The organism is Micromonospora sp. DT41 (genome assembly GCF_049841715.1).
Taxonomy (GTDB): domain Bacteria; phylum Actinomycetota; class Actinomycetes; order Mycobacteriales; family Micromonosporaceae; genus Micromonospora; species Micromonospora profundi.
Genome location: NZ_JBNCKU010000007.1, coordinates 174,357 through 230,718 on the forward strand (window position 1 = coordinate 174,357; position 56,362 = coordinate 230,718).

A 56,362-nucleotide genomic window follows, 5' to 3' on the forward strand; every position below is an offset into this window, starting at 1 on the left:
GGGGCGCGTCCCCCCCTTGTTCCCCACCCCCCCCCCGGTGTGCGGGGGGGGCGGGCCGCCGCGCCCGCGCCCCTTCAGCGTCCGCGTCCCTTCCGCCTCGCCCCACCCGCCCCGGCGCGGCCCGATCCTGGTTGTAGTGGTCTCCTGGGCTCTCCAGGCCCATGTATCCAGGAACAAGCGCGATCTTGGCCCGCTCGACTGATGATCATGGTTGGTGGAAGGGTGTGAAGGGGTCGCCCAGATGCGGCGTGGCGAGTACGACGGGCGAGAGGCTGCCGAGCAGGCCGGTGCGGGAGCGCCGGGCCGCCTCCGGGTCCACCTCGTGGGCGTACGCCAGGTCGGGGTCGACCAGTTGCACGGCGTGCACCAGCAGGTCACCGGTGAACAGCATCCGCTCGTCGGCCGCCTCCAGCAGCACCGACTGGTGGCCGGGGGTGTGCCCGGGAGTTGGCAGCAGTCGTACCCCCGGGGTGAGGGTGGTCTCGCCGTCGACCACCCGGAGCTGGCCGGCGGCGCGCAAGGGCGCGACAAGGCTTGCCCGCAGCCCGGGGTTGATCATCTCCAGGGCGGCCAGCTCGGCCCGCTGCACGAGGTAGTTCGCATTGGGGAAGTACGGCCGCCCCGGCGTGCCGGTCACCGCCCAACCGACGTGGTCGGTGTGCAGGTGGGTAAGCACGACGGCCCGCACGTCGTCCGGGTCGATCCCGGCCGAGGCCAGCTCCGCCGGCAGCCGGCCCGGCACCGGCGCCCAGCTCGCGGCGGGGGAGTCCACCGGCCCGATACCGGCGTCGACAAGGGTTACCGGCCCGTCGCCGGCACGGAGGGCGAAGCTGCGGAACGGCAGCAACCACCGCCCGTCGACGGTGACACTTGTCGGGTCGCGCCGGTCGGCCTCCCGCCAGTGCGCCGCGGTGGCCGCCGGGAACGCCTTCGCGCGGGACTGGAAGAACGGCCCCTCCCCGTCGGTGAGTGGGGTGACCGTGATAGACCCGAGGGTGCGGCTCAGAGGCATCGGGTGATGGTGCCAGGGAAATCCTGTGCCGTGCAGCCCGGTATCCGCCGGCCGGTCGAGGCCGGGTGGGGGCTGCCGGCCCATTTGCAGTACGCTCGTACTGCTTGAGCACGTGTCCCCCGAGAGGAGCGCCGGCCGATGGCGAAGATCAAGGTAAACAACCCGGTCGTGGAGCTCGACGGCGACGAGATGACCCGGATTATCTGGAAGCAGATCCGGGAGCAGCTGATCCTGCCCTACCTCGACGTCGACCTGCACTACTACGACCTGTCGATCCAGCACCGCGACGAGACCGACGACCAGGTCACCGTTGACGCCGCCAACGCCATCAAGGAGCACGGCGTCGGCGTCAAGTGCGCGACCATCACCCCGGACGAGGCCCGGGTGGAGGAGTTCGGCCTGAAGAAGATGTGGCGGTCGCCCAACGGCACCATCCGCAACATCCTCGGCGGCGTCGTCTTCCGCGAGCCGATCATCATGTCCAACGTGCCGCGGCTGGTCCCCGGCTGGACCAAGCCGATCATCATCGGCCGGCACGCCCACGGTGACCAGTACAAGGCCACCGACTTCGTCGTCCCCGGCCCGGGCACGGTGACCATCACCTACACCCCGGCCGACGGCGGCGCCCCCATGGAGATGGAGGTCGCCAACTTCCCCGGCGGCGGCATCGCCATGGGCATGTACAACTACGACGAGTCGATCCGGGACTTCGCCCGCGCCTCGTTCCGGTACGGCCTGGACCGTAACTACCCGGTCTACCTGTCCACCAAGAACACCATCCTCAAGGCGTACGACGGCCGGTTCAAGGACATCTTCGCCGAGGTGTTCGAGAACGAGTTCAAGGCCGAGTTCGACGCCGCCGGCATCACCTACGAGCACCGGCTGATCGACGACATGGTCGCCGCCGCGCTCAAGTGGGAGGGCGGCTACGTCTGGGCCTGCAAGAACTACGACGGTGACGTGCAGTCCGACACCGTCGCGCAGGGCTTCGGCTCGCTGGGTCTGATGACCTCGGTCCTGCTCTCCCCGGACGGCCGTACCGTCGAGGCCGAGGCCGCGCACGGCACTGTCACCCGGCACTACCGGCAGTACCAGAAGGGCGAGAAGACCTCGACCAACCCGATCGCGTCGATCTACGCCTGGACCCGGGGCCTCGCCCACCGGGGCAAGCTGGACGGCACGCCGGCGGTGACCGAGTTCGCCAACACTCTGGAGCAGGTCATCGTCGACACCGTCGAAGGCGGCCAGATGACCAAGGACCTCGCGCTGCTCATCTCGCGCGACGCGCCGTGGCTGACCACCGACGAGTTCATGAACGCGCTCGACGAGAACCTGGCCCGCAAGATCGCTGGCTGATCCAGCAGTACCGACAGCGGAGCCCGCCGGCACCAGCCGGCGGGCTCCGGCTTGTCTGGCAGGTGACACGCCTCCGGCGTCACCGCCCCCGGCGCGCCTCGTTGACCAGGGTGGACGAGATGCCAGTCGCGTCCACGGAAGGTTGACCGCGGTCGACCCGCTGCGTGCGTGCCGATCAGGCAGCCTTCCCGGCTGTGGCGTGCACAGCCAGCCGTCCCTTCCCTGCGGGGGGCCCTGTCCCGGGCCCCCCGCGCCCTGTTTCTCAGGCGTTAGGCGTTAGGAAGGGACCCTTCCTATGCACGAGGCGTTAACAGGGGGCCCTTCCTTCAGGCGGCGCGGAGCAGGTCGGCGGCCCGCTCGGGGGCGATGTCGTTGATGAAGACGCCCATCCCCGACTCGGAACCGGCCAGGTACTTCAGCTTGTCGGCGGCCCGCCGGATGCTGAACAGCTGCAGGTGCAGGTGCCCCAGCTCGCGGTCGATCCGGACGGGCGCCTGGTGCCACGCGGCGATGTAGGGCATCGGCATGTCGAACAGCCCGTCGAAGCGGCGCAGCAGGTCCAGGTAAAGCGGGCCGAAGGCCTCCCGCTCGTCGTCGTCAAGCGCCGGGATGTCCGGCACCACCCGGCGCGGCGCGACGTGCACCTCGAACGGCCATCGGGCCGCCGCCGGCACGAACGCCGTCCAGTGGTCGTTCTCGACAACCACGCGGTCACCTGTGGCGCGCTCGGCGGCCAGCACGTCGGCGTACAGGTTGCCCCCGTTGGTCCGCTCGGCGTGCCGGCGAGCCGCGGCCAGCAGCGCCCGGGTGCGCGGCGTCACGAAGGGGTACGCGTAGATCTGCCCGTGCGGGTGGTGCAGTGTGACACCGATCTCGATGCCCCGGTTCTCGAAGCAGAACACCTGCTCCACGCCGGGCAACTCACCGAGCACCTCGGTGCGGTCGGCGAGCGCGTCCAGGACGGTGCGGACCCGGCGCGGGGGGAGGCTGGCGAAGGACGCGTTGTGATCCGACGTGAAGCAGACCACCTCGCACCTGCCCAACCCGGGCCGGACCGGCGTGAACGGGGTGATCTCGCCGGGCTCGTCGGCGACCCGGCCGCTCAGCGACGGGAACCGGTTCTCGAAGACCACCACGTCGTAGTCGGAGGCAGGGATCTCGGTCAGCCGGTCGCCCACCGACGGGTCCAGCGGGCACTCGTCGGCGGGCGGGAGGAAGGTGCGGGTCTGCCGGTGCACGGCGACTGCCACCCACTCGTCGGTAAGCGGGTCGTAGCGCAGCTGCGAGGCGGGCGGCGGTGGTGGCAGGTCCCGGCGGTCGGGCTGGTCGCGGACGGCGTCGTCGTTCTCGTCGAAATAGATCAGCTCCCGGCCGTCGGCCAGGTCGATCGCGGTGCGCTTCACTGCGCCGCCCCCTCACTCGTCGGCGTGCGCGTCGCGCGGCCCGCCCCCGTTGCCTTCACCATTACCAATTCGCCCACCTGTTCGCCGAGTGCCCGCCGTGCGGGCGGGGGCAACCGGTCGTCGCTCACCAGCACGTGCGCCGCTGCCAGTTCGACGATCGAGGAGATGCCCACGGTGCCCCACTTGGTGTGGTCGGCGAGCACCACGAGCCGGTCCGCCGCGGCCACCAGCGCCCTGTCGGTCTCCGCCTCCATGAGGTTCGGGGTGGTGAAGCCGGCCCGTTCGGTGATGCCGTGCACCCCGAGGAACAGCAGGTCCAGGTGCAGCGTCCGGATGGCGTCGACAGCGAGCGGCCCGACGAGGGCGTCCGAGGGCGTACGCACACCGCCGGTGAGCACCACCGTCTGATCGGATCGACCGGCGGCGTGCAGCACCTCGGCCACCGGCAGCGAATTGGTCACCACGGTCAGGCCGGGAACGTCCACCAGCCTGCGGGCCAGCTCGGCTGTCGTGGTGCCGGCGGACAGCGCGATCGCCGCACCCGGGCGGACCATCTTCGCCGCCCGGTCCGCGATCGCGGCCTTCTCCGCCAGTTGACGCACCGACTTGGCGCGGAAGCCCGGCTCGTCGGTCGAGCTGGGGCCGGTCGCGGTGGCGCCCCCGTGCACCTTTGCCAGTAGGCCGCGCTCGTCGAGCGCCTCCAGGTCACGCCGGATGGTCATGTCGGAGACGCCGAACTCGGTGGCCAGGTCACTCACCCGTACACCGCCGGCCGAGCGGACCCGCTCCAGGATGGCCGCCTGCCGCTGTTGAGCGAACATCTCGCGTTTCCTCCCCGGCGCCACGCACTCTCACGCGCTCGAACGTGTTCCAACAAAGACGAACACTAGCGCGTACGCCGAAGCGGTGGAAGGAAAGGGGGTGGCCGACGACTCAGGCGGACGGGATCTTGAGCTCCACCCAGCCGGTCTCGGTGAGGTGTTGCAGCACAGCCTCCACCGCGTCCGCCACGCTCAGGTCGGTGGTGTCGAGCACCAGATCGGCGTCGGTCGGCACCTCGTACGGGTCGTCGATGCCAGTCATCCCGGTGAGCAGGCCGGCCCGGGCGCGCGCGTACAGGCCCTTGCGGTCCCGCTGCTCACACACCTCCAGCGGCGTGGCGACGTGCACAAGCGTGAAGCCCGCCCCGGCGGCAAGCGCCATCTCCCGGGCGGTCGCCCGCGCAGCCGCGTACGGGGCGATCGGGCAGCAGATGCCCACCCCGCGGTGCCGGGCGATCTCGGCCGCCACCCAGCCGATCCGCCGTACGTTGAGATCCCGGTCGGCCTTGCTGAAGCCGAGCCCGGCGGACAGCTCCCGGCGCACCACGTCACCGTCGAGCAGTGTCACGGTGCGGTCGCCGCTCTCCCGCAGCGCGTCCGCCAGCCCTCGGGCGATAGTGGACTTGCCGGAGCCGGACAGCCCGGTCAGGAAGACCACAAGGCCCCGGTGCCGGCGCGGCGGCCGGGCACGGGCCAGCTCTTTCGCCACCGCCGGAGGGGTGTGCCACTCCGGCAGCGGGAAACCCCTGTCGAGCAGATCGTCGATCTCGCCCTGGGTCAGCGCCAGGCGGCGGTTACGCGGCGGGATGTCGTCCCGCCAGCGCCACTGCCCGTCCCGGTTGTCGTACGCCAACTCGCGGGGCACCAGCACCCGAAGCCCGGCGCCGGAGAGCATCTCCCCGGTGGAGAGCAGGTGGGTCACCCCGTACGCGGCGGAGACCCGGGCGCGCAGCAGGGCGTCGCTGATCTCCTCCCGCCGGTGCGACAGGGGCACCGCCACAAGGGTCGCCGGTGGCATCCGGTCCCGGGCGGCGAAGATCGTACGCACCAGCGCCTCCGGCGCGAGCCCACCGACACCGCCCTCACCGACCGGGATCATCACCAGCAGGTGCGCGGCCAGCGTACGTGCGGCGTGCGCGATCTGGGCCAGCTGCGGCCGGTGCAGTGGCCGATCGGCGATGACACCCAGCACCCGGCCCGGGGGCAGCAGCGCACGGACCTCCTCCGGGCTGCGGCGCAGCCGCTGGAACGGGCCGTGACCGCCGTCGCCGAGCCGTTGCACCTGACCGCCGACTCCGGCCACGCCCTCGCGGACCGACCACACGTCCACCACGTCCAGGGCGGCCGCCGGGGCGCCCTCGCCGTCGGTGAGCACAAGCGCCCGGCGGGCCGGGTCGCGCGGATCGAAGCTCTGCGCGAGCGCGCTCGGCACCTGGAGGGTCACCGGCACCTGCCACGGGGTGTCGTCGGCAAGGCGCCCACGACGGCTCACCGACACCAGGTCGGCGCGGGTCATGAAGCCGGTCAGGGGGGCGTACGCGCCGGTCAGCAGCAGCTCCAGATCCGCGAGCTCACCGGGACGCGGCGTGTACGCCGGCGCGTCCCGGAGCACCTCGTCGGGAAGCACCCAGCCGTTGCTCATCAACACCCCCACTCGGTGATCGGCACACAGTTTCGCAGCCCACCGCCGATCGGTCGAGGCCGCCACTCCACGACGCCGGGCGGGTCGGTCAGCGGCGGACCCTACGACCCACCGCAGACCGTAGCCGGTTCCAGACTTTCCGCTCGTCGCGGATGCGCGGACGGGCGCCGTCGGCACGACAGACGAAGATCAGCGGCAGCCGCGAGTCCTCCGTCCACCCGGCATTGGTGATCCGTGCCTTGATGAGCCAGCTGCCCCGGGTCCGGCCGCCGTTGAGGGACCGGAAGTCGATCGTGGTGGTGGCCCGGTGCACCAGGTGGATGGTCTCCCCGGCGGCCTGGTCACCGACCCGCTCGGTCTCGAAGGTCACCGGGAGGAAGATCTCGTCGCCGGTCTCCCGGCGGCGGGCGACCAGATCCAGCCGCGCCTTGCGGACCTGCTGGGTGGCGTCGAGGACCTCGGGGTCGATCTCGTCGACCGGGATCACCAGCACGTCCCGCTCGTCGTCGCTGCGGAAGCCGATCGGCTGGCCTCCGGAGCGCAGTTCGGCGGCGACGGTGACGGCGACGGCGTGCTCCTTGGGCCGGAGGTCGTCGATCCGGCTGTGCCCGGCGACGCCCGCCTCCCAGCGGGCCAGTCGGCGCAGGTCAGCGACCCGTCCCTGCCCGGCCAGGTAGGCCACGGCCCGTTGCAGGGGCGGCAGGCCGGCGGCCACACCGGGCGCGAACCGGTCCTGGATGATCTTCTGGACCTCCAGTGCGACCTGCTCCACCCAGTCCTCCGGGGCCTCCAACAGCCGCTTGCCACGTAGCCGGTTGGTCATCTCGTTGCGCAGCCACCGCCGGTGCAGCCGGTCACGCAGCGGACCCGGCTCGGTGTTGGCGTCCACGATGTCAAGCGCGTCCCGCACGCTCGCGAAGTAGCTCGACGGCTCCATCAGCGCCGCCGTGACGTTGCGGCTGTCGCCCCGCTGGGCGTGGTGGTAGCAGGTGTAGTCGGACAGCACGCAGGTGCGGCGCGACCTGAAGTAGGCCCGTACGACAAGCGAGTGGTCCTCGAGCCGCCGCTTGCCGCCCTCCGGGAACCGCAGCCCGTGCTCGAGCAGGAACGAACGACGGAACAGCTTGTGGCAGGTGAGGCTGTCGATGAGCGGGGCGTTGGACAGTGTGGCGTCGAAGCGGTTCTTGCGGAACAACTCCCGCGGCACACCACGTCCGTGCCCGGCCATCTTGCCGATCACCAGGTCCGCGTCGTACGTCTTCGCGCAGTCGTAGAGCCGCTCCAGCGCCTGGTCGGCGAACCAGTCGTCGTCGTCGGCGAAGAAGACGTACTCGCCGCGGGCGTGCTCGATGCCCACGTTGCGGGGACGCGACGGCCAACCCGAGTTCTCGATGTGCAGCACCCGGATGTGCTCGTGTGTGGCGGCCAGCCGATCCAACCGTTCGGCGGTGTCGTCGGTCGATCCGTCGTCGACGAAGACCGCCTCGAACTCGCCGGCGGGCAGCGACTGCCGCAGCAGCGACGACACCAGCTTCTCGATGTGCTGTCCGCTGTTGTAGGCAGGTACGACGACACTGACCTTGGGGGCGCCAGCCTCGACCATCACGATCCTCCCGCGTCGGCGGCCGAATGTCCGTCGGGACACCGTCCGGTGAACGGAATGTGAATCGTGCCATCCGGGATCGGCGATTTTCTCGGCGGGGTATCACGGCGTGCCCGGAGCGGCGCAAACGTCCCGTGTTCTCGCGACGGGACCTTAGGGGTCGGACTGTCGCGAGGATCAGGGGAGCACCGGGGGCGCGCCGGTGCCCCTCGGGGGCATCGACTCCATACGCTGACGTCGTGACACTGATCGCGACCCAGTCGCTCACCAAGACGTACGGAGGTCGGGTCACCGCACTCGCCGACCTCACCGTTGCCGTCGAGCCCGGGATCATCGGTCTGGTGGGCGCGAACGGCGCAGGCAAGTCCACCTTGATCAAGATCCTGCTCGGCCTGATCCCACCGACCAGCGGTCAGGTCTCGGTGCTCGGCATCGACCCGACAGCCGATCCGGCGGCGGTCCGTGCCCGCGTCGGTTACATGCCTGAGCACGACTGTCTCCCGCCGGACCTGTCCGCCGCCGAACTGGTGACGCACCTCGGCCGGATGAGTGGCCTACCCCGCACCACGGCCCGCGAACGCGCCTCCGAGGCGCTGCGCCACGTCGGGCTCTACGAGGAGCGCTACCGTCCGGTGGGCGGCTACTCCACAGGCATGAAGCAGCGGGTCAAGCTGGCCCAGGCGCTTGTGCACGACCCGGACCTGTTGCTGCTCGACGAGCCGACGAACGGGCTGGATCCCGCCGGCCGGGACGCCATGCTGGCGCTTGTGCACCGGATCGGCACCGAGTTCGGCATCTCCGTGCTGGTGTGCTCGCACCTGCTGGGCGAGGTCGAGCGGATCTGCGACACGCTTGTCGCCATCGACGGCGGCCGGCTGCTGCGGGCCGATCGCATCTCGGCGATGACCTCGGCCACCGACGTGCTCGCCGTCGAGGTCAGCGAGGGCACCGAGGAGTTGGCCGCCCGGCTGGCCGCACTCGACCTGCCGGTGGCGCGGGACGGGCGGCTGCTGCTCGTTCCGCTCGCCGACGACAGCACCTATGACCTGATCCTCGGTGCGGTCGCCGAGCTGGACCTGCCACTGCACCGACTGGACCAGCGCCGGCACCGGGTGGCCGAACTCTTCGCCACGAGGGAGCTCTCCCATGCCTGAGTCGTCCTCCGCCGCCGTGCGGTCCACGCCCACAGGTGTCATCCACGACATCGGCTACCAGCGCTACACGGGGCCCCGGCTGGGCCGTCGGCACGTCTTCGGCGCGCTCTACGTGCACGGCCTGCGCACCACGTTCGGCTTCGGACGCAGCGTCAAGGCCAAGATCTTCCCGTGGCTCGTGGTCGGGATCGTCACACTGGTCGCCGTGGCCCTCGCGGCGGTACGCAGCCAGATCGGCGAGCCGGTCGCCACGTACGCCCAGTTCGCCGACTCGATGAGCTGGCTTGTCATCTTCTTCGTGGCGGTGGCCGCGCCGGAGCTGGTCTCGCGGGACCTGCGCAGCGGGGTGCTGCCGCTGTACTTCTCCCGGCCGCTGCCGCGCAACGACTACGCGCTCGCCAAGCTGCTGGCACTCGTCACGGCGCTGTGGCTGCTGCTGGGCGGGCCGCAGCTGGTGATGTTCCTCGGTGCGGCGTTCACCACCAAGGACGGCATGAGCGGGGTCTGGAACGAACTGCTCGATTTGCTTCCCGGGCTGCTCTACGCCGGGCTGTGGGCGGTGGTCTTCGCCTCGATCGGGCTCCTTGTCGCATCGCTGACCGGCAAGCGCGCGTTCGCCGCCGGAGGCGTGGTGGCGGTCTTCCTGATGACCACACCGATCGTGGGCACGCTGAGCATCCTGCCGTCGACGACTGCAAACGAACTGGCCGGCCTGGCCTCGCCCTCCACCCTCGTGCAGGGCGTCGGCATCTGGTCGCTCGGCGACCTGCTTGTCGAGAACGGCCAGGGCGGCGCGATGATCGGCGACTTCGGTCCGGTCTACGCCCTGGCCGCGGTGCTGCTGGTCGCCGGTGCGACCGCCCTCCTGCTGGCCCGCTACCGGAAGGTCGCATCCTGATGAGCACGCTGAGCCTGACCGGGGTGTCCCGGTGGTACGGCAACGTGGTCGCCGTCAACGACATCAGCATGGATCTCGGGCCGGGCGTCACCGGTCTGCTCGGCCCGAACGGCGCCGGCAAGACCACGCTGCTGCACATGATGGCCGGTTTCCTCTCCCCGTCGCGCGGCACTGTGACCCTCGACGACCAGCCGACCTGGCGTAACCCCGACGTGTACCGCCGGCTGGGCCTGGTAAGCGAGCGGGAGGCGGTGCAGAGCTTCCTCAGCGCGTACGAGTTCGTGCTGGCGAGCGCGAAGCTGCACCGGCTGCCCGACCCTGCGGCGGCGGCCCGCCGGGCCATCGACCTCGTGGAGTTGGAGTCGGCGCAGGACCGGCGGATCGGCACGTACTCCAAGGGCATGCGGCAGCGGGCCCGGGTGGCCGCCGCCATGGTGCACGACCCGCAGGTGCTGCTGCTCGACGAGCCGTTCAACGGCATGGACCCGCGCCAGCGGCTGCACATGATGGAGTTGCTGCACAAGCTGGGCGATGCCGGGCGGACCATCCTGTTCAGCTCGCACATCCTGGAGGAGGTCGAGCAGATCGCCGGCACGGTGCAGGTGATGGTGGCCGGTCGGCTTGCCGCCTCCGGTGACTTCCGCACCATCCGCCGGCTGATGACCAACCGTCCGCACGTGTTCGCGGTTCGCTCCACCGACGACCGGGCGTTGGCAGTGGCGCTCATCGCCGAGGAGTCGGTGAACGGTGTCGAACTGGACCGCACCGGGCTGACGGTGCGGGCCGGCGACTACGGGGCCTTCACCCGGGCGCTGCCCCGGATCGCGCTGACCCGGGGCATTCGGGTGCGCCAACTGGTGCCGTCGGATGAATCCCTGGAAAGCGTCTTCTCCTACCTCGTGGAGGCCTGACCGGTGAGTGCGAGGAGTGAACGAGCGCAGCGAGTGAGCCCCGCAGTCACGAACGAAAGAAGCTGAGATGTCGACAATTACCTGGATCACCGCGCGCGGGCTGTTCGGCCGGCGTCGGTTCCTGCTGCTGCTCCCGCTGCCACTTGTGCTGCTCGGTCTGGCAGTGCTCTGCCGCTCGCTTGGCGTCGACCCGGGCCAGTGGGGTCCGCCGGTGCTTGTCGGCCTCGGTCTGGCGGTCGTGCTGCCGGTCGTCGCGCTGATCATCGGCACCGGCGTGCTGGGTGCCGAGATCGACGACGGCACAGTGGTGCACATCCTGACCAAGCCGCTGCCGCGCTGGCAGATCGTTCTGCCGAAGCTCGCGGTGTCCGCCGGGGTCACAGCGGCCACAGTCGCGGTGCCGCTGTACGTCGCGGGCGTGCTCGCCGATTCGGTACGCCTCGGCCTGGCGCTGGCGGCCGCGGCGGCGCTCGGCGCGCTCGCGTACTCGGCGTTCTTCCTCGCGCTCAGCCTGGTCACCCGGCGGCCGGTGCTGCTCGGCCTGGTCTACGTGCTGATCTGGGAGGGGCTGCTGGGCAACTTCGTCAGCGGCACGAAGGTGCTCTCGATCCAGCAGTACGTGATCGCCCTGGCCGACCGGCTCGCACCCACCGGGCTGCTGGAGACCAGCGTGTCGGTGCCTGTGGCATCGGTGATGACCGCGTTGGTGAGCGTCGGCTTCACAGTGCTGGCCATCGACCGTCTGCGGTCGTTCAGCGTGGCCGGCGAGACGAGCTGAGGTCAGTGCGAGGCGGTGCTCCGGCCAGCCACCCCACGGCGGTAGGGCTGGCCGGATGGACCGGCCGGGTCACGCCGGGCGAGGCTGGTGGGCGTGATCGTCGAAGCGGAGCGGACGTCGTTGACTGAGCCGTACTCCCGGAGCAGCCGGCCCTGGCTGACCAGCCTGGCAGCCGCCGGGCTGGCCTGCGCCATCGTCACCACGGCGGCCCAGGGCATCGGCAAATTTCACTGGTGGGCGGTGTTCATCCTGATCCCGGCCGCGTTGATGGCAGCCAGCGGTGGGCCGCTGCTGGCCCGGGGCGGTGGTCGGGCCTTCGGCGGTTACATGCTCGCCTGCGTCGGTGGCCTCGTCTTCGCGGTGGGCGCGCTGCTGATGTTCGGGGTGATGGGGCTGGGCTGGCCCCTGCTGGTGGTGCTGCCCTGCCTGGCGGTCGCCGGCACCTACGGGTGGCGGGCGGCCGACCCGCTGGCCCGTGGCCTGCACCGGGCGGTGGCCCTGCTCGCGCTCACCGCCGTGCTGCTCGGTGTGACTCTGCAACTGATCCGGGTGGACCTGATCCGGCTGGAGACCGGCTGGTGGGGGGCGTTCCTGATGCTGGCCGGGGCCATCGTGCTGGGCAACGCGGGGGAGTTGACCAGGCACCGGATGCCGTACCGCCTCCAGGCGATCACCCTGCTGGTGGGGCCGGCGGTGATCGCGTTCCTGCTCGGGTTGCGCTTCCTGCGCGGCTGGTGAGCTGTTAGGAAGGGCCCCCTTTTATGCATCAGGCGTTAATAGGGGGCCCTTCCTTGCAGGTCAGAAGGCGCTGGCGATGACGAGTTCCGGAGTGCGGTCGGGCAGCAGGTCGAGCTTGCCGATCCGACCGGCCGCGCGCAGGTCGTCTGCGACAAGCGTGAGCTGCTCCAGCAGGTCGGCCGGGCCGAGCGCCTCGGCCAGCGGCACCTCCGCCTTCATCGACAGCTTCCGCTCCGACTTGGCCCGTCGCACCTGGCTCAACGCGTCACCGGCCAGCCGCAGCAGCGCCGGATCACCCGAACCTTCGATCGTCGACGCCACCTCGTACGTGGTGGGCCACGGCGCGCGGTGCACCGACCCGTACCGCCACCACGACCAGACCTCCTCGGTGACGTACGGCAGCACCGGGGCGAACAGGCGCAGTTGCACCGACAGCGCCGATGCCAGAGCCGCCCGTGCCGATTCGGCAGCCGCTCCCGTGCCGTACGCGCGCTCCTTCACCAACTCGATGTAGTCGTCGCAGAACCGCCAGAAGAACGCCTCGGTCGCCTGCAACGCGGCAGTGTGGTCGTACGCGTCGAAGGCGGCGCCCGCGGCGGTGACCACGGTGGCCAGTTCGGCGAGCATCGCCCGGTCCAGCGGGGCGGTCGCCGGGGTGCGCAACGCGTCCGCGGCACCGAGCCCGAGGGCGAACTTCGACGCGTTGAGCAGCTTGGTGGCCAGCCGTCGGCCGACCTTGATCTGCGCCGGGTCGAAGGCCAGGTCCATCCCGGGTTTGCCGCTGGCAGCCCAGTAGCGCACCGCGTCCGAGCCGTGCTGCTCCAGCAGCGCCAGCGGGGTGACCACGTTCCCCTTGGACTTGGCCATCTTCTTGCGGTCCGGGTCGAGGATCCAACCCGAGAGCACGGTGTCCCGCCACGGCAGCACCCCGTGCTCGAAGTGCGAGCGGACCACGCTGGAGAAGAGCCAGGTCCGGATGATCTCCTGCCCCTGCGGGCGGAGGTCCATCGGGAAGACCTGCGCGAACAGCTCCGGGTCGGTCTCCCAACCGCCGACGATCTGCGGGGTCAGCGACGATGTGGCCCAGGTGTCCAGCACGTCCGGGTCACCGACGAAACCGCCGGGCTGGCCGCGCTGTGACTCGTCGTAGCCGGGGGCCGGATCACTGGACGGGTCGACCGGCAGCGCCGACTCGTCCGGCGTGAGAGGGTGGGACCAGTCCGGCTCGCCAGCGTTGTCGAGCCGGTACCACACAGGCACCGGCACACCGAAGAAGCGTTGGCGGCTGACCAGCCAGTCCCCGGTGAGACCGCTCACCCAGTGGTCGTAGCGGTGCTTCATGTGCGCCGGCACCCAGCGCAGCTCCTCGCCCCGGGCCAGCAACGTCGCCCGCAGCTCAGCATCCCGGCCGCCGTTGCGCAGGTACCACTGCCGGGTCGACACGATCTCCAGCGGCCGGTCGCCGCGTTCGTAGAACTTCACCGGGTGCGTGATCGGGCGGGGCTCGCCGATGAGGTCACCCGCGTCGGCGAGCATCCCGACGATCTCCCGGCGGGCGCCGTTGACGGTCTGCCCGGCCAGCGCCGCGTACGGCTGCGCCGGCACACCGGCCGGCGGCTCGGGAAGCAGACGACCGTCCCGGCCGATCACCACACGGGTGTCCAACCGCAGCTCGCGCCACCACGTCACGTCGCTCAGGTCGCCGAACGTGCAGACCATGGCGACGCCGGTGCCCTTCGCGGGGTCGGCGAGCGGGTGGGCGTGCACCGGCACCTCGACGTCGAACAGCGGGCTTCGCACCGTACCGCCGACCAGTTCGGCGTACCGCTCGTCGTCGGGGTGGCAGACCAGCGCCACGCAGGCCGGCAGCAACTCGGGTCGGGTGGTGTCGATGAGCACCTCACGCCCGGCCGGGCCGGTGAACCGCAGCCGGTGGTAGGCGCCGGGGCGCTCCCGGTCCTCCAGCTCCGCCTGCGCGACGGCGGTGGCGAAGCCGACGTCCCACAGCGTCGGCGCCTCCGCCTGGTACGCCTCACCGCGCAGCAGGTTGCGCACGAACGCCCGCTGGCTCGTCGCGCGGGCCACGCGGCCGATCGTCGTGTACGTCAGCGACCAGTCCACCGAGAGGCCGAGCCGCCGCCACAGGGCCTCGAAGACCTGCTCGTCGGCGACTGTCAGCCGCTCGCACAACTCGATGAAGTTGCGCCGGGAGATGGGGGTGGGGTCGCGGCGTGCCGCGTCGTCGACAGGCGTCGCCGGTGGCCGCCACACCGGGTCGTACGGCAGCGCCGGATCGCAGCGCACCCCGTACACGTTCTGCACGCGACGCTCGGTGGGCAGCCCGTTGTCGTCCCAGCCCATCGGGTAGAAGACGGCCTTGCCGCGCATCCGCTGGTACCGCGCGACGGTGTCGGTGTGCGTGTACGAGAAGACGTGACCCATGTGCAGCTCGCCCGATACGGTGGGCGGCGGGGTGTCGATGGCGTACACGTCGGCGCGCTTCTTCGAGCGGTCGAACGCGTACGTGCCCTCCTCTTGCCAGCGGCGCGCCCAGCTCTCCTCGAGCCCGTCCAGACTCGGACGCTCGGGAACGCCGGCGCGGGTGGTCCTCGCCGTATCGGTCATCCTGCGATCGTAGGCACCGCGAGGGTGCCGGGCCACGTAGTTGCGCAGCACCGGGCTCAGACCAGCGAGTCGCGCCACTGCCGGTGCAGGGCCGCGTACCGGCCGCCGGCCGCGGCCAGCACGGCGGGTGGGCCGTCCTCGACGAGGCGTCCGCCGTCGAGGACGAGCACCCGGTCGGCAGTCTCCACTGTGGAGAGCCGATGTGCGATCACCAGGGCGGTCCGGTCCCGCAGGATGGTGCCGAGTGCCCGCTGCACGAGCCGTTCGGTCGGCACGTCAAGCGAGGACGTCGCCTCGTCCAGGATCAGCACTGTCGGGTCGGCCAGGAACGCCCGGGCGAACGCGACGAGCTGCCGCTGCCCGGCGGAGAGCCGACCGCCGCGCCTGTGCACCTGCGTGGCGTACCCGTCGGGAAGCGCGGCGATGAAGTCGTGCGCGCCGATGGCCTGCGCGGCGGCCTGGACCTCGGCGTCGTCGGCGTCCGGGCGGCCGAACCGGATGTTCTCGGCCACGGTGCCGCTGAACAGGTGGTTTTCCTGGGTGACAAGCACCACCGCGCGGCGCAGGTCGGCGTCGACCACCTCGCGCAGGTCGACACCGTCGAGGCGTACCGTGCCGGTGTCCGGGTCGTGGAACCGGGCGACCAGCTTGGCGATTGTCGACTTGCCCGCGCCGGTGGGCCCGATCAGCGCGACGGTCTGCCCGGCCGGCACTGTCAGATCCAACCCGTCGAGGATCGGGGTGCCTGCCAGGTAGCCGAACGAGACCGCCCGGAAGGTCAGCTCCCCCCGACCGCTGCCGGTCGGCAGCGGAACCGGCCGGATGGGCTCGGCGACGGCGGGCCGTTCGTCGAGCACCCCGGCCAGCTTCTCCAACGCGGCGGTGGCCGACTGGAGCGAGTTGTAGAACTGGCTCAGCTCCTGCATCGGCTCGAAGAAGCGGCGCAGGTACAGCAGGAACGCGGCGAGCACCCCGACCTCGGTGTGCCCGCCGAGCACCCGCCAGCCGCCGTAGCAGAGCACCACGGCGATCGTCACGTTGCCGATCAGCTTGATCGCCGGGGAGTACGTGGCGATCAGGCGGAACGCGTGCAGGCTGGAACGTCGGTAGTCGTCGCCGAGCGCCACGAAGATCCGCTGGTTGCGCGGCTCCCGGCGGAACGTCTGCACCGCACGGATGCCCCGCATGGACTCGACGAAGTGCACGATGACGAGCGCGACCGCCTCCCGGGTACGCCGGTACGCGCCGGCCGACGCCCGCGCGAACCAGCGGGACAGCACGAACAGGAACGGGAACGCGAACAGCGTCACCGCCGCCAGCGGCAGGTCCATCCAGAGCAGGATGGCGGCCACCGACAGGATCGACAGCGCGGCCAGCACCAGGCTGTCGATGCCGCCGTCGACGAGTTCGGCGATCGAGTCCAGATCGCTGGTCAGCCGGGAGACCATCCGGCCGGAGGTGTAGCGCTCGTGGAAGCCCACGGACAGCCGCAGGAAGTGCCCGAACACCCGCTGCCGCAGGTCAAGCAGGACGGCCTGGCCGATCCGGGCGGAGAGGGTCAGGAACCCACGCCGGGCCGCGTACTCGGTCACCGCGGCGACGGCGAACGCGGCGGCGACGGCGGCGAGCGGCCCGGCGTCCCCGGCCCGCAGCGGCGCGATGCCCCGGTCGATGCCGACCATCACCAGGTACGGCCCGGCCATCGCGGCGGCGTTCTGGGCCAGCAGCAGGCCGATCGCGGCGGCCAGCCGCCGCCGGTGCGGGCGGAGCAGGTCGGCCAGAAGTGCCCGACTGTGTCGGCGCAGCCGGGCCACCGCCTCGGGGGTGCTCTCCTCGGCCTGGCTGCGGTCGGCCTCCGGGTCGGTGGCCGTGCCGCGCCAGCGCGTCAGCTCCGGCTCCTGCTCCTGCTCTTGTTCCTCCGGCGGTGGGCCTGCCTGCTGCGGCACAGTCACGAGCGCACCAACCCCCACCCGTCGGAGGTGGGGGAACTGGACCCATCGCCTCCGCTCGGTGGTGGCTCGGCGGCGAGCAGCGCGCGGTACGCGGGTACTGTGGCCAGCAGTTCGGAATGCCGGCCGACAGCGACGATCCGGCCGCCGTCGAGCACTGCGACCCGGTCGGCAAGTGAGATCGTCGACGGCCGGTGCACCACAAGCAGCGCGGTGGTGGTGCGCAGGACCTGCCGCAGCGCCGCCTCGACAAGCGCCTCGGTGTGCACGTCCAGGGCGGACAGCGGGTCGTCGAGCACCAACAGTGCCGGCCGCCCCAGCACCGCCCGGGCCAACGCGAGCCGTTGGCGTTGACCGCCGGACAGCGACAGCCCCTGCTCACCCACCCGGGTGGCCAACCCCCACGGCAGGTCGTACGCGAAGTCGGCCTGGGCGAGCGCGAGGGCGGCGCGGACCTCGTCGTCGTCGGCGTCCGGGCGGCCCAGTGTGAGGTTCTCCCGCACCGACATGGAGAACAACGTGGGTTCCTCGAACGCCACCCCGACCAGTCGACGCAGCGAGGCCAGCCGGAGATCACGCAGGTCGTGCCCGTCCAGTGTGATCCGGCCGCCGGTCACCTCGTGCAGCCGGGGCACGAGGGAGAGCAACGTGCTCTTGCCGCTGCCGGTCGCGCCGACCAGTGCCAGCGTCTCGCCCGGCTCGATGGTCAGGTCGATCTCGCGCAGCACCGGCGCGGCGGTGCCCGGATAACAGAAGGCGACGCGTTCGAAGCGGAGCCTTCCGCGTACCGCGTCGCGGGACAACGTGAGCGCCTCGGGCGCGTCCACGATCTGCGGTGGGGTGTCCAGCACCTCCTGGATCCGGTCGGCGGCGGTCGCCGCCTCCTGACCGTTGGCGATGATCCAGCCCAGCGACTGCACCGGCCAGATGAGCATCAGCTGGAGGCTCGCGAACGCGACAAGCTCGCCGATGGTGAGCACACCCCGCGCGGCGGCGGCCGCCCCGGCCACCAGCACCACGCCGAGCGTCACGTTGGGCACCAGGTCGAGCAGCGCCGCGGTGTTGGCGAGCAGCCGGCCCTTGCCGACGCCCGTGTCGTGCAGGGTCCGGGCGCCGGCGGCGAAACGGGCGGCAAGTTCGGGCCCCCGGCCGTACGCCTTCATGGTGCGCAGACCCTGCGCGGTCTCCTCGACAAGCGTCGCCACATCGCCCTGCTGATCCTGCATCCGGCGGGACGCGGTGTGGTAGTGCCTGCCGAACCGTCGGGCGATCAGCAGCAGTGGCACCGCGCTGGCCGCGACAAGCAGCCCGAGCGCGGCGTGCAGGCGGATCAGCAGCAGCACCACCACCACGTAGGTGGCCAGGTTCAGCACCAGGAAGAACACACCGAACGAGAGGAACCGGCGAATCACCGACAGGTCGCTGGTGATCCGGGAGAGCAGTTGGCCGGACTGCCAGCGGTCGTGGAAGCTCGCCGGCAGCCGTTGCAGGTGGGCGTAGACGTCGGCGCGCAGAGTCGCCTCCATGCCCACCGCCGAGGACGACTGCACCCAGCGGCGGACGAAGATGAGCACCGCCTCGGCCACGCCGAGCAGCAGCGCCAGGCCACCGAGCTGGAGCAGCCCCGCGGGCTCGTGCCGGGCTATCGGCCCGTCCACCACCCGCTGCACCACAAGGGGTACGGCGATCCCGGCGGCAGTGCCCGCGAGCCCCGCGACAAGCAACCAGGCGAACTCGGCGGCGTACGGGCGCAGGTAGCGGCGCAGCCGCCAGAGGTTGTGCACGGAGTGGGTGCCCGAGGCGGCCCGGGCGGCCGGGTCGCCGTCGCTCTCCACAGGCACTACCCGACGGTAGCGTCAATATCTGTCGATGTTGCTGTCAGCTTGTTGTCAACCGCTGCTCGTGACCGAGCAGCCACCTCTTCACGTCGAGCCCCCAGCGGTAGCCACCGAGGCTGCCATCGGTGCGCAGGACCCGGTGACAGGGCACGAACAGCGCCGCCGCGTTACGGGCGCAGGCAGCCGCGGCTGCCCGTACCGCCGGTGGTCGGCCGGCCAGCGCCGCGTACCCGGTGTAGGTGACCGGGGTGCCGGCCGGGACTGACCGCAGCACCTGCCAGGCGTGGGCCATGAACACGCCTCCGGTGTGCTGCCGCACCGGGACGGCGTCGATGGCGGCGAGGTCACCGTCGAGGTAGGACCGGACGGCGGCGGTGACGGGCCCGAGGTCGGTGCGCTGCCGCAGCGGCGCGCGCAGGGTCGGGTGGATCAGGGGCAGCAGGGCCGCCGGGTCCGGTGTGAAGCCGGCCGCCAGGACGTCGCCGTCCGGGCCGGCGAGGATGCTCAATGGGCCGGTCGGCGTGCTCGTGATGGTGCTGTCGATGTTCATGCCGCTCTCCAGAGTCTGATCGTGGCGTAGGACCGCCAGGGCCGCCAGCGTTCGGCGTGCGCGTGGAGGGTGGTGTCGGGCAGGCCGAGTGCGGCGGCGCCGCGTCGGACCGCGAGGTCGGTGTCGAGCAGGACGTCCGGGTCGCCGAGGGCGCGCATGGCCAGGTAGTTCGCTGTCCACGGGCCAATGCCGGGCAGCGCGAGCAACTGCCGGACGGTTCCCTCCCGGTCACCTCCCGGCGCCAGGTCCACAGTCCCGTCGACAACCGCCCGAGCCAGAGCCCGCAGCGTCTCCCGCCGCCGAACAGGCATCCCAAACCCCGAATCCGGCACCCCCAGCACCTCCCCAGCGCCAAGAAACCCCCCACCCGGCCCCCCGCCCGCTCCCCCGCTCCGGTGATCATGAGGTTGGCGGGGGGTTTGATCTCCATCCGGCACGTCAACCTCATGATCATCGAGCGGGGACGGGGTGCCGGGCGGGGAAGGGGTGCCGGGCTGGGGGAGGGGAGGGCGGGCGGCGAGGAGGAGGCGGGTCAGGGTGGTGCGGGCGCTGGTGACCGAGACCTGCTGGCCGACGATGGCGCGTACGGCCATCTCGAAGCCGTCCACCGACCGGGGAACGCGGATGCCCGGCTCCGCCGCCACCACCGGGGCCAGCGCCGGGTCCGCCGCCAGTGTCCCGTCGACAGCTGTCGGGTCCGCGTCCAGGTCGAACAGGCGGCGGCAGCGGGCCACCGCCGGCGCCAGGTCACGCACGTCGGCCAGGCGCAGCGTCGCGGCCACGTACCCGTCGGTCGGGGTCAGCGCCACCTGACCGGTGCCGTGCGGCAACCGCAAACCCCTGTGGTACGTCCCGTCGCGCACCTCGTCCACCCCCGGCAGCGCCCGCACCGCCAGGAAGTCCAGGAGCGCCCGCGCGTGCAACGGCGGTCGGTACGCCAGTCGGAGCGTGATCGTTCCCGCCCCGGTCGCCACCTCGGGCCGGCCCCGGGCCGTGCGCAGGTCCGACGGCGCGCCCGCGTACACCTCTCGGATCGTGTCGTTGAACTGCCGCACACTGCCGAAGCCCGCGGCGAACGCGACCTCGGTCATTCCCAGGTCGGTCGTCTCGATCAGGATCCGGGCGGTCTGCGCCCGCTGCGCCCGGGCCAGCGCGAGCGGCCCGGCACCCATCTCGGCGCGCAGCATCCGGTGCAGGTGCCGCTCGGTGTAGCCGAGGCGGGCGGCCAACCCCGGTACGCCGTCGCGATCCACGACCCCGTCGGCGATCAGTCGCATCGCCCTACCGACCACGTCGGCGCGGACGTCCCATTCGGGGGAGCCGGGTGCGGCATCGGGTCGGCAGCGGCGACAGGCGCGCAGCCCCGCGCCCTGCGCCGCCGCTGCGGACGGAAAGAAACGGACGTTCTGTCGCTTGGGTGTGGTTGCCGGGCAGGACGGCCGGCAGTAGATGCCGGTGGACGTCACGCCGGTGTAGAACCAGCCGTCGAACCGCTGGTCACGGCTGTCCACGGCCCGGTAGCACCGCTCGAAGTCCATCTCCACGCCACCGATGATGCCCCGCCCGGATGGGCTTCGGCTGGCGGGAATCGGACCTGGCTGTGGACCAGGGGGAGCAGCGCCGTCGAGGAAGCGGTCCGGCCGGTCAGGCCCCGAGCGGTACTCGGCCTGACCGGCCGGGAATCAGCTCAGCGGGCTGGCTGCCCGGGCGCGTTCGCACTGGCGGTCGGAACCCCCGGCGGCGGAGGTTCCGCCGGGCGGCCCGGCGCACCGGGCGGTCCCGCCGGGCTGCCGGGCGGCGGCGGGGCCGGCGCGTCGGTCGGTCGACCCGAACTGGGTACGCCGGGCGCGGCGGGAACGTCAGTCGGTTTCGCGGTCGGAGGAGCCGGCACGCCGGGTGGCCCGGGTGCGGTGGGCGGCTCGGCAGCGGGGCCGGCCGGGCTGGGCGCGACGGGTCGCGGCTGGTCGGAGCCGGTCGCGGCGAGGGCGATGGGTGCCGCGATCAGGATGGCGGCCACGGTGCCCACCGCCCCCATCGTCACCGTGACGCGACGCCGCTGGCGTACCCGCCGTTCCGCTCGGCTCAACTGGTCATGCACGATCGGTGCCTCCTCAGCCAGGTCGGTGAGGGTGGAGCGGATGAGGTGCTCGAAGGGCTCGGTCATCGCCGTACCTCCAGCAGTTCGATCTCCGGTAGCAACTCCCGCAGTCGGGTGACCGCCCGGTGGGTACGGCTGCGCACAGTGCCTACCGAGCAGCCGAGCAGTTCGGCGACCCGGGCCTCGGGCAGGTCCTCGTAATAGCGCAGGACCACCACCGCCCGTTGGGCCGGCGGCAGGTGCCGCAGCGCGGCGCGCATCGCCAACCGCACGTCCGACCCACCGCTCGGGTCGGCGCCTACCGGCTCGTCCGCCGGATTGAGCGGCGTCTCCCGCCACCGGCGCAGGCGCCGCCACCAGCTGATCTGCTGGCGGTACATCACCACGCGCAGGTACCCCTCGGGGTCGGTGTGGCGGATGGTCGCCCACTTCGGGATGGCTCGCGCCAGCGCCGACTGCAGGAGGTCCTCGGCTGCGTTCCGGTCCCCGGTCAACAGGTACGCGATCCGCATCAGCGCCGGAGTCCGGCTGCTGACGAACTCGGCCAGTCGGAGTCGTTCGTCCTCGTCCACAACCACCTCCCTTTCGTTGTCACCTCTACAGACGCCTCAGCTCGTCGCCGCTATCCACGTTCGACGGTGTTGTCCGTCCGAAAGTGTCGGTCGTGGCGGGTAACGTCCGGCCACCAACTCAAGAAGGGGTACGGCGATGGCGAGCGTGGCGGATCGGGCGGCGGCGTCGACACCTGGCGCTTTCCCGCCGCTGCCCCGGGCCGTCGTGCAGTCCTTCTACCGCCGGATGCGGGCCGTCGCGCCGGCCGCCGTCGGTGCCATCGAGCGGGACCGGGCCGCCGACCCCGAGCAGGCGTTCGCCGACACCGCTTGCGGCCGGCTGGTGCGGTCGCTCGACGACGCGGGCCTCCGGGCACTCGGGATGTGGACACACCACTGGTGCATGCGTTTCTACGACGATGACACCCGGCCCGGTCGGCGGCTGGTCCGGGAGATCGCCACCCGACCGGGGCTGGGTTGGACGGCCGACGAGGTGCGCTGGATGCTGCGCGAGTCGGTGTGGGCCGGGCCGGCAGCCCCTGAGCGGTTCACGCTGCCCCGCGCCGCCGCCGCGCAACTACCCCCGACCGACCGGCCGCTGGACGAGTTGCCGCCGGGGCACTGGCCCGAGGGTGCGGTGCCCCGTCAGCGGCGGCCGAGCTGACGCCGCGCCAGCTCATCTCGCCGGCGTGGAGGGGCCGTCCGCTGCGTGGGTGCGCCCCCGGCCGTTCGGCGGCTGGGGCAGGATGGACGCGGCACCGCACCGACGGAAGGGACGCCCATGCCCGCAAGCGCACCGACGATCCTCGCCACAAGCATGGGTTTCAGCCGGGGAGACCGCGGTCCGCTGGATCTGCGTCCCGGCCCGGTCTTCGAGCTGGCCGCCGAGCTGGCCGAGGCCGGCCCGCAGCCACGGATCTGCTACCTCGGGCAGGCCGTCGGTGACCAGCCCACATCGCTGGCCGCCATCTACGGCGCGTTCGCCGACACCCGGTTCCGGCCGTCGCACCTGGCGCTGTTCCCGATGCCGAACGTCGACGACGTCCGCGCCCACCTGCTCGCCCAGGATGTGATCTGGGTCGGTGGTGGCAGTGTCGCCAACCTGGTGGCGGTCTGGCGGGTGCACGGCCTCGGCGAGATCCTGCACGAGTGCTGGCAGGCCGGCGTGGTGCTGGGCGGCGTGTCCGCCGGCTCGATCTGCTGGCATGTGGGCGGTGCCACCGACAGCTTCGGCCTGCGGCTGCGCGGCTTCACCGACGGGCTGGGCTGGCTGCCGTACGGCAACGGGGTGCACTACGACAGCGAGGCCCAGCGGCGACCGTTGATGCACGAGCTGGTCGGCAACGGGACGCTGCCGACCAGCCACTGCACGGATGACGGCGTCGGCCTGGTCTACCGGGGGACCGAGCTGGTCGAGGCGGTCGCCGACCGCGAGGGCGTCTCCGCGTACGAGGTGAGCCGTTCGACGGACGGCAGCGTCCAGGAGACGGTCATCGCCCCACGCCTGATCGGCTGACAGCCTCGTCGACCATGATCGTCTGGCCGTACTGACGGCCGAATCGGAGCCGGCTGGACCCGCCTGGTCGGCACCGGCGTAAGCTGGCTCGTCGTGAGTCTCACCATCGGCATCGTCGGCCTGCCCAACGTCGGCAAGAGCACGCTTTTCAACGCGTTGACCAAGAACGACGTGCTGGCGGCGAACTACCCGTTCGCCACCATCGAGCCCAACGTCGGCGTGGTCGGGCTCCCCGACGAGCGGCTGGGCAAGCTGGCCGAGATCTTCTCCTCGCAGAAGGTGCTGCCCGCCCCGGTGTCGTTCGTCGACATCGCCGGCCTGGTGCGCGGCGCGTCGAAGGGGCAGGGCCGGGGCAACGCCTTCCTCGCCAACATCCGGGACGCCTCGGCGATCTGCCAGGTCGTCCGGGCCTTCTCCGACCCGAACGTGGTGCACGTCGACGGCAAGGTCTCCCCGGCCGACGACATCGAGACGATCAACACCGAGTTGATCCTCGCCGACCTCCAGACCCTCGACAAGGCGCTGCCGCGGTTGGAGAAGGAGGCCAAGCTCCGCAAGGACCGCCTGGCCGCCGTCGCCGCCGCGAAGGCTGCCATCGAGGTCCTCGACGGCGGCACGACCCTGTACTCCGGGGCCGCCGCTGCCAAGATCGAGCTGGAGCACCTGCGCGAGCTGCACCTGCTCACCACCAAGCCGTTCCTCTACGTCTTCAACGTCGACGAGGCCGAGCTGGCAAACGAGGCGTTCCTCGACGAACTGCGCGCCTTGGTCGCCCCCGCCGAGGCCGTCTTCATGGACGCCAAGATCGAATCTGAGCTGGTGGACCTGCCCGAGGACGAGGCCCGCGAGCTGCTGGAGTCGATCGGGCAGAACGAGCCCGGCCTCAACCAGCTCGTCCGGGTCGGCTTCCGCACCCTCGGCCTCCAGACGTACCTCACCGCAGGCCCCAAGGAAGCGCGCGCCTGGACCGTCCCGGTCGGCGCCACAGCGCCGGAGGCCGCAGGCGTCATCCACAGCGACTTCCAGCGCGGCTTCATCAAGGCCGAGGTGGTCTCCTACAACGACCTGGTCGAGCACGGATCGATGGCGGCGGCCAAGGCGGCGGGCAAGGTCCGCATCGAGGGCAAGGAGTACGTCATGCAGGACGGCGACGTGGTGGAGTTCCGCTTCAACGTCTAGTTCCGGTCCGACGTCTGCCTGATCCACGTCGCTTCTCGTGGCTGGTTCCTGCGGCTCACAATGTCGTGTGGAATCCGATCAGCAGTCCGATGACCGACTCGGCTATGCCCGCGACCGTGACTGGATCGCCTACGCGATCCATGAACTTCCAGTGGGCGTGCTGTGGGGGCCGGATGGCGCGACAGCGGAGCAGTGTGCGGAACTGCTGGACGGCTTAGACGAGTTCGCAACCGTCTGCGATCGCCTCGGATTGGGTGATCACGCGGAGTTCATCGAGAATTGCCGGTGGCACTTCGAGCACTATGCGCATTACCTGGGCCGCCGTCGTCATTTCGTGGACTACGGCACCTACGTTCGCGACCGGCACGGACCGATGAGCATCTCACCACCGCCGCCTCCGTACTGGTTGGGCAGCAGATAGATGCGCGGCGTCACGTGCTCGACGCCCGGCTGGGCTGAATCGCGTTGCCCACCCCGTCGAGCAGCCCCTACGGTGATCCGGTGATGATCCGTGACGCCGAGGACGCCGACTGGCCTGCGATCTACCCCTTTTTCAGCGAGATCGTCGCAGCGGGGCACACGTACGCCTACCCGGAGGATCTCACTCTGGACCAGGCTCGTGGGCTGTGGATGGAAGCTCCGCCGGGGCGTACCGTCGTCGCGGTTGATGGGTCGACAGTGCTTGGCAGCGCCAAGATGGGCCCCAACCGGCCCGGCCGTGGAGCCCACGTCGCGACCGCCAGCTTCATTGTCGATCCGGCGCACGCGGGCCGTGGCGTCGGTCGGCACCTGGGCCAGCACGTCGTCGACTGGGCGCGGCGCAGCGGATACCGCAGTATCCAGTTCAACGCTGTGGTCGAGACCAACGAGGTGGCCGTGCGACTGTGGCGGTCGCTGGGCTTCGAGGTGCTCGCCACCGTCCCCGAAGCGTTCGATCATCCAGAGCACGGCCTGGTGGGGCTGCATGTGATGTTCCTGGACCTGGCCAGCCCCGCAGAGTCGTGACGTCCGGCCGGATCCCGGACGCCCGTGTGCCTGCGACAGCAGACACACGGGCCGGGATGCCGTCCGGATTGCCCGTCGTTCGGATCAGGTCGGTTCGACAGGTAGCCACAGCTCGCAGGTCGCGGTGCTGAAGTCGTCCGCGCGCTCCACCATCGAAACGATCGACGGGCCGGGCCGCAGGCGCCACGGGTTGGACGGGAACCACTCGGTGGCCGTCGCGGCCCAGGTGCTCTGGAGCGTCTGCGGATAGGGCCCGGCGCTGCGGAATACCGCCCACCTGCCGGCCGGCACCTCGATGGCGTCGAGGTCGTCGGGGACCGGCGTGTCCAGGGACACCGCAACCCCGTGCAGGTACGTCAGTTCGCTGCCCTCGGTGGCGTCGGGGTCGACGTTGTCGCTGACCTGCAGTAGCCCTGCCGGGTCGGTGTCGCTGAGGGCCTTCAATTGGAGATGCGCCTCCATCGGCAGGCCGGAGATGTGCTGCTGGATGTGCGGATTGACGCCCTCGTGGATGAGCGGGACCCGAGCCGCGTATCCGGCGAGCCGGAACGCGGGGCGTTCCACGATACGAGTGTGCATGGGGATGCTCCCTTCGACTGTCAGGCGGAACCTGAGCTGCGGTTGTGTGCGAAGGGGACCTCCGTCGCGACGAACGTCACCGGGGCCGGCGCCATGGACCGCCCGGAACGCACGACCGAACGCCTCGGTCGAGCCGTACCCGTGCCGGACGGCGATGCTCAGCAGATCGCCGTCCCCCCGTACGACGTCGGCTGCGGCCACGGTCATGCGGCGTCGGCGCACGTACTCCGACAGGGGCATGCCAGCCAACGACGAGAACATCCGGCGCAGGTGGTATTCGGTGGTGCCGAGCGATTTGGCCAGTTCGTTGACGTCGACGTCATCGGTGAGGTGCTTCTCCACCAGATCGACAAGTCGATTGAGTGCCGCGATCACGAGACCTCCCTTCGACATCGAGCTTGGCTGAACGGACCCCGGCCCCGCCCGACCGTAGCGGCCCGATCCGATCAGATGCCCGAGGTGGCCAGCGAGCGGTCAGGGCGCCGTTCGACGGATGACCAGCAGGGCGATGTCGTCGTTGGGGTTCTCGGTGTCGAGGGTCGCCATGACGGCGGCGCAGACGGTCTCGGCAGGTTCGAGCGGAACGGCGGCCGCCAGCCGGCCGATGCCGGTGTCGATCGATTCGCCACGGCGTTCGACGAGCCCGTCGGTGTAGCAGACCAGGACCGCACCGGGCGGGAAGTCCACAGTCGTACTGCGCCGCTGCGGAATCCGGTGGCGGATGCCGAGCGGCGGGTCGACCCTGGCGGGAAGCAGGGCGGTGGGCTCCGAAGGCACGACCATCACGGGGCGCAGATGCCCCGCCAGGGAGACCTTGATCGTCGTACCGTCCGGGGAGATCATCGCGTACAGCGCGGTGCTGAGACTGCCGGTCTCGAAGTGGTTGACCTTGCGGTCGAGGAGGGTCAGCGCCTCGGCTGGATCGTGCGACACCAGGGCGTACGCGCGCAGCGCACTCCGGATCCGACCCATCACCACGGCCGACTGGAGTCCGTGCCCCGACACGTCACCGATGACCACTCCCAACCACCCCGACGGCAGGGGGAAGACGTCGTACCAGTCGCCGCCCACTCCGGAGACGTGACCGGGGACGTAGCGGGCGGCCATCTCCAGATTCGGCACCTTGGGCAGCTCCGTGGGGAGCAGGCTCCGTTGCAGAGCCAGGGCGGCGCTCTGGTCCAGGCTGTGCGCGCGGGCCTGGTTCGCCACGCCGATCCGGTCGGCGACGAGTTCGAGCAGCCGGACGTCGTCGGGTGCGAACCGGCGTGGCGTGAGAGTCCCTACGTGCAGGACGCCGATGAGATCACCGCGCGCGAAGATCGGCACACCGAGCAGGGACTTCACCCCGGTTTGCAGCAGGACCGGATTGATCACCTGCTCGGCGGTGACCTGCTCGATGATCACTGGTTGACGGGTCAGGGCGATCCGACCGGCGAAGCCCCGGCCAACGGAGACCCGGAATGCCTGCCGGACCTCCTCCTCCAGCCCTTTGGCGGCGGTCGCGACAAGCTGCCGGGCGTGGACGTCGAGAAGCAGGATGGCGGCGGTGTCGACGCGCAGCAGCTCGCGGACCCGGTCGAGCAGCTCGTCGAAGAGGTCGGCGGCGTCGAGCCGGGACAGCGTCGCATCGGTCACGGCCTCAATGCGGCGTAACCGCTCCGCGTCCGTGACTCCGCTGGTCGCAACCACCCGCTGATCCTAGCTGTGCAGTCCGCTGCTGCTGATCGCGCACAGGTCAAGCTCGGACCTGGTGCAGCCGACGGCCGCTGAGGTGCGGCACCGGTCGGCGGCCGGGAACGAGCCGCGCGGATGGCCGCGACCCGGCTAAGATCGCCCGACTCGCCTTCGGCCTCACAACGGTCTGAGAAGGCCGGCCTGGGCTGCTACCGCTCGGCCCAGACGCCCAGCTCGTTGCCGCTGGGGTCGGTGAAGTGGAAGCGCCGCCCGCCGGGGAACTCGTACGGCCCGTTCACCACGTGACCGCCGGCGTCCTTGACGGCCTGCACGGACTGGTCCAGGTCTTTCGAGTAGAGCAGCACGAGCGGGCCGCCCGCCCGGACTTCCTTATCCACACGGAGGCCGCCCACCTCGGGTGCGGTTTCGCCGTGCGGGCTGCGGATGCCGGCGTATCCCGGCCCGTAGTCGTTGAACTGCCAGCCGAACGCGTCGGCGTAGAAGCGCTTGGCAATTTCGAGGTCGGTGACCGTGAACTCCACGTAGTCGATGGAGTGGTGGCCGTGTGGCGTTGGCTCAGACATGCGCGAGATTGTGCGCCACCGGTATGACAGGTGCTTCACCGACACGGACCGCAGCGGGCAGGCACTGCTCATCACCTTCGACCTGGTGCCGAGTGGCGCGGGCACGCTCGTCCGGATGACCGAGACAGGGTTCCGTGAGCACCACGTCGTGAGCACCACCGTTCACGACGAACCGTGGTCGGCGATCGGCGACCCCATGCGGCGTACGATGATCGACATCCTGTTGTCCGACGGACCGGGCACTGCCACAACGTTGATCAGGGGTTACCCGTCACCCGCCCGGCTCAGTAGAGCTGCGGCGGCAGCCCTTTGCGGTCTACGACGGCCCGGACCTGCGCCTCCCACTTGAAGATCAGGTCGTTCCACTCAGGCGAGTCGAAGTAGTTCTCGGTCGACCCGTCGAGGTCGAACTCCGGCATGTACATGCCGACCACGCCCTTCTGGAGCAGACCCTCCTCAGGGACGTCCTTCTCGCGCAGGATCAGGATCGGTAGGCCGAGCTGGTACGCCATCGCCGGTTCGATGTGCGACCAGGGGCTGGTCAGCCAGGTGTCGTCCAGCCGGTAGCTCTTCAGGCCCGCGAGGTCGGTGCGGAAGTTGCCGCTGCCCGTCTCGATGTACGTCCGCCGCAGGGCGACGGTGATGAGCCCGCTCGACTCCAACATCAGCCGCCTGATCGCCTTCAACGGGGCATCCATGTCGTAGTCGGGGAGTGGCCTGCTGTCGGCAGTCCGACTGCCGGCAGAGGTGTAGACGGGCCGAGGCCGGACGACCTCGGAAGCAGCGTCGGGCACTGGTCCCGGTGACGACCGCACCATGATCGACAGGTTGGCAGGGCCCCCGCGTCAACGTTTGATCGATCGGCGGAGGGGCATGTGCTGCCGTGCGTATCGACATCAACGAGCCAAGGGCCGTCGAGCAGTTCTGGGAAGGGATGCACGATGTCGCAGCTGCCGCGGCACGGCACCAGGATGGCAACCTCTACGGGGCGCTGGTCAAGATCGGCAGATCGGCCCTGGCCCAGGGGGTCGAACTGATGCCGGCCGGTGGGCTGTTCCTTGTATGCCCGGTCTGCGATGCCGCGCCGGGCCAGCGCTGTATCAACGTGCCGGGCGAACCGCTGAACGGCGACATCCTGCACCGGCAGCGCGTCGATGTGGTGGAGAAGGTGATCGAGGGGCAAGCGGCGCTTCCCGCTCCGCTCGCCTGATCAACACGCGAGTGCTCCTGCCCGGCTCCCTCGGCCACCTGCGGAATCCAGCGCGGAAGGAAGGCCGGTCCTCGCGACCGCTGGCAAGGCCGGCTCCGGTTCCCTGACGGCGAGGCGTTGGTGCCTCCCGACGCTGTTGAACCGGAGCCGACCAACCGCCACTACTGCTTGCGGTAGACGGAGATGTGCGCCGGACTGTTCGCGTCGAACGGTCGCCGGTGCCAGTCGGCGTACCGCTCGGTGAGCCGCAGCCCCGCCTGCTGCGCCATCTCGTCGATCTGGTGCGGCCAGGCGTACCGCATGGCGAACGGCTTCAGGTGCACACCGTCACCGTCGAACGTGATGGTCTGCCGGATGAACCGCTGCGCCGACCGGTCGTAGGAGTGCAACCGGATCGTCGCCGAGTCCTCGGTGACGGCACGAACCTGCACCTGCTCGTCGGCGTCGAAGTCACGCGGGTCGGGCACGAACGTCTCGATCACGAACGCGCCGCCGGGTGACAGCACCCGGGCGACGTTGCGGAAGCAGTCCGCCTGCCGCTCGGCGTCGACCAGGTTGAACAGCGTGTTGAAGACCAGGTACGCGAGCCGGAACTCACCTGTCACAGGTACGTCCGCCATGTCGGCGACGGCCACCAGGATCTGGTCGCCGCCGGGCTTGGCCCGCATCTGGGCGAGCATCTCCTCGGACGCCTCGATGCCGTGCACTGTGAGACCGTGCTCGGCCAGCGGCAGTGCGATCCGGCCGGTGCCGATCGCCAGTTCGAGGACCGGGCCGCCGTCGGCCAGGTCGGCCAGGAAGTCGACGGCGGGCATCGGGTCGGGGTTGGTGTCGCCGCTGTCGTAGTCGGCGGCCCACAGCCGGCCGAACAGGCCGGGATCGTCGAAGACCGACATCAGCGGCCTCCGAGGTTGGTCAGGATGTCACAGGGGCTCTGAGCAGGTCTGCTCACGAAGTCTCGATTCCTCAGGTCGGATGACGGTGGGTTCGGGGGACTTCGTCGTGTTGGGCATGTCGCTGCTCCCTTCCGGCGGCTGTCGAGTGAGGACACCAGAGACAGCCGGGGCCCGGCAAGGCAATTACGCCAGCCGGGCCCGTAGCGCGTGTGGTCAGGAGATGTGGTGCAGGATCACGTTGTGTACGTGGTGGCTCTTCTGCGCGCCACGGAACTCCACCTCGTAGGTGTGCGTGCCGACGTGGATGGCTATCGCACCGGTGGAGAAGAACGACCCGCCCCAGGACTTGTTGCTGACCACGCTCACGCTGGTGATCTTCGAGTACGGGATGCTGGTGATCGCGAACCGCTTCCCGACGAAGGAACGGTCCTGGATGATCACCCGCCGGTCGGTGAGCCCGATGAACCCGGTGCCGGTGCCCACGGCGTCGTAGACGGCGATGATCTGCTCGCCCTCGAGGAGTCCGCTCTCGATCTGCTGGACCTGCTCTTTGCGGTCGTACGCGATGTTCGCCATGCCTTCAAGGCTAGAAAACCGGCGCCAGCCGCCGTGGCGCGGTCAGGCTCAGGACTCGGTGACCGCCCGGTACGCGTCCTCGATGCGGGCGGCCAGCAGGACCTCGCCCTCGGTCAGAGGCTCGCCGTTGCCGTGCCCGACCCGGATCTGGGTGCTGTCGGACCGACGGCTGATCTCGGGGCGTAGGTGCAGTGCGTCCGCAACCACCTTCACCCGTTCTGTCAACGCCGCGTGTTGGGTATCGTCGATCACGAGGGTTCGCCGGATCTGTTCGCCCTCCCGCGTCCACCCGGATAACAGGGTCAACGCGTCGGACAGATAGTCGTGCTTGGCTCGGCTGTTGAACAACACCCGCATGACCGCACCCCCCAAGCGCCGTTGTCGGCTTGTGGCCAAATCGTCGCCATCCCGTGTCTTGTCGGTGCTCTCTAGTTTGTCCCCGCTCGTGGGAGGTGTCCACGCCCACACTTCCGTGTTCTGTTGGCCTTGCGGACGACGACGGCACCCAAACCGCCGATTGATCTGGCACCCTGGACGCCCGTGCAGACCGAACGGGCGAGTGGTGGCGGGCAGGGCGATCGACGGGACCTGAAAGTGATCGTCGGGGCGGCGATCATCCGGGACGGGCGGGTGCTCGCGTGCGCGCGTGCCGCCCCGCCGGAGGTGGCCGGCATGTGGGAATTCCCTGGTGGAAAGGTCGAACCGGGGGAGACCGAGACCGACGCGCTGATCCGGGAGTGCGTCGAGGAACTGGCCGTACGCGTCGAGATCGGCGACCGGGTCGGCCGCAACGTGCGGATGGCCCACGGTCGGTCGGTGCTGAAGGTGTACGCCGCGCGATTGGTGGGCGACGACGAGCCGCAGGCCCTGGAACACGAGGGGTTGCGCTGGCTGGCCGCCGACGAACTGGACTCGGTGACCTGGCTCCCCGCCGACGCACCGATCGTGACGGCCCTACGGCCCCTGCTCAAAACCCTGTAACGCCGCACGAAGGTTCCCCGGAGCCGGAGCCGGAGCCGGAGCCGCGGCGCGGAAGCGCAGGAGCGCGGTGGGCGCGGTGGGCGCGGGCGGGCGCGCGGTGGGCACGGGCGGGCGCGCGGTGAGGGCGGAGTGCAGCGAGGGGCCGGCGGCTGTGCCGCCGGCCCCTCGCGTTGTCCGTTTAGTGCTTGTCCTGGTCCGGGTGGGCGAAGTTGAGCTCGTCCGGAGGCAGCGGGAAGGTCACGTCGTCGCCGAACGGCGACGGCGCGGCAGGCCTGTCGAACGTCAACTCGGTAAGCGGCAGCTTGCCCCGCTCGTCGACCGCTGGCGCGGTCGGGTGGGGCACCTCCCGGTGCCAGTTGACGCCGCTCTGCGCCTGCGCCTCGGCCTGCGGGTCGTGCGAGCCACCCGCGTGCGAGTGCACCCCGCCCCTTGCCGCGCCCGGCGACGTCGCCGAGCCCTGACGGGCGGTGGTCACGCTGGTCTGGGGCGTCTCGCCCCGACGGAAGATCTTGCTACCAAGCCACACAAGGGGATCGTACCTGCGGTCGACGACCCGTTCCTTCATGGGGATGATCCCATTGTCAGTGATCTTGATGTGCTCGGGGCAAACCTCCGTGCAGCACTTGGTGATGTTGCAGAAGCCGAGGCCCTGTTCGGCCTGTGCGTACTCCTTGCGGTCGGTCCGGGCGTCCAGCGGGTGCATGTCCAGTTCCGCTGCCCGGATGAAGTACCGCGGGCCGGAGAACGCCGGCTTGTTCTCGTCGTGGTCACGGATCACGTGGCAGACGGTCTGGCACAGGAAGCACTCGATGCACTTGCGGAACTCCTGCGAGCGCTCGACGTCGACCTGCTGCATCCGGTAGTCGCCCGGAGCGACGTCCGCCGGTGGGGCGAACGCCGGCGTCTCCCGCGCCTTCTCGTAGTTGAACGAGACGTCGGTGACCAGGTCCCGGATGATCGGGAAGGTGCGCAGCGGGGTGACCGTCACCGTCTCGGTCTCCTCGAAGGTCGACATCCGCGTCATGCAGCCCAGCCGCGGCTTGCCGTTGATCTCCATGGAGCAGGAGCCGCACTTGCCGGCCTTGCAGTTCCACCGGCAGGCCAGGTCGGGCGCGTCGGTGGCCTGCAGGCGGTGGATGACGTCGAGGACGACCTCGCCCTCGTTCACCTCGACCATGTAGTCCTGAAGGTCACCGCCGGACTCGTCGCCCCGCCAGATCCGGAACTGACGCTTCGCGCTCATCGGTTGTCCGCCTCTCCAGCGTCGGCGACGAGAGCGTCGAAGTCGGCGAGCTCCTCGTCGGTGAGGTACTTGGCCAGCTCCGCCCGGTCGAAGAGGCCGATCAGCTCCGGCCGCATCTTCGGCAGCGGCTTACGGGTCAGCTGTACGGTGTCGCCGTCCAGCGAGCAGACCAGGTTGACCTGCCGCCACTTCGGCTCCATCGCCGGGTAGTCCTCCCGGGTGTGCCCGCCGCGCGACTCCTGCCGCTCCAGCGCCGCCTTCGCGGTGCACTCCGAGACCACGAGCATGTTGCGCAGGTCCAGGGCCAGGTGCCAGCCCGGGTTGTAGCGCCGACCGCCGACAGCGCTCACCTTCGCCACCCGCTCGCGCAGCTCGGCCAGCCGTACGAGCGCGTCAGCCAGCTCACCCTCGCGACGGATGATGCCGACCAGATCCCCCATGACCGCCTGGAGGTCCTGCTGGAGGGTGTACGGGCTCTCGCCGGTGTCCCGCTGCAGCGGCGCGAGAGCGGTCTCCACAGCCGCCTCGACGGCGTCCACGGCGACCTTCGGCCGGGCGTCCAGCCCGTCGGCGTAACTGGCCGCGTGCCCACCGGCCCGCTTGCCGAAGACCAGCAGGTCGGACAGGGAGTTGCCGCCCAGCCGGTTGGAGCCGTGCATGCCACCGGAGACCTCACCGGCGGCGAACAGCCCGCGTACGTGGCCGAAGGCCGCACCCGAATCCGGGTCCACCTCGACGCCGCCCATCACGTAGTGACAGGTCGGACCGACCTCCATCGGCTCGGCCGTGATGTCGACGTCGGCCAGTTCCTTGAACTGGTGGTACATCGACGGCAGCCGTCGCCGGATCTCGTCGGCCGAACGCCGGCTCGCGATGTCCAGGAAGACGCCACCGGCGGGGGAGCCCCGACCGGCCTTGACCTCGCTGTTGATAGCGCGGGCCACCTCGTCGCGGGGCAGCAGCTCCGGGGGACGGCGGTTGTTGTCCGGGTCGGTGTACCAGCGGTCCGCCTCCTCCTCGGTCTCCGCGTACTGCTTGCGGAAGACGTCGGGGACGTAGTCGAACATGAACCGCTTGCCCTCGGAGTTCTTCAGCACGCCGCCGTCACCGCGGACCGACTCGGTGACCAGGATGCCCTTCACCGAGGGCGGCCAGACCATGCCGGTCGGGTGGAACTGGAGGAACTCCATGTTGATCAGAGTCGCCCCGGCGCGCAGCGCCAACGCGTGACCGTCGCCGGTGTACTCCCACGAGTTCGACGTGACCTTGTAGGAGCGCCCGACGCCGCCGGTCGCCAGCACCACGGCGGGCGCCTCGAAGAGGATGAACTCCCCGGACTCCCGGTAGTAGCCGAACGCGCCGGCGACCCGGTCACCGTCGAGCAGCAGCTCGGTGATCGTGGTCTCGGAGAAGACCTTGATACGCGCGTCGTACGAGCCGAACTCGCGCTTGTCCTCCTGCTGAAGCGAGACGATCTTCTGCTGGAGTGTGCGGATCAGCTCCAGGCCGGTGCGGTCGCCGACGTGCGCAAGGCGGGGGTACTCGTGGCCACCGAAGTTGCGCTGCGAGATCTTGCCGTCCTTGGTGCGGTCGAAGAGCGCGCCGTACGTCTCCAGCTCCCAGATGCGCTGCGGCGACTCCTTCGCGTGCAGCTCGGCCATCCGGAAGTTGTTGAGGAACTTGCCGCCGCGCATGGTGTCGCGGAAGTGCACCTGCCAGTTGTCCCGGCTGTTCACGTTGCCCATCGCGGCGGCGGCGCCGCCCTCGGCCATCACAGTGTGCGCCTTGCCGAAGAGCGACTTGGAGATGATCGCGGTCTTCTTGCCGGCGAGCCGGGCCTCGATCGCCGCGCGCAGACCGGCGCCGCCGGCCCCGATGACGACGACGTCGTAGTGGTGTCGTTCGATGCGAGTGGTAGTGGTCATGTCGGGGGCCCTTTAGTTGATGAACCGCAGGTCGGAGAACCAGCCGGCCGCCAGCGCCATGATGTAGAAGTCGGCCAGCGCCAGGGTGCCGAGGGTGATCCAGGCGAGCTGCATGTGCCGGACGTTCAACGCCGAGACGAACGTCCAGGCCTTGTAGCGCACCGGGTGCTTGGAGAAGTGCTTGAGCCGGCCACCGATGATGTGCCGGCAGGAATGGCAGGAGATCGTGTACGCCCAGAGCATCACCACGTTGCCCACCAGGATGATGTTGCCCAGGCCGAAGCCGAAGCCCTCGGGGGAGTGGAAGGCGAGGATCGCGTCCCAGGTGTTGATCAGCGAGATGATCGCGGCGGCGTAGAAGAAGTAGCGGTGCAGGTTCTGGCCGAGCAACGGGAAACGGGTCTCACCGCTGTACTCCTTGTGACCGTCCGGGACGGCGCAGGCCGGCGGCGACAGCCAGAACGACCGGTAGTAGGCCTTGCGGTAGTAGTAGCAGGTGAGCCGGAACAGCAGCAGGAACGGCAGCGTCAGTGCCGCGTCCGGGATGATCCACCAGCCGGGCAGGAACTGGCCGAAGTGCGAGGAGCCCTCGACGCACCGGTCCGTCACACAGGGGGAGTAGAACGGGGTCAGGTAGTGGTACTGGTCCACCCAGTACCACTTGTGCATGAAGACCCGGACCGTCGCGTACGCGACCCAGGCGCTGAGCCCGATCACGGTGATCAGCGGGGCGATCCACCATCGGTCGGTACGCAACGTCTTCGCCGCGATGGCGGCGCGTGCCCGCGCTCCCCGCGGCTTCGTTGCCGTTGAAGTCATTCGAGTCGTCTCCTCGGCGGGCCCGTACGGGCGGGCTGATCTATCTCCGGTCGGCACGCGGCCCGGCGAACCGCACCCGCTGCCACGTCATGCGCACACCAACGACCACGCCGGATGACCGGCGCAGCTAAGTGACACACGTTACGCCGATCTTTGCGGGCCGTCCGCGCAAGGGAGTGTCCCGTGTGTCTGGCCTGCGGAAAAGCCCTGGCACGCCGATCAATGGCTCGATGTTAAGAAGATCACTCTCCGCCCGGCTGATCAGCCCGAGGCGCCTCCCGTGAAGTGCCAGGACGCCAGTCGCACCGACGGGGCCGTCCACCACGTACCGTCCACCCGGTCCGGTTGACGCACGGGCCGAGCGCCGAGCGCCAGCACCGCGCCCGGCCCGAGTGCCCTCGGGTACGACTCGGTGAACCTGAGGTCGCGTACCGCCCGCACGACCGTGCCGTCCTCGACGAGCCACACCCCGTTACGTGTCAACCCCGTGACGACAAGGCTCTTCGGGTCGAGGACACGCGTGTACCACAGATCGGTGACCAGCAGCCCGCGTCGCATCCCGGCGACCAGCGCAGCGGTGTCGGTGTCGACGACCGCGCCGGCCGCCGTGCCAGTGGTGCTCCGACCCACAGCACTGGCCGGGCCGGCCGCGGCACCCGCGAGACGCAGGTTGCGGGCCATCGGGCCCCAGGTGGCACCGCCCGCGATCGCGTGCCCGGTGGACTCCGCACCAGCCTCGGCGGCCGTCCGCCGATCGTGGGCCACCGCCCGGGTCGTGCCCGCGTCCACCAGGGTCAGCGCCCGCCGGCCGGTGCCCTCCGCGTCGAACGGCAACCCCGACGCGCCCAGTGGATCGTCCACCACTGTCACCTGTTGATCGAACTGGGCAACCCCGGGCTCGGCGAACGACTGCCGCTCGGCGTACCGCTTGCCGTTGAAGCCGTACCAGGACAGGTTTTGCAGCAGGTCCGCCACGGCGGCCGGCTCGAAGACCACCTCGTAGTGCCCCGGCGGCAACTCGACCGGGTCGGCCGCCGCCCGCGCCTTCGCGGCGGCGTGCGCGCCCAACTCCGCGCCGTCCAGGTCGGCCAGCCGGTCCGCGCAGCGCCGCGCGACCCCGTCCGCGCCGTCGCGACGGGCGATGCCGTCCATCGCCGCCTCCACCGCGCGGCCGTACGCGCTGTGCCCCGCCGAGTTGGCGAACGCAGACGAGCGGTGCGCGGTACGGCAGTAACCCGCAGTGGTGAGGTCACCGGCGGCGGCAACGAACGCGCGTACCCGATCGGCACGCTCATCCGGCTCGGCGTGCGCGGTGGCCTCGTCGACAGGCGGAGCGTCCGGCACGGGTGCAGGCGGGGCCAGCCCTGGCCAGCCCGAATCGGGCGGGCAGAGCCGCGCCGCGGTCAGGGTGCGCTCCACCAAGGCCCGCAGTCCGTCGACGGTGACCACGCTGCCGCTGCCGGCGGCCGTCCGGCCGTCGACGTGCAGCCGCAGCCGGACACCGACAGTGGATTCGGAGACGTTCTGGTGGATTGCCGAGTTGGCGAACCGCGTCAGCGCCAGGTCCGCGCGGGTCACGACCACCTCGGCCTGAGCATCCGGTCCGCCGAGCCGCCGCACCAGCTCGACAACCTGCCCCGCCAGCTCGACCTCCGTCGACCCGCTCACGCTGAGCCACCTTTCGTTCGCGACTGCGGGGCTCGCAAACCCGGCTCACTCCTCGCGCTCACGCTGACACCCCCACCCGGACGTTGCGGAAGCGCGCCGGCGCGGCCGGGTGACCGGTGTGCCCGGTCTGGCCGGGTTGGCCCTTGCCGCAGTTGGGCGTCCCCCAGGACACCGTCTCGCCGGAGAGCATGTCCATCGAACGCCAGAAGAGCGGGCCGATGCCCGTGTACGTGGGATTACGCAGCATCCGCCCCCGCCGACCCTTCTTGATCTCCCAGCCGACCTCGCAGCCGAACTGGAAGTTGAGCCGCTTGTCGTCGATCGACCAGGACCGGTTGAGGTCCATCAGCACCCCGTCGTCGGTAGCCGTGATGATCTCCTCCAGGGTGTGCGGGCCGGGTTCCAGGCCGACGTTCGTCATCCGCACCATCGGCAGCCGCGCCCACCCGTCGGCGCGTACGCTGCCGCCGTAGTCGAGGCCGGCCACGGCGGCCGAGTCCCGGCCGGCGAGCACCCCCACCCAGCGACCGTCGCGGACCGCGTCCCGCTTTACCGCCGGCGAGCCCTCGTCGTCGAAGCCGAAACTGCCCAGCGCGCCGGGGATGGTCGGGTCGATGGTGATGTTCATCAGCTCGGAGCCGTAGCGCAGCGAGCCGAGCTGGGCCAGATCCAGCCAGGACGTGCCGGCGAACGCGGCCTCCCAGCCGAGGATCCGGTCCAACTCGATGGCGTGCCCGACCGACTCGTGGATCTGCAGGGCCAACTGCTCGCCGCCGAGGATCAGATCGGTCTCGCCGGCCGGGCAGGGCGGTGCGGTCAGCAACGCCCGGGACTCCTCGGCGATCTGCGCGGCGTGCGCCGCCAGGTCGAGCGACTCGACAAGCTCCCAGCCGGTGGTGCCGTACTGCCCCCGGTAGCTGGGCCAGGACCGTCGCTGCGTCTCGCCGTCGCCGATCGACGTGGCCGAGATGCCCCCGCCGCACTCACGGATCCGCTGGTCGATCCGGTGGCCCTCGCTGGACACGAACCACTTCGCGGTGTCCCAGATCTGGTAGAGCCCTTCGGCCAGGTCGGCGCCGTGCCCGACCATCGTGCGTGTCGCGTCGACAAGCAGGTCGCCCTTGTCCGACAGCGGCACGCCGAGCGGGTCGATCTGGCAGTCGGAGGCCCAGGTCGCGGTCACCGGCTGGCTCGGCACCAGGTCGACCGGCGGACCGGGCACCCGCGCGCTCGCTGCGGCCGTCCTGGCCGCGCGCCGGCCGGCGTCGCGGGCGGCGGCGTCCGACAGATCGGGTACGGCGTGAAAGCCCCAGCTCGACCCGACAAGCGCCCGGACGCCGAGGCCGATGCTCTCGTCCTGGGTCAGCTCCTCCACATCGCCGTTGCGAGCGGTCATCGACTCGTAGCGGCGGTGCATCACCCGTGCGTCGGCGTAGCGGGCGCCGGCGTCGAGTGCGGCCTGCACGGCGGCGGTGGCCGCGTCGAACTCGGTCATGCGACCGACCCTAGGCCAGCCGACCGACAGCCGTCAGGGGAGCAGATCTTCCGGTCGGATGGTGGCCCACACCGGTTCCGTCAACTCCAGAACCCCACGTGACCTTGACGCTACTGGCGTCGCCCGCGCCGTAGCCCTCCGCGCGCCGTAGCCCGATCCCGCCACGCCCCCGCCCTGTCCCGCTCCGCGGGCCGCCAGATCACGCAACATCCTTGTTGTCGTGGTGTCGGCGCGTCGGTGATGCCACTACATCCTGGTTCGAGCGTGACCCTTGACGGCGGTCGGGCTCCCAAGCCCTGTTCCCGGTCTCTCGGGGGCGGCGTTCGTCGTCAAGAATCGCGCAGCATCGGGGATGTTGCTGTCTCTCGGGTACTGGAGGCAGCAACATCGGGGAAGTTGCGTAGATCTTGGCGTGGGGCGCGATCAGGAGATGAATGGGCGTGGATGGCGAGGTGACGGGGCTGCGGGGCCGATGCCGACTCGTTACGCTCGGCCCCGCTGACAGGCGCTGGCGTCGTAGCTTATTTTCACCCTCGGGACTTGCCTGTAAGTTCTCTTCGTCACTGAGGGGAGGCGGCCGTGGACAAATCGGATCCGGCGCCGTCCGGGGGACCGGACGACCATCCCACCGTGCCGGCGCAGCGCGGCAACGAGGACGCCTACCTGCGGGTGAGTGACCTGCGGGTCCGGTTCGACACCTCCGACGGCGTGGTGCGCGCGGTCGACGGGGTGTCGTTCGCCGTCGAGCGTGGTCGCACCCTCGGCATCGTGGGCGAGTCCGGCTCCGGCAAGAGCGTCACGTCGCTTGCCATCCTCGGCCTGCACGACCCCAAGCGGACCACGATCACCGGGGAGATCTCCGTCGGCGGCCGGCAGGTGGTCGGCCTTGCCGACGAGGAGGTACGCCGGCTGCGCGGCCGGGACATGGCGATGATCTTCCAGGATCCGCTGTCGGCGCTGCACCCGTACTACACGGTGGGCCGGCAGATCGCCGAGGCGTACCGGGTGCATCACCCGAAGGCCAACCGGCGCGAGGCCCGCCAGCGGGCTGTCGACATGCTGGAAAGGGTCGGCATCCCGCAGCCGGCACGGCGCTTCGACCAGTACCCGCACGAGTTCTCCGGCGGCATGCGGCAACGGGCGATGATCGCGATGTCCCTTGTCAACGACCCGGCGCTGCTGATCGCCGACGAACCGACCACCGCGCTGGACGTCACAGTGCAGGCGCAGATCCTGGACCTGCTCGCCGACCTCCAGGCCGAGTTCCAGTCGGCGATCATCCTGATCACCCACGATCTGGGCGTGGTCGGCCAGGTGGCCGACGAGGTGCTTGTCATGTACGGCGGGCGGGCCGTCGAGCACGGCAGCGTCGAGCAGGTGCTTCGCTCGCCGCAGCACCCGTACACCTGGGGGTTGCTCTCCAGCGTGCCGTCGCTGCACGGCGACGCGGACGCGGACCTGCTGCCCATCCCCGGCAACCCGCCCAGCCTGATCAACCTGCCGTCCGGCTGCGCCTTCCACCCGCGCTGCCGCTACGCGGACCGCAACGGCGACCGGTCCCGCACGGAGGTGCCCGAGTTCCTCCCGGCCGGCGCGGACGGCCATCTGGTCGCCTGCCACCTGAGCGCGCAGGAGCGCGCCGAGCGCTACGCCGAGGACGTCGCATCCGTGGGGGTGGCGCGATGAGCGAGGAACCGCTGCTGCGGGTCCGCGGCCTGACCAAGCACTTCCCGGTACGTCAGGGGCTGCGCTCCACCGGCCTGGTGCGGGCGGTCGACGGGCTCGACTTCGACGTGCGCCCGGGCGAGACGCTCGGCCTGGTGGGGGAGTCGGGCTGCGGCAAGACCACCACCGGCCGGATGATTGTGCGGCTGTTGGAGCCGACCTCCGGGACCATCGAGTTCGACGGACGGGACATCACCCACGCCGGGCGGCGCGAGCTGCGACCGTTGCGCCAGGAACTCCAGATCATCTTCCAGGACCCGTACGCCTCGCTGAACCCCCGGCACACAGTCGGGCGGATCGTGGCGATGCCGTTGCAGGTCAACGGGATCAAACCGCCGGGCGGGGTCAAGGCCCGGGTGCAGGAGTTGCTGGAGCTTGTCGGGTTGAACCCGGAGCACTACAACAGGTACCCGCACGAGTTCTCCGGCGGTCAGCGCCAGCGCATCGGTATCGCCCGCGCGCTCGCCCTGCGGCCCAAGCTGATCGTCGCCGACGAGCCGGTCTCCGCGCTGGACGTCTCGATCCAGGCGCAGGTGGTCAACCTGCTGCGCGACCTGCAACGGGACCTCGGGCTGGCGTTCGTGTTCATCGCGCACGACCTGGCCGTGGTGCGGCACTTCTGCCAGCGCGTCGCGGTGATGTACCTGGGCCGGATCGTGGAGATCGGCGATCGGGCCGACATCTACGAGCGCCCGCAGCACCCGTACACCAGGGCTCTGCTCTCGGCGATTCCGGACGTCACCCAGCTCGGCCCGGCGGGCCGGATCCGGCTGACCGGGGACGTGCCCACGCCGCTCGACCCGCCGTCGGGCTGCCGGTTCCGCACCCGGTGCTGGAAGGCGCAGGACGTCTGCGCCACCGAGGAGCCGGCGCTGGTGCCGCGCGACGGCGGCAACCAGGCCACCGCCTGTCACTTCCCGGAACCACCCGGCGCCGGTCCGGAGGCGGGGGCCGGCGTGGGCGTCGCGCAGGGGCGCGGGGCCGCAGCGAACGTCGAGGAGGTGTCGTCGTGAGCCTGTCGCCGGTGGAGGGTGTGGCGCTGGCCGAGATCGAGTCCGGCGCCGACCCGGGGGAGCCCGCGACGAAGGGCGTCGTCGGCCGTTCGCCCGGCCAGCTCGCCTGGCTGCGCTTGCGCCGGGACCGGACGGCAGTGGTCAGCGGCGGTCTGCTGATCTTCTTCATGCTGCTGGGGTTGGCCGCCCCGCTGATCGAGATGGCGTACGGGATCGGCCCGCGCGAGCAGTTCCAGAACCTGCTGGACGGTTTCGGGATGCCGCTGGGCTACGCCGGTGGAGTCAGCGGGGACCACTGGTTCGGCCTGGAGCCGGGGCTGGGCCGGGACATCTTCATCCGGCTGATCTACGGGCTGCGGACGTCGCTGTTCATCGCGTTCGCGGCGGCTCTGATCACCGCGACCATCGGGGTCGTGCTCGGTGCGCTCGCCGGCTACCTCGGCGGCTGGCTCGACGCGGTGATCAACTGGATCACGGACCTGACCCTGGCCATGCCGTTCCTGATCATCGCGCTGGCGCTGACCCCCACGATCACGCTGCGCTTCTACGGCGAGCGGGGGCAGGTGTCGGCGGCCTTCGGCGTGGGTGTGCTGATCGCCGTCTTCGCCATCTTCGGCTGGACCAGCACGGCCCGACTCGTACGCGGGCAGGTGATCGCGCTGCGCGAGCGGGAGTTCGTGGAGGCGGCCAAGGCCAGCGGGGCAGGGCTGGGGCACATCATCTTCCGGCAGCTCCTGCCGAACATCTGGGCGCCGATCCTGGTGTCGTTCTCCCTGGCCGTGCCGCAGTTCATCACCAGTGAGGCGGCGCTGTCGTTCATCGGCGTCGGGCTCAGTGACGAGACGCCGAGCTTCGGCCGGATGATCTACCGCAGTCTGGACTTCCTCCAGACCGACCCGGCGTACGTGTTCTTTCCGGGCATCACGATCTTCGCGCTGGTGTTCGCCTTCAACCTCTTCGGCGACGCGTTGCGTGACGCGCTCGACCCGAAGTCGTCCCGGTAGGGGTAACTCATGGCGCGATTTCTGATCAAGCGGCTCTTCTCCGCCGTGCTGACCCTGTTCGCGGTGAGCGTGCTGACGTTCCTGATGTTCTTCGCCCTGCCACGCGACCCGGTCACCAGCATCTGCTCGAAGAACTGCAACCCGGAGCGGCTGGAGCGGGTCCGCGACGACCTGGGTCTGAACGACCCGCTGATCAGCCAGTACGCCGGCTACATGAAGGGCATCTTCACCGGACGGGACCTGGGCAGCGCCCAGGGCGGCAGGTGCGACGCACCCTGCCTGGGCTGGTCGTACGTCACCAACGAGGCTGTCTCGGACACCATCGCCCGGGTGCTGCCGGTGACGCTGAGCATCGTGATCCCGGCGGCGATCCTCTGGCTGCTGCTCGGTGTCGGGCTGGGCATGGTGTCCGCGCTGCGTCGGGGCACCTGGCTGGACCGGGCCGCCATCGGCTTCTCGCTCACCGGCGCCTCGTTGCAGCTCTACTTCGTGGGCGCGGTGCTGCTGCTGGTGTTCGTCTACAACCTGCGGTGGCTACCGGTGCCCAGCTACACGTCGATCTTCGACAATCCGGCGAAGTGGGCCAGTGGGCTGGTGCTCGCCTGGGTGGCGCTGGCGTTCCTGTTCTCGGCCATCTACGCCCGGCTGTCGAGGGCGCAGATGCTTGAGACGCTGTCGGAGGACTTCGTCCGCACGGCACGGGCCAAGGGCCTTGCCAAACCCAAGGTGTACGGGCGGCACGCGCTCCGCGCGGCGATCACCCCTGTGGTGACCATCGCCGGGATGGACGTCGGCGGGGCGCTGGGCGGCACGGTGATCACCGAGACGACGTTCGGCATCCAGGGGCTGGGGCGTACGGCTGTGGACGCCGTCCGCTCCGGCGACCTGCCCACCATCATGGCCACCGTGCTGATCGCGGCCGTCTTCGTGGTGTTGGCGAACGTGCTGGTGGACCTGCTCTACGCGGCCATCGACCCCCGGGTGCGACTGCGGTGACGTCGGCTGCCCGCCGCGCCGCCCGATGGCGAAACTTATCGACAACTGTTACACAACTCGTAGGTTTTCTTCCTTACGATCCTCGGGACGTCGGCGGTTCTCGCCCCGACGAAACCGCACGGCACATGGGTGAAGGGGGTACTTCATGAGACCACGCGTGGTGGCTGCCGCAGGCGGCGCGATCGCTCTGGTTGTGGCATTGGGTGCGTGCTCGAAGAACACGGGCGAGGGCACCACTGTGGACACCGAGCGCAAGCAGACCGGGGTCATCGCGACCGACCCCAAGGACTCGCAGGGGCCGGCGGCCGAGGTCGAGGGCGCTGCGAAGGGCGGCACCTTCACCATCATCCGGGAGTCGCCGATCTCCCACCTGGACCCGCAGCGGACGTACTCGTTCGCCGGTCTGATGACCAACCCGCTCTTCGCCCGCTACCTGACCACCTGGAAGGACGACGGCAAGGGCGGCCTGGTCCTGGTGGGTGACCTTGCCGAAACCCCGGGCAAGAACGTCAACAACGACTGCAAGGTCTGGGAATTCAAGGTCAAGGACGGGGTGAAGTTCGAAGACGGCCGGCCGATCACCTCCAAGGAGATCGCGTACGGCATCGCCCGCTCCTTCGACCCGGACCTGTCCGGCGGCCCGACCTACATCCAGGAGTGGCTGGCCGACAGCCCGCAGTTCGACACCGCGTGGGACTTCAAGAAGAACAAGACGTCGCTGCCGCCGGGCCTGAGCACGCCGGATGACAAGACCCTGCGCTTCGAGTTCGCAAAGCCCCGCTGCGACCTGCCGTTCGCGGTCTCGCTGCCGACCACCGCGCCGCTGCCGCCGGACAAGGACACCGGCGTCGACCTGGACAAGCAGCCCTTCTCGTCGGGCCCCTACAAGGTCGCCAAGAACCAGGTAGGCGTGCAGATCACCCTGGACCGCAACCCCAACTGGGACCCGAACACCGACCCGGTCCGGCACCAGTACCCGGACCAGTTCGTCTGGACCTTCGGCCCCACCGCCGACGCCGCGAACAACCGGGTGATCGCCGACAACGGCGCCGACCAGAGCGCGCTCGCCTTCAACGGCGTACCCGCCTCGCTCGTCGCCAAGGCGGTCGGTGACGTGTCGCTGAAGTCGCGCAGCATCCTGTCGCCGACGCCGAGCGCCAACCAGCTCGTCATCAACAACCAGCGGGTCAAGGACCTGAAGATTCGCCAGGCGCTCAACTACGCCATCGACCGCGAGGGCATGATCAAGGCGCTCGGCGGGCAGACCGTCGCCGCGCCGCTGACCACGCTCATGCCGCCGGCCACCATCGGCTACAAGGCGTACGAGGCGTACCCGGCGGGCCCCAACGGTGACGTCGCCAAGGCCAAGGAACTGCTCGGCGGGCAGACGCCCGAGCTGGTCCTCGGTGTCGCCGACAACACCACCGAGCAGCAGCAGGGCGCCCAGCTCAAGGCCAACCTGGAGCGCGCCGGCTTCAAGATCACGCTGCGGAACATCTCGGACGACGCCAAGCTCGACGAGATCAAGAAGAAGGACAACCCCTGGGACCTGTACATCGGTAACTGGGCGGCGGACTGGCCCAGCGGCGCCTCGATCCTGCCGGTGCTCTACGACGGCCGCACCATCAAGGCCGCTGGCAACAGCAACCAGTCCTACTTCAACGACCCGACGATCAACGCCGAGATGGACCGCATCCTGGCGCTGGCCCCGGCCGAGCAGGGCCCGGAGTGGGCGAAGCTCGACGAGCGGATCATGAAGGAGCACGCGCCGGTGGTGCCGATGTACGTCGACGTGGCCTACTTCGTGCACGGGTCCAAGGCCGGCGGTGTCTTCGTCTCCAGCGTCTTCGGCTACCCGTCGTTCGTCAACGCGTACGTCAAGCCGTAAGTTCCCGCACCACAGCAAGGGTCCCCTCCCGACGACGTCGTCGGGAGGGGACCCTTGCTGTGAAGATGGCATTGTGAAGGCGATCTACCCAGATGACGGCGACGGCGCCCAGGGGACCCCTGCGGAGGCCGTGCCCGGCCTGCGCCCCGAGACTGGCGATGCCACGTCGCTCACTCTCGACGTCGATGGAGAGACGTTCGCTCTCCGCCGAAACGAGTGCAACGGCACCGACTACACGTGGCTCAGCGGCCCGAACCCCGGCTACGGATTCGGAATGAGTCCGACTCTCGACCTGTCGCTCGACGAGCACAGGGAGAACATTCGCGACTTCCTGGCCATGGTCGACCCCGCCACCGGACGCATCGAGGACTGACACCGACCAGGCAGGGCAGATCTTGGACACTTACCGTCAAGCGATGACGGAAACTGTCCAAGATCCCGAATGGTCGGATCTGCCGGTCGTTCAACGGAACTTGCGGGCGGTCGATTCCAACCCCTCGCGGTAGGCGGCCCACCACGCCTCGTCGCGGTCGACCACGTTGTCGCCGGGCCGCCGCCAGCCGACCTGGCCATCGACCAGCTCACGCACGATGTCGGCGTGCCCGGCGTGCCGGTTCACCTCGGCGAGCATGCGCACGAGGATGTGGTGCAGGGTCACCGGTGTGTGGCCCCACCACCGCACCGAGCCGGGCGCGTCGATCGCAAGCGTGTCGATCGTCGCGTCCGCGTGCGCCCAGGCTCGATGCCACAGGCCGATGACATCGTCGCGGGACTCGTCCGCCGTGGCCCACATGTCCGCGTTCGGCTCGCCGTCCTCGTCCAGACCTGGGACGAACTCGGGAAGAGGCCTGTCGAACGTCTCACCGAAGTACCCGGCGGCCATCGCTGCCACGTGCTTTACCAGCCCGAGCAGGTTCGTGCCGGTCGGCACGAGCGGCCGCCGTACGTCGTGCTCGGAAAGCTCGTCGAGCTTTCCGAGCAGCGCCTCGCGTGCCTCCCGTAGGTACAGATGGAGATTCGCCTTGGCGTCGAGGTCCGTCATGCCGCCCAGGATTGCATCCCCGCGATGCCTCCGTGTGCCCCGCGCGCAGTGGCATGGGCGGACGGTGGCGGGCCGGTCGGTCAGGCGAAAAAGTGATGCAGCGCCGCGGTCAGGTCGTCGGGGTTCTCCTCCGCGACGTGGTGTCCGGACTCGATCGGGTGGCCACGGAGATCGGTGGCCCACTGCCTCCAGATGGCGAGCGGATCACGGTACAGCTTCTCCATGTCGTCCTCCGTCGACCAGAGGAAAAGCGTCGGGCAGCCCACGGTGCGGCCGGCGCGCCGGTCGGCTTCCTCGTGCTCCCGGTCGACGCCGAGGCCGGCGCGGTAGTCCTCCAGCATCGCCCGGACGGTGGCGGGATCGTGAATTGCCTGCCGGAACTCCCTGTAGTTCTCGGCTCCCATGATCTCGGGCCGTGCCCTGCTCGCGTACCAGGCGTCGGGATCGGCGTTGATCACCCGCTCCGGCGTGTCCGGCTGAGCGAAGAAGAACCAGTGGTACCAGTCGCGGGCGAAAGTGGCGTCGCAGCGCGCGAGGGCCTCGCTGATGGGCACACCGTCGAGAACGACCAGGCGGTTGACCGCGTGGGGATGGTCCAGTGCCAGACGCAGCGCGACGTAGGCGCCGCGGTCGTGCCCGACGACGGAAAACGTCGGGTGGCCGAGGGCGTTCATAAGCCGGACCAGGTCCGCTGCCACGGCTCGCTTGGACTGCTGAGAGTGGTCGGAGAGGATCCGGGCCCTCCCCGACTGCCCGTAGCCGCGCATGTCCGGGCAGACGACTGTGAACCCGCGATCCACCAGTTGCGGCGCGACCCGGTGCCACGTCGATCCGGTACGCGGATGCCCGTGGATGAGGAGGACCGGACGCCCTTGCCCCGCGTGCCGGACCCGAAGTTCCACTTCCCCGACGTCGATCCGCTCGTCCGCGAAGCCCTCGAACATGAGCGACAAGTGTCCAGCAGGCTCGTCAGGTAAACGTCGGCGCAGATCCTCCGACTCGGCCAGCTCGGCTCCACTCTGGCGAGGCAGGCGGTGATCCCGGATAGGTTCGTGCGGTGAGTGACCCGTTGCCAAGCGGAGGTATCCGGGTGTCGCCCGGTGACCTTCCGGCGCTCGAAGCCCGCTGGGCGGGGTGCTGGACGCCGCACGACGTCTGGCAGCGCCTGGCCGGCATCTCCGTGCCTTGGTTTGTGGCGGCGGGCTGGGCGCTTGACCTGTTCCGTGGTGAGCAGACCCGCGACCACCACGACATCGAGATCGGCGTGCCCGCCCGGCGGTTCCCGGAGATCCGCGAGCGCTTCGCCGAGTTCGCCGTCGATGCGGTCGGCGACGCCCGGATCTGGGAAGCGGCGACGCCGCAGGTGCTGAATGCCACCCGGCAGACGTGGCTGCGCGATCCGGCGACCGGACGCTACCTGCTTGACGTCTTCCGTGAGCCGCACGACGGCGACACGTGGATCTGCCGGAGAGACGAGACGATCAGGCTGCCCTACGCCGAGATCATCAGGCACACCGTGGACCGGATCCCCTACCTGGTACCCGAGCTCGTTCTTCTCTTCAAGGCCAAGCACGTACGCCCCAAGGACCAGGCCGACTTCGACGGCGCTCTCCCGCTGTTGAGCCGTACCCGGCGTGAGACGCTGTCCAGGCTGTTGACGCGGGTACATCCGGGACACGCCTGGCTGGCAGCCTTGTCGACCCGTCCGTGACGAGGGCTGTCGTAGCCAGCGCCTAGCCTGTCGGGGTGAGCATGAACGGCAACTGGCTGCGGGTTTCCCCGGACGAACTGGAGCAGGCGAGGGCTGACCTCAACTGGGCCTACGAACTCGCCATGACGGAACGGGACGGCGACTCCGAGCGCTGGACCGGCACCGACAAAGCATGGAACGGGCTTGACTTCCTCCTCGATCGGCTGGGCTTCGAGATTCCACTGGTCCTCGGCGCGGAGAGCTTCGTGGAATTTCCCGACGTCGAACCCGACAGCGAGGAGATGTTCGACTTCCTGGAGAACCTCGAAGATGACTGGGGCTACGGGCCGCCCTCGTACCTGACACCGGCCCAGGTGGCGGCAGCGGCGTCGCAGTTGGCCGCGCTAACCGAAGACGACCTCGTCCGAGGCGTCGACCCGCAGGAGTTGAAACGGGCCGACGTCTACCCCGGGCCCTGGGAAAGCCCCGACGAACTCGCGTGGGCGGCCCACTATCTGCCCGACGTCCGGAGCTTCTTCGCGGCAGCCGCCCGAGATGGTGCCGCGGTGATCTGCTGGCTCGACTGAAGCCAATGTGAGCGTGGTCGAGGTCCGTTCCACGGACCGTGCGGGCTCGCGCCGCCACCACCAGAACGTCCATGTCCTTGCGCCGAAGCCGAAGCCGAAGCCGACCGAAACCGACCCGGACCGGCGGCGCGCCCGTGCCGGCCGCGCTTGGGTCGTGCCGCGCTGTCTACGGCGCGGGTTCGAGTACGACGACTGGGATCTGCCGGGTCGTCTTCTGCTCGTAGTCGGCGAAGCCTGGATACGCGGCCTTCTGCGCGTTCCAGATCCGTTCCCGCTCGTCCCCGGTGGCAACCCTGGCGACCAACTCGACGGTGTCCGTGCCGATCTCCGCGCGCACCTGGGGCTGGGCGAGCAGGTTGTGGTACCAGTCGGGACTTGTGGGCGCACCGCCCTTGGACGCGAACACGGCGTAGCCGCCGTCCACCTTCTGGTACATCATCGGGTTCACGCGAGTCTGGCCGCTCTTGGCGCCGACCGTGTGCAACAGCAGCAGCGGCGTGCCCGCGAAGTTGCCGCCGACCTGCCCACCGTTGGCCCGAAACTCTTCGATGACTTTGTCGTTCCAGCCGCTCATCGGTTCTCCTGCCCACGCGTCGACACTCGATCACGAATCCTGACAGTCTCGGCCAGAACGTGCCACCGCGCCGGCCACCCACTCCCCGAGCCGACCACCCAAGATTCACGGCGGGGGCGAGCAGGACGGTTCACAGCAGATGGGTACGCAGGAAGTCCAGCTCCAGCGGCAGCAGTCGCTCGGCGGTGCCGTTCGCGGCCATGTGGGTGGCGCCGGTCAGCGGCAGTACGGCGTGCGGCCGGCCGGTGCTGAGCAGCGCCGCCGAGAGCCGCAACGTGTGCGCGGCCACCACGTTGTCGTCGGCCAGGCCGTGCACCAGCAGCAACGGGCGCGCCTGGTCCCGGCTGGTGACCGGTTCGGCGGCCAACTCGATGAGCGAGTGGTGCGCGTACACGTCCATGCCGTCCTCCGGCATCCCCAGATAACGCTCGGTGTACGCCGTGTCGTACAGCGCCCAGTCGGTCACCGGGGCGCCCGCGATCCCGCACTTGAACAGCTCGGGGTGGCGCAGCACCGCCAACCCGGCCAGCCAACCCCCGAACGACCAGCCGCGCACACCGACCCGGCTCAGGTCCAGGTCCGGGTGTTTGCCGGCGAGGGCTGTCAACGCGTCCACCTGGTCGGTAAGGATCACGTCGGCCACCCGCCGGTGGATCGCCTTCTCGAACGACGGGGCAACTCCCGGCGTACCCCGGTTGTCGATGGTGACCACAGCGAACCCGGCGTCGGCCCACCACTGCCGCTCCAGCCAGGCAGCGCGGGCGGCCACGACCTCCTGGTGGCCGGGGCCGCCGTAGACGTCCAGCAGCACCGGCAGCCGGCGGCCCGTCACGTGGTTGTCGGGGTAGAGCACCGCCGCCGGCAACCGCCGGTCGGTCACCCGCTCGAGCAGGGGCAGCGGAGAGTACGGCGGGTTGGCGGCCAGCGACAGTAGTTCGGCTACCTGCTGCCCGGCGCGGGACACCGTCCACCGCACCCCGGCGTGGTCCAGCGTCGCCGTCCCGACCACCAGCACGTCCCCGCCCACGGCCGCCGTGTGCCACCCCGAGTCGGTGGTGATCCGCCGGGCGTCCACTCCGCCGCCGATCGTGGTGCGGACCCGGAACAGGTGCCGCTCGCTCGGCTCGCCGTCGCTCGCCTCGACCAGCAGGTCGGCCGGACCGCTCTTCGCCGGCAGTCGACCCACCACCCGCCGCACGTACAGCGACGGTGGGGTGAGCAGGGTGCCGTCGGCGAACAGGCAGCGCGCGTCGTACCCGTCGTGGGCCAACTCTCCGCCGACCAGCACCCGGCCGTCCGGCAGGTGCGCCGGGGTGCCGGCGATCGGCTCCACCCAGCGCGGATCGGCCAGTTCGGCGTGCACCTGTGTCTCACCGGTACGCGGATCCACAGCGAGCACCAGCCCGTGCTGCTGCGAACGGCGCAGCACGGTGATCAGCGGACTGCCCTCGCCCCAACTGACCCCGGTCAGGTACGGGTAGGTCTCCCGGTCCCAGTGCACGTCGACCCAGCCGTCGTCAAGGTCAAGCAGATGCAGGCTGACCTCGGCGTTGGGCCCACCGGCACGGGGGTACGCGACGGCTGTCGGCGGGCTGCCCGGCTCGGCCGGGTCGTGCAGGTGCCAGCGCTCCAGCCGGGACTCGTCCACCCGGGCGGCGAGCACCATCCGACCGTCCGGCGCCCACCAGTAGCCTCGGTAACGACCGAACTCCTCGGCCGCGATGTGCTCGGCCAACCCCCAGCTCACCCCGGCGTCCTCGCCGGCCAGCAGGGTGTCGGTGCCGTCGGCCTCGATCACCCGCAGCTCACCTCGACGTACGCCCTCGGCCGCGTCGGTCACGTACGCCAGCCGCTGCCCGGTCGGATCCGGCCGGGGGTCGAGCACCGGGCCGACGGCTTCGACCTCGACCACGTCGCCGTGCACCAGATCGGCCCGGAACAACCGCCCGGCCAGCGCGAACACCGCCACCCGACCGGCGGCGTCAAGCGCGTACGAGCCGATGCCCGCGGCGGTGAGCCGCAGCCGCTCGCGCAGCGCCCGCTCACCGGGGGAGAGCGCCCGGACGTCACCGTCGGCGCCGAGCAGGGTCGCCGGGTCGGCCACCAGCCGCTCCTCGCCGGTCGCCACGTCCAGCAGCCAGAGCGCGTCCGCCGGATCCTCTGGCCCGGAGGAACGCAGGAAGATCACCCGGGAGCCGTCCTCGGCCACCGAGACCGCGCGTGGCGCGCCGTGGCTGAACCGGCGGGTGCGGGCGGCCAGTTCCGGAAAGTCCACAGGCCAAATCGTAGAGCCGCGCCGGGCGTGATGTGGCCGACCTGGGCGGACGCGTTGACGATGCCCCGATGGAACCGCCAGTTAGAGTGACCGCGTGACGACGCTGCCCGACCGCCGCCTGCTGCTGGTCCACGCGCACCCCGACGACGAGTCGATCGGCACCGGCTCGACGATGGCCCACTACGCCGAGGCCGGCGCACACGTCACGCTTGCGACCTGCACCCTCGGCGAGGAGGGCGAGATCCACGTACCGGCTCTGTCGCAGCTCGCCGCCGCCGAGGCCGACCAGTTGGGCGGCTACCGGATCGCCGAGCTGGCCGCGGCCTGCGCCGCGCTCGGCGTCACCGACCACCGCTTCCTCGGCGGCGCCGGCCGCTACCGCGACTCGGGCATGATGGGCCTCGCCACCAACGAGCACCCCCGCGCCTTCTGGCAGGCCGACCTGGACGAGGCCGCCGGGCACCTGGTGGAGATCATGCGGGAGGTACGCCCGCAGGTGCTGATCACGTACGACCCGAACGGCTTCTACGGCCACCCGGACCACATCCAGGCGCACCGGGTGGCGATGCGTGCTGTCGAACTGGCAGCCGCCGAGGGCTGCGCACCGCTGAAGGTCTACTGGACGGCCATGCCGCTGAGCGTGCTGGAAGCCGGCCTGACGCACTTCGCCGAGTCCTCCGACAACCCGTTCGCCAACATCAAGGATGCCGCCGAGCTGCCCTTCGGCACCCCTGACGACCAGATCGCCGCGCGGATCGACGGCACGGACCAGCACACCGCCAAGGAAGCGGCGATGCGGGCGCACGCCACCCAGATCCCGGCGACCTCGTGGCTCTACTCGATCGCCGGCAACTTCGGTGGCGAGTTCATGGGGGTGGAGTTCTTCACCCTCGCAGTCGGCGAAAAGGGTCCCGGCACCGGCCCGTACGGCTGGGAGGACGACCTGTTCGCCGGGCTGCCCGAGGAGGCCGGCCCGGATCGGTCGCCGGTCGCGGCAGCCGGCCTCCGGTGACCCTGCCCGCCGCCCCGATGCCGGTCGTGGAGGACCAGGAGACCCCGCCCGAGGCGGGGCCGCCGCCGCGACTGCTGGATCTGGGCCTGCGACTGACCGGCGGGATCGTCGCTGTGGTGGCCGGTGTGGTGACAGGTGTGCTGGAGTTGCTGCTCGCCACGTTCCGGATCGGCGGTCAGCTCGTCGGTGTCTCGGTGCTGCTCGCCATCGGCGCGAACATCGCGCTGAGCTGGTTCGCGTACGAGGCGGTCGGTCGCCGGTGGGCGGTGGCGCTGCCGGCCGTACCGTGGTTTGCCCTGATGGCGGTGGCAGCGGTCCGCACCAGCGAGGGCGACCTCCTGTTGGCTGGCGACAACTGGGTCGGCTTGGCCATGATCGTGGCTGGCGCGATGACCTTCGCCGTGATGGGCTTCCGGCAGATTCTCGCCCCACCGACCAGCCCTGGCGGCTGATGACGCCACCGGTGTGTGGGTGGTAGATATTCCTGCCAGGGAAGCGGCCCCATGACGGGGCGTACGGCAGGAGGTCGTCCGATGGACAGACGGTGGCGTGACGTCGGCGTGCTGGCGGGAGCGTTGTTCGCGGTCAACGTCGTCGCCCGACTGGTCACGCGGTTCGGTTTCGACGGCGACGACGCCGCAGCCGACCGGGTGTCGCTTGTGATGTTCCTGGTGATCGGTCTGGTCCTGGCCGTGGTCGCCTTCCGCTGGGGGTGCCGCAGGCCGCTGGGCGCCTGGGCGGGCGACGTCGTCGTCGTGGTGCTTGTGGCGATGGCGCTTACCGTGCTGGTCGGGCCGTTGCTCGTCGGCCACAATCCGTTCGCCGGTGGTGCTGGCACGTTCTTCGCCCAGATCTGGCTCTACCTGCTCGCGACCGGCGCCGGAACGCTTGTCGGCTACCTTGTCGCCACAGCTCTCGGTCGTGACTACCGTTCCCAGCAGCTCAAGCGGTTCGCCGAGGTCAAGGCCGCCAAGCCGCGCCGCGTCGTCCGCCGCTGACCCGCCGCGCGGTCGGAGTCAGTGCGGGGCCACCCGGGTCAGGTACGTGTGGTGCGTGGTGAACCCGAGGCGCCGGTAGAGCGCGACCGCCGCCGTGTTGCGCTGCTCCACCTGGAGGAACACGTGCGTCGCGCCGGCCGACGCCCCCCATTCGGCGAGTGCGTCGATCACCCGGCGGGCCAGCCCCTGCCGGCGTGCGGCAGGTAGCACCTCGATGAGGCTGAGGCCCAACCAGCGCCCCTGGCCGGTCACCGTGCCTCGGCCGATCGCCACGAGCGTGCCGTCGGCGTACACGTGGGCGAAGCGGACCTGGTCCACGGCGGTGAGCACGTGTCGGGCGGCGTCCGGCAGGCCGCCCTTGCGGCCTGCGGCGATGGCCAGCCACTCCTCGGTCGGCGCGGTCACCAACTCGACGACCGCGTCGCCCAGCCGACCGACGTCGCCAGCAGGCCCCTGGTCCGCGGGTGTGGCATCGAGCCTGCCGCCATCCGGCGTGGCGGCCGCACCGGACGTGTCGCCTTTTTCGGGGGCGGCGATGGATGGCAGGGGGAGTGGAGCGGTCTGGACGAGTGTCGGCGGGCGGGTGGTCCAGCCGCGGGCGTCCAGTTCGGCACCGACGGGCGCGGCGAGCGGCAGCGGCGTGTTGATGATCGCCGGTTGGCCCTGCTCGGCGTACCAGCGCTCGACCGCGTCCACGGCGGCGGGCAACGGGCGGTCCGGGTCGCCGATCGGCAGCGCGGAGTTGGCGCGGCCGGTCCAGCCCTCGGCGGAGCGCAGCAGCCATTCGCCGAGGCGGCTCCGGGTGGGCGCGGGCCAGGCTTCGTCGGCGGCCCGTTCGAGCGCCACCACCGACGCGGCGGTCGGCCGGCGGGTCGGCGGTACGCGCTTGGCCCGGTGCACCTGCGCCACCGGCACTCTCAGATTGCCCTTTGCGGTGGCAAGCGTGAGATGGGTCTCGCTCAACTCCACGAGCTCACCGAGGGCATCGGAGAATAGCGGGCGACCTTCGCGAACCCCCACAATCCGGCGGACCACGATACGGTGTCCCACATCCTGCTGTCGGAGCACGATCGACCCCCTCCCCGGCGAGATACTAGGCTCTTACCGTCGCGGGAGATCGCGGCGCGTCTTGCGGAGGAGAAGACCGGTGACCTACATCATCGCCGAGCCGTGCGTGGATGTGCTCGACAAGGCATGCATCGAGGAATGCCCGGTCGACTGCATTTACGAGGGCAACCGGATGCTCTACATCCACCCCGACGAGTGCGTCGACTGCGGTGCCTGTGAGCCTGTCTGCCCCGTGGAGGCGATCTTCTACGAGGACGACGTTCCGGAGCAGTGGAAGGACTACACGGGCGCCAACTACGAGTTCTTCGAGGACCTGGGCTCGCCCGGGGGCGCTTCGAAGATCGGCAAGGTGGAGAAGGACGCCACGTTCGTCGCCGCGCAGCCGCCGCGCGGCGAGGGCCACTGAACCGGCCCGCGCCGGTCTCGTCGCGGCTGCCCGAGTTCACCTGGGACACCCTGGACGCCGCGGCCACCCTGGCCGCGGCGCATCCGGAGGGTCTGATCAACCTCTCCATGGGTACGCCTGTCGACCCGGTGCCCGAGGTGATCAGGCAGGCGCTCGCTGACGCGTCCGATGCTCCCGGCTACCCGCTGACCGCCGGCACTCCGGTGCTGCGTGACGCCATCGCGGCCTGGGTCGCCCGCGCCTGTGGCGCCGGGGTCGACGGGCTCGGCGTGTTGCCGACCATCGGCTCCAAGGAGCTGGTCGCCTGGCTGCCCACACTGCTGGGCATCGGCCCGGGCGACGTGGTCGTGGTGCCGTCGATCGCGTACCCCACCTACGAGGACGGGGCGCGGCTGGCAGGTGCCACGGTGGTCCGCGCCGACTCGCTCACCGCTGTCGGGCCGACCTCCCGCGTCCGGTTGGTGTGGGTCAACTCGCCGGGCAACCCGACCGGGCAGGTGCTGCCCGCGGCGCACCTGCGCAAGGTTGTCGACTGGGCCCGTGAGCGCGGCGCGGTGGTCGCCAGCGACGAGTGCTACCTGCCGCTGGGCTGGTCCGCCGAGCCGGTCTCGGTGCTGTCCCCGCAGGTCTGCGGCGGTGACTACGCCGGGGTGCTCGCCGTGCACTCGCTGTCCAAGCGGTCAAACCTCGCCGGCTACCGGGCCGGGTTCGTGGCCGGTGACCCGGCGCTCGTCGCCGAGCTGTTGAAGGTCCGCAAACACGCCGGGATGATCGTGCCCGCGCCGGTGCAGGCCGCCATGGTGGCCG

The 56,362-nt window shown here is 70.4% G+C and carries 55 protein-coding genes (1 of these 55 running past the window's edge); 26 read left to right on the forward strand and 29 right to left on the reverse strand.

Annotation, left to right across the window (positions count from 1 at the left end; translation table 11 throughout):
* Positions 1–205 precede the first annotated feature (205 nt).
* Positions 206–1,012: an MBL fold metallo-hydrolase gene (locus ACLQ23_RS15730; protein WP_425880758.1), complete on the reverse strand. Its 807-nt coding sequence runs from the start codon at positions 1,010–1,012 to the stop codon at positions 206–208.
* Positions 1,013–1,150: 138 nt separating this feature from the next.
* Between ACLQ23_RS15730 and ACLQ23_RS15735 the strand changes: the two genes are divergently transcribed.
* Positions 1,151–2,368, forward strand: a complete 1,218-nt coding sequence (locus ACLQ23_RS15735) for an NADP-dependent isocitrate dehydrogenase (protein ID WP_053660478.1) — start codon at positions 1,151–1,153, stop codon at positions 2,366–2,368.
* A gap of 326 nt (positions 2,369–2,694) precedes the next feature.
* Here ACLQ23_RS15735 and galT read toward each other — a convergent pair whose 3' ends face one another.
* From galT to ACLQ23_RS15755, 4 genes are all read right to left on the reverse strand, one after another.
* Complete coding sequence (gene galT / locus ACLQ23_RS15740) at positions 2,695–3,771, reverse strand: galactose-1-phosphate uridylyltransferase (RefSeq protein WP_425880759.1); 1,077 nt, start codon at positions 3,769–3,771, stop codon at positions 2,695–2,697.
* On the reverse strand, positions 3,768–4,592 hold the full coding sequence (locus ACLQ23_RS15745; RefSeq protein WP_355590748.1) for a DeoR/GlpR family DNA-binding transcription regulator: 825 nt from the start codon (positions 4,590–4,592) through the stop codon (positions 3,768–3,770). Before ACLQ23_RS15745 ends, galT begins: the two co-directional genes overlap by 4 nt.
* Before the next feature lie 112 nt (positions 4,593–4,704).
* Positions 4,705–6,234 (reverse strand): adenylyl-sulfate kinase, encoded by a 1,530-nt coding sequence (cysC, locus tag ACLQ23_RS15750; protein ID WP_425880760.1) that lies wholly within the window; start codon positions 6,232–6,234, stop codon positions 4,705–4,707.
* A gap of 88 nt (positions 6,235–6,322) precedes the next feature.
* A complete protein-coding gene (locus ACLQ23_RS15755; protein WP_355590753.1) occupies positions 6,323–7,837 on the reverse strand; it encodes a glycosyltransferase family 2 protein in 1,515 nt (504 codons plus the stop codon).
* A 239-nt stretch (positions 7,838–8,076) separates the two neighbouring features.
* On the opposite strand from ACLQ23_RS15755, the gene ACLQ23_RS15760 reads away from it, so the two are divergent.
* From ACLQ23_RS15760 to ACLQ23_RS15780, 5 genes are all read left to right on the forward strand, one after another.
* Positions 8,077–8,991, forward strand: coding sequence for an ABC transporter ATP-binding protein (locus ACLQ23_RS15760; protein WP_053660471.1), 915 nt, complete (start codon positions 8,077–8,079; stop codon positions 8,989–8,991).
* Positions 8,984–9,889, forward strand: coding sequence for an ABC transporter permease (locus ACLQ23_RS15765; protein WP_355590756.1), 906 nt, complete (start codon positions 8,984–8,986; stop codon positions 9,887–9,889). The genes ACLQ23_RS15760 and ACLQ23_RS15765 overlap by 8 nt, the downstream gene beginning before the upstream one ends.
* Positions 9,889–10,800, forward strand: a complete 912-nt coding sequence (locus tag ACLQ23_RS15770) for an ABC transporter ATP-binding protein (RefSeq protein WP_425880761.1) — start codon at positions 9,889–9,891, stop codon at positions 10,798–10,800. The genes ACLQ23_RS15765 and ACLQ23_RS15770 overlap by 1 nt, the downstream gene beginning before the upstream one ends.
* Positions 10,801–10,867: 67 nt before the next feature.
* Complete coding sequence (locus tag ACLQ23_RS15775) at positions 10,868–11,578, forward strand: ABC transporter permease subunit (protein ID WP_053660464.1); 711 nt, start codon at positions 10,868–10,870, stop codon at positions 11,576–11,578.
* A gap of 93 nt (positions 11,579–11,671) precedes the next feature.
* Positions 11,672–12,316: a hypothetical protein gene (locus tag ACLQ23_RS15780; protein WP_355590762.1), complete on the forward strand. Its 645-nt coding sequence runs from the start codon at positions 11,672–11,674 to the stop codon at positions 12,314–12,316.
* A 60-nt stretch (positions 12,317–12,376) separates the two neighbouring features.
* On the opposite strand, the gene valS is transcribed toward ACLQ23_RS15780, so the two are convergent.
* The 7 genes from valS to ACLQ23_RS15815 all read right to left on the reverse strand — a co-directional run bounded on the left by valS (position 12,377) and on the right by ACLQ23_RS15815 (position 21,948).
* Positions 12,377–14,941 (reverse strand): valine--tRNA ligase, encoded by a 2,565-nt coding sequence (gene valS, locus ACLQ23_RS15785; RefSeq protein WP_355590765.1) that lies wholly within the window; start codon positions 14,939–14,941, stop codon positions 12,377–12,379.
* A gap of 56 nt (positions 14,942–14,997) precedes the next feature.
* Positions 14,998–16,887, reverse strand: coding sequence for an ABC transporter ATP-binding protein (locus ACLQ23_RS15790; protein ID WP_425734896.1), 1,890 nt, complete (start codon positions 16,885–16,887; stop codon positions 14,998–15,000).
* A gap of 2 nt (positions 16,888–16,889) precedes the next feature.
* The gene (locus ACLQ23_RS15795) at positions 16,890–18,731 is read right to left on the reverse strand and encodes an ABC transporter ATP-binding protein (protein WP_355590768.1); all 1,842 of its coding nucleotides are present in this window, start codon (positions 18,729–18,731) and stop codon (positions 16,890–16,892) included.
* A gap of 37 nt (positions 18,732–18,768) precedes the next feature.
* Positions 18,769–19,278, reverse strand: coding sequence for a methylated-DNA--[protein]-cysteine S-methyltransferase (locus ACLQ23_RS15800; protein WP_355590771.1), 510 nt, complete (start codon positions 19,276–19,278; stop codon positions 18,769–18,771).
* Positions 19,275–20,822 carry a DNA-3-methyladenine glycosylase 2 family protein gene (locus ACLQ23_RS15805; protein ID WP_355590773.1) on the reverse strand — a complete coding sequence of 516 codons (1,548 nt, stop codon included), beginning with the start codon at positions 20,820–20,822 and terminating at the stop codon, positions 19,275–19,277. Before ACLQ23_RS15805 ends, ACLQ23_RS15800 begins: the two co-directional genes overlap by 4 nt.
* Positions 20,823–20,965: 143 nt before the next feature.
* A complete protein-coding gene (locus tag ACLQ23_RS15810) occupies positions 20,966–21,442 on the reverse strand; it encodes a hypothetical protein (RefSeq protein WP_425880762.1) in 477 nt (158 codons plus the stop codon).
* Positions 21,439–21,948, reverse strand: coding sequence for a SigE family RNA polymerase sigma factor (locus ACLQ23_RS15815; protein ID WP_355590779.1), 510 nt, complete (start codon positions 21,946–21,948; stop codon positions 21,439–21,441). The genes ACLQ23_RS15810 and ACLQ23_RS15815 overlap by 4 nt, the downstream gene beginning before the upstream one ends.
* Positions 21,949–22,084: 136 nt before the next feature.
* On the opposite strand from ACLQ23_RS15815, the gene ACLQ23_RS15820 reads away from it, so the two are divergent.
* From ACLQ23_RS15820 to ACLQ23_RS15840, 5 genes are all read left to right on the forward strand, one after another.
* The gene (locus ACLQ23_RS15820; RefSeq protein ID WP_355590782.1) at positions 22,085–22,591 is read left to right on the forward strand and encodes a hypothetical protein; all 507 of its coding nucleotides are present in this window, start codon (positions 22,085–22,087) and stop codon (positions 22,589–22,591) included.
* Between the two features lie 117 nt (positions 22,592–22,708).
* A complete protein-coding gene (locus tag ACLQ23_RS15825) occupies positions 22,709–23,443 on the forward strand; it encodes a Type 1 glutamine amidotransferase-like domain-containing protein (RefSeq protein ID WP_425880763.1) in 735 nt (244 codons plus the stop codon).
* Between the two features lie 93 nt (positions 23,444–23,536).
* The gene (ychF, locus tag ACLQ23_RS15830; protein ID WP_355590787.1) at positions 23,537–24,622 is read left to right on the forward strand and encodes a redox-regulated ATPase YchF; all 1,086 of its coding nucleotides are present in this window, start codon (positions 23,537–23,539) and stop codon (positions 24,620–24,622) included.
* 67 nt (positions 24,623–24,689) lie between these two features.
* Positions 24,690–25,043, forward strand: coding sequence for a hypothetical protein (locus tag ACLQ23_RS15835; protein WP_355590790.1), 354 nt, complete (start codon positions 24,690–24,692; stop codon positions 25,041–25,043).
* 83 nt (positions 25,044–25,126) lie between these two features.
* Positions 25,127–25,627, forward strand: coding sequence for a GNAT family N-acetyltransferase (locus tag ACLQ23_RS15840; protein ID WP_425734897.1), 501 nt, complete (start codon positions 25,127–25,129; stop codon positions 25,625–25,627).
* 84 nt (positions 25,628–25,711) lie between these two features.
* Here the strand turns inward: ACLQ23_RS15840 and ACLQ23_RS15845 are convergent, their stop codons facing one another.
* The 4 genes from ACLQ23_RS15845 to ACLQ23_RS15860 form a co-directional block, all read right to left on the reverse strand.
* The gene (locus ACLQ23_RS15845) at positions 25,712–26,581 is read right to left on the reverse strand and encodes an AraC family transcriptional regulator (RefSeq protein ID WP_355590796.1); all 870 of its coding nucleotides are present in this window, start codon (positions 26,579–26,581) and stop codon (positions 25,712–25,714) included.
* A gap of 99 nt (positions 26,582–26,680) precedes the next feature.
* The gene (locus ACLQ23_RS15850) at positions 26,681–27,895 is read right to left on the reverse strand and encodes a PP2C family protein-serine/threonine phosphatase (RefSeq protein WP_355590799.1); all 1,215 of its coding nucleotides are present in this window, start codon (positions 27,893–27,895) and stop codon (positions 26,681–26,683) included.
* Positions 27,896–28,089: 194 nt separating this feature from the next.
* Complete coding sequence (locus ACLQ23_RS15855) at positions 28,090–28,464, reverse strand: VOC family protein (protein ID WP_355629842.1); 375 nt, start codon at positions 28,462–28,464, stop codon at positions 28,090–28,092.
* Between the two features lie 284 nt (positions 28,465–28,748).
* Positions 28,749–29,150, reverse strand: coding sequence for a hypothetical protein (locus tag ACLQ23_RS15860; protein WP_425880764.1), 402 nt, complete (start codon positions 29,148–29,150; stop codon positions 28,749–28,751).
* 197 nt (positions 29,151–29,347) lie between these two features.
* Between ACLQ23_RS15860 and ACLQ23_RS15865 the strand changes: the two genes are divergently transcribed.
* Positions 29,348–29,674: a zinc finger domain-containing protein gene (locus ACLQ23_RS15865; protein WP_355590808.1), complete on the forward strand. Its 327-nt coding sequence runs from the start codon at positions 29,348–29,350 to the stop codon at positions 29,672–29,674.
* A gap of 161 nt (positions 29,675–29,835) precedes the next feature.
* On the opposite strand, the gene ACLQ23_RS15870 is transcribed toward ACLQ23_RS15865, so the two are convergent.
* From ACLQ23_RS15870 to ACLQ23_RS15880, 3 genes are all read right to left on the reverse strand, one after another.
* Complete coding sequence (locus ACLQ23_RS15870) at positions 29,836–30,570, reverse strand: class I SAM-dependent DNA methyltransferase (RefSeq protein ID WP_425880765.1); 735 nt, start codon at positions 30,568–30,570, stop codon at positions 29,836–29,838.
* A gap of 213 nt (positions 30,571–30,783) precedes the next feature.
* Positions 30,784–31,146 carry a PH domain-containing protein gene (locus ACLQ23_RS15875; protein WP_030337500.1) on the reverse strand — a complete coding sequence of 121 codons (363 nt, stop codon included), beginning with the start codon at positions 31,144–31,146 and terminating at the stop codon, positions 30,784–30,786.
* A gap of 48 nt (positions 31,147–31,194) precedes the next feature.
* Positions 31,195–31,503, reverse strand: a complete 309-nt coding sequence (locus ACLQ23_RS15880; protein ID WP_053660437.1) for a 4a-hydroxytetrahydrobiopterin dehydratase — start codon at positions 31,501–31,503, stop codon at positions 31,195–31,197.
* Between the two features lie 183 nt (positions 31,504–31,686).
* Here ACLQ23_RS15880 and ACLQ23_RS15885 point away from each other — a divergent pair, with 183 nt between their 5' ends.
* Positions 31,687–32,127, forward strand: coding sequence for a (deoxy)nucleoside triphosphate pyrophosphohydrolase (locus ACLQ23_RS15885; protein WP_425734845.1), 441 nt, complete (start codon positions 31,687–31,689; stop codon positions 32,125–32,127).
* A 178-nt stretch (positions 32,128–32,305) separates the two neighbouring features.
* Here ACLQ23_RS15885 and ACLQ23_RS15890 read toward each other — a convergent pair whose 3' ends face one another.
* The 5 genes from ACLQ23_RS15890 to ACLQ23_RS15910 all read right to left on the reverse strand — a co-directional run bounded on the left by ACLQ23_RS15890 (position 32,306) and on the right by ACLQ23_RS15910 (position 39,277).
* Positions 32,306–33,370 (reverse strand): succinate dehydrogenase/fumarate reductase iron-sulfur subunit, encoded by a 1,065-nt coding sequence (locus ACLQ23_RS15890; protein WP_355590817.1) that lies wholly within the window; start codon positions 33,368–33,370, stop codon positions 32,306–32,308.
* Positions 33,367–35,295, reverse strand: a complete 1,929-nt coding sequence (locus ACLQ23_RS15895; RefSeq protein ID WP_425880766.1) for a fumarate reductase/succinate dehydrogenase flavoprotein subunit — start codon at positions 35,293–35,295, stop codon at positions 33,367–33,369. Before ACLQ23_RS15895 ends, ACLQ23_RS15890 begins: the two co-directional genes overlap by 4 nt.
* Before the next feature lie 12 nt (positions 35,296–35,307).
* Positions 35,308–36,114 carry a hypothetical protein gene (locus ACLQ23_RS15900; RefSeq protein ID WP_355590823.1) on the reverse strand — a complete coding sequence of 269 codons (807 nt, stop codon included), beginning with the start codon at positions 36,112–36,114 and terminating at the stop codon, positions 35,308–35,310.
* Between the two features lie 261 nt (positions 36,115–36,375).
* The gene (locus ACLQ23_RS15905; protein WP_425880767.1) at positions 36,376–37,782 is read right to left on the reverse strand and encodes a TldD/PmbA family protein; all 1,407 of its coding nucleotides are present in this window, start codon (positions 37,780–37,782) and stop codon (positions 36,376–36,378) included.
* A gap of 58 nt (positions 37,783–37,840) precedes the next feature.
* Entirely contained in the window at positions 37,841–39,277 is a 1,437-nt protein-coding gene (locus tag ACLQ23_RS15910) for a TldD/PmbA family protein (RefSeq protein ID WP_425880768.1), read from the reverse strand.
* 630 nt (positions 39,278–39,907) lie between these two features.
* On the opposite strand from ACLQ23_RS15910, the gene ACLQ23_RS15915 reads away from it, so the two are divergent.
* From ACLQ23_RS15915 to ACLQ23_RS15940, 6 genes are all read left to right on the forward strand, one after another.
* Positions 39,908–40,963 (forward strand): ABC transporter ATP-binding protein, encoded by a 1,056-nt coding sequence (locus ACLQ23_RS15915; protein ID WP_425734898.1) that lies wholly within the window; start codon positions 39,908–39,910, stop codon positions 40,961–40,963.
* On the forward strand, positions 40,960–42,015 hold the full coding sequence (locus tag ACLQ23_RS15920; RefSeq protein WP_425880769.1) for an ABC transporter ATP-binding protein: 1,056 nt from the start codon (positions 40,960–40,962) through the stop codon (positions 42,013–42,015). The genes ACLQ23_RS15915 and ACLQ23_RS15920 overlap by 4 nt, the downstream gene beginning before the upstream one ends.
* Positions 42,012–43,019, forward strand: a complete 1,008-nt coding sequence (locus tag ACLQ23_RS15925; RefSeq protein ID WP_355590835.1) for an ABC transporter permease — start codon at positions 42,012–42,014, stop codon at positions 43,017–43,019. Before ACLQ23_RS15920 ends, ACLQ23_RS15925 begins: the two co-directional genes overlap by 4 nt.
* 9 nt (positions 43,020–43,028) lie before the next feature.
* Positions 43,029–44,015: an ABC transporter permease gene (locus tag ACLQ23_RS15930; protein ID WP_355590838.1), complete on the forward strand. Its 987-nt coding sequence runs from the start codon at positions 43,029–43,031 to the stop codon at positions 44,013–44,015.
* A gap of 145 nt (positions 44,016–44,160) precedes the next feature.
* Complete coding sequence (locus ACLQ23_RS15935; protein WP_425880770.1) at positions 44,161–45,903, forward strand: ABC transporter substrate-binding protein; 1,743 nt, start codon at positions 44,161–44,163, stop codon at positions 45,901–45,903.
* A 73-nt stretch (positions 45,904–45,976) separates the two neighbouring features.
* Positions 45,977–46,276, forward strand: a complete 300-nt coding sequence (locus ACLQ23_RS15940) for a hypothetical protein (RefSeq protein ID WP_355590844.1) — start codon at positions 45,977–45,979, stop codon at positions 46,274–46,276.
* A 90-nt stretch (positions 46,277–46,366) separates the two neighbouring features.
* On the opposite strand, the gene ACLQ23_RS15945 is transcribed toward ACLQ23_RS15940, so the two are convergent.
* Both ACLQ23_RS15945 and ACLQ23_RS15950 read right to left on the reverse strand, forming a co-directional pair.
* Positions 46,367–46,945: a DinB family protein gene (locus ACLQ23_RS15945; RefSeq protein WP_425880771.1), complete on the reverse strand. Its 579-nt coding sequence runs from the start codon at positions 46,943–46,945 to the stop codon at positions 46,367–46,369.
* A gap of 80 nt (positions 46,946–47,025) precedes the next feature.
* Positions 47,026–47,889: an alpha/beta fold hydrolase gene (locus ACLQ23_RS15950; protein ID WP_425880772.1), complete on the reverse strand. Its 864-nt coding sequence runs from the start codon at positions 47,887–47,889 to the stop codon at positions 47,026–47,028.
* 113 nt (positions 47,890–48,002) lie between these two features.
* Here ACLQ23_RS15950 and ACLQ23_RS15955 point away from each other — a divergent pair, with 113 nt between their 5' ends.
* Together ACLQ23_RS15955 and ACLQ23_RS15960 are read left to right on the forward strand one after the other, a co-directional pair.
* Positions 48,003–48,656, forward strand: coding sequence for a nucleotidyltransferase domain-containing protein (locus ACLQ23_RS15955; protein ID WP_355590850.1), 654 nt, complete (start codon positions 48,003–48,005; stop codon positions 48,654–48,656).
* 41 nt (positions 48,657–48,697) lie between these two features.
* Complete coding sequence (locus ACLQ23_RS15960; protein WP_425880784.1) at positions 48,698–49,222, forward strand: DUF1877 family protein; 525 nt, start codon at positions 48,698–48,700, stop codon at positions 49,220–49,222.
* A gap of 166 nt (positions 49,223–49,388) precedes the next feature.
* Here the strand turns inward: ACLQ23_RS15960 and ACLQ23_RS15965 are convergent, their stop codons facing one another.
* Together ACLQ23_RS15965 and ACLQ23_RS15970 are read right to left on the reverse strand one after the other, a co-directional pair.
* Positions 49,389–49,796, reverse strand: coding sequence for a nitroreductase family deazaflavin-dependent oxidoreductase (locus ACLQ23_RS15965; protein WP_425880773.1), 408 nt, complete (start codon positions 49,794–49,796; stop codon positions 49,389–49,391).
* Between the two features lie 130 nt (positions 49,797–49,926).
* Positions 49,927–52,071, reverse strand: coding sequence for a S9 family peptidase (locus ACLQ23_RS15970; protein WP_355629863.1), 2,145 nt, complete (start codon positions 52,069–52,071; stop codon positions 49,927–49,929).
* Between the two features lie 94 nt (positions 52,072–52,165).
* On the opposite strand from ACLQ23_RS15970, the gene mshB reads away from it, so the two are divergent.
* From mshB to ACLQ23_RS15985, 3 genes are all read left to right on the forward strand, one after another.
* Positions 52,166–53,083 (forward strand): N-acetyl-1-D-myo-inositol-2-amino-2-deoxy-alpha-D-glucopyranoside deacetylase, encoded by a 918-nt coding sequence (mshB, locus tag ACLQ23_RS15975; RefSeq protein ID WP_425734848.1) that lies wholly within the window; start codon positions 52,166–52,168, stop codon positions 53,081–53,083.
* 17 nt (positions 53,084–53,100) lie between these two features.
* A complete protein-coding gene (locus ACLQ23_RS15980) occupies positions 53,101–53,535 on the forward strand; it encodes a hypothetical protein (protein ID WP_355591396.1) in 435 nt (144 codons plus the stop codon).
* 81 nt (positions 53,536–53,616) lie between these two features.
* On the forward strand, positions 53,617–54,081 hold the full coding sequence (locus ACLQ23_RS15985; protein ID WP_355590862.1) for a hypothetical protein: 465 nt from the start codon (positions 53,617–53,619) through the stop codon (positions 54,079–54,081).
* 18 nt (positions 54,082–54,099) lie between these two features.
* Here ACLQ23_RS15985 and ACLQ23_RS15990 read toward each other — a convergent pair whose 3' ends face one another.
* On the reverse strand, positions 54,100–55,149 hold the full coding sequence (locus tag ACLQ23_RS15990) for a GNAT family N-acetyltransferase (RefSeq protein ID WP_425734849.1): 1,050 nt from the start codon (positions 55,147–55,149) through the stop codon (positions 54,100–54,102).
* 79 nt (positions 55,150–55,228) lie between these two features.
* Between ACLQ23_RS15990 and fdxA the strand changes: the two genes are divergently transcribed.
* Together fdxA and dapC are read left to right on the forward strand one after the other, a co-directional pair.
* Positions 55,229–55,555 (forward strand): ferredoxin, encoded by a 327-nt coding sequence (gene fdxA, locus ACLQ23_RS15995; protein WP_007464872.1) that lies wholly within the window; start codon positions 55,229–55,231, stop codon positions 55,553–55,555.
* Positions 55,552–56,362, forward strand: the 5' portion of a protein-coding gene (gene dapC / locus ACLQ23_RS16000; RefSeq protein WP_355591399.1) for a succinyldiaminopimelate transaminase. It continues 296 nt past the right edge of the window; the window shows 811 of its 1,107 coding nt (coding positions 1–811); the start codon lies at positions 55,552–55,554; its stop codon lies beyond the right edge, outside the window. The genes fdxA and dapC overlap by 4 nt, the downstream gene beginning before the upstream one ends.

Coding starts and splice junctions, on each gene's coding strand:
- ACLQ23_RS15895 (WP_425880766.1), bottom strand. CDS start 35,295: ATGACCACTACCACTCGCATCGAACGACACCACTACGACGTCGTCGTC.
- ACLQ23_RS15950 (WP_425880772.1), bottom strand. CDS start 47,889: ATGTTCGAGGGCTTCGCGGACGAGCGGATCGACGTCGGGGAAGTGGAA.
- ACLQ23_RS15910 (WP_425880768.1), bottom strand. CDS start 39,277: ATGACCGAGTTCGACGCGGCCACCGCCGCCGTGCAGGCCGCACTCGAC.
- ACLQ23_RS15730 (WP_425880758.1), bottom strand. CDS start 1,012: ATGCCTCTGAGCCGCACCCTCGGGTCTATCACGGTCACCCCACTCACC.
- ACLQ23_RS15735 (WP_053660478.1), top strand. CDS start 1,151: ATGGCGAAGATCAAGGTAAACAACCCGGTCGTGGAGCTCGACGGCGAC.
- ACLQ23_RS15965 (WP_425880773.1), bottom strand. CDS start 49,796: ATGAGCGGCTGGAACGACAAAGTCATCGAAGAGTTTCGGGCCAACGGT.
- cysC (WP_425880760.1), bottom strand. CDS start 6,234: ATGAGCAACGGCTGGGTGCTTCCCGACGAGGTGCTCCGGGACGCGCCG.
- ACLQ23_RS15810 (WP_425880762.1), bottom strand. CDS start 21,442: ATGACCGAGCCCTTCGAGCACCTCATCCGCTCCACCCTCACCGACCTG.
- ACLQ23_RS15960 (WP_425880784.1), top strand. CDS start 48,698: ATGAACGGCAACTGGCTGCGGGTTTCCCCGGACGAACTGGAGCAGGCG.
- ACLQ23_RS15980 (WP_355591396.1), top strand. CDS start 53,101: ATGCCGGTCGTGGAGGACCAGGAGACCCCGCCCGAGGCGGGGCCGCCG.
- ACLQ23_RS15775 (WP_053660464.1), top strand. CDS start 10,868: ATGTCGACAATTACCTGGATCACCGCGCGCGGGCTGTTCGGCCGGCGT.
- ACLQ23_RS15840 (WP_425734897.1), top strand. CDS start 25,127: ATGATCCGTGACGCCGAGGACGCCGACTGGCCTGCGATCTACCCCTTT.
- ACLQ23_RS15880 (WP_053660437.1), bottom strand. CDS start 31,503: ATGCGGGTGTTGTTCAACAGCCGAGCCAAGCACGACTATCTGTCCGAC.
- ACLQ23_RS15935 (WP_425880770.1), top strand. CDS start 44,161: ATGAGACCACGCGTGGTGGCTGCCGCAGGCGGCGCGATCGCTCTGGTT.
- ACLQ23_RS15820 (WP_355590782.1), top strand. CDS start 22,085: ATGGCGAGCGTGGCGGATCGGGCGGCGGCGTCGACACCTGGCGCTTTC.
- ACLQ23_RS15855 (WP_355629842.1), bottom strand. CDS start 28,464: ATGTCTGAGCCAACGCCACACGGCCACCACTCCATCGACTACGTGGAG.
- ACLQ23_RS15875 (WP_030337500.1), bottom strand. CDS start 31,146: ATGGCGAACATCGCGTACGACCGCAAAGAGCAGGTCCAGCAGATCGAG.
- ACLQ23_RS15930 (WP_355590838.1), top strand. CDS start 43,029: ATGGCGCGATTTCTGATCAAGCGGCTCTTCTCCGCCGTGCTGACCCTG.
- ACLQ23_RS15920 (WP_425880769.1), top strand. CDS start 40,960: ATGAGCGAGGAACCGCTGCTGCGGGTCCGCGGCCTGACCAAGCACTTC.
- ACLQ23_RS15765 (WP_355590756.1), top strand. CDS start 8,984: ATGCCTGAGTCGTCCTCCGCCGCCGTGCGGTCCACGCCCACAGGTGTC.
- valS (WP_355590765.1), bottom strand. CDS start 14,941: ATGACCGATACGGCGAGGACCACCCGCGCCGGCGTTCCCGAGCGTCCG.
- ACLQ23_RS15755 (WP_355590753.1), bottom strand. CDS start 7,837: ATGGTCGAGGCTGGCGCCCCCAAGGTCAGTGTCGTCGTACCTGCCTAC.
- ACLQ23_RS15800 (WP_355590771.1), bottom strand. CDS start 19,278: ATGAACATCGACAGCACCATCACGAGCACGCCGACCGGCCCATTGAGC.
- ACLQ23_RS15745 (WP_355590748.1), bottom strand. CDS start 4,592: ATGTTCGCTCAACAGCGGCAGGCGGCCATCCTGGAGCGGGTCCGCTCG.
- ACLQ23_RS15825 (WP_425880763.1), top strand. CDS start 22,709: ATGCCCGCAAGCGCACCGACGATCCTCGCCACAAGCATGGGTTTCAGC.
- ACLQ23_RS15985 (WP_355590862.1), top strand. CDS start 53,617: ATGGACAGACGGTGGCGTGACGTCGGCGTGCTGGCGGGAGCGTTGTTC.
- ACLQ23_RS15890 (WP_355590817.1), bottom strand. CDS start 33,370: ATGAGCGCGAAGCGTCAGTTCCGGATCTGGCGGGGCGACGAGTCCGGC.
- ACLQ23_RS15770 (WP_425880761.1), top strand. CDS start 9,889: ATGAGCACGCTGAGCCTGACCGGGGTGTCCCGGTGGTACGGCAACGTG.
- ACLQ23_RS15945 (WP_425880771.1), bottom strand. CDS start 46,945: ATGACGGACCTCGACGCCAAGGCGAATCTCCATCTGTACCTACGGGAG.
- ACLQ23_RS15870 (WP_425880765.1), bottom strand. CDS start 30,570: ATGTCGGTCTTCGACGATCCCGGCCTGTTCGGCCGGCTGTGGGCCGCC.
- ACLQ23_RS15900 (WP_355590823.1), bottom strand. CDS start 36,114: ATGACTTCAACGGCAACGAAGCCGCGGGGAGCGCGGGCACGCGCCGCC.